At 72.2% G+C, this 52,295-nt stretch carries 54 protein-coding genes and 1 tRNA gene; 36 read left to right on the plus strand and 19 right to left on the minus strand.

Annotated features, from left to right (window positions below; translation table 11 throughout):
• The first annotated feature begins 119 nt into the window (after positions 1-119).
• The 7 genes from ABD241_RS12840 (at position 120) to ABD241_RS12870 (ending at position 6,594) form a co-directional block, all read left to right on the plus strand.
• Positions 120-644: a TasA family protein gene (locus tag ABD241_RS12840; protein WP_344062997.1), complete on the plus strand. Its 525-nt coding sequence runs from the start codon at positions 120-122 to the stop codon at positions 642-644.
• A gap of 143 nt (positions 645-787) precedes the next feature.
• Positions 788-1,387, plus strand: a complete 600-nt coding sequence (locus ABD241_RS12845) for a signal peptidase I (RefSeq protein ID WP_344063000.1) — start codon at positions 788-790, stop codon at positions 1,385-1,387.
• A gap of 211 nt (positions 1,388-1,598) precedes the next feature.
• Entirely contained in the window at positions 1,599-3,437 is a 1,839-nt protein-coding gene (locus ABD241_RS12850; RefSeq protein ID WP_344063003.1) for an Ig-like domain-containing protein, read from the plus strand.
• Positions 3,437-3,853 carry a hypothetical protein gene (locus tag ABD241_RS12855; protein WP_344063006.1) on the plus strand — a complete coding sequence of 139 codons (417 nt, stop codon included), beginning with the start codon at positions 3,437-3,439 and terminating at the stop codon, positions 3,851-3,853. Before ABD241_RS12850 ends, ABD241_RS12855 begins: the two co-directional genes overlap by 1 nt.
• Before the next feature lies 1 nt (position 3,854).
• Positions 3,855-4,553, plus strand: coding sequence for a response regulator transcription factor (locus ABD241_RS12860; protein WP_344063009.1), 699 nt, complete (start codon positions 3,855-3,857; stop codon positions 4,551-4,553).
• A gap of 4 nt (positions 4,554-4,557) precedes the next feature.
• Positions 4,558-5,796, plus strand: coding sequence for a histidine kinase dimerization/phospho-acceptor domain-containing protein (locus ABD241_RS12865; protein ID WP_344063012.1), 1,239 nt, complete (start codon positions 4,558-4,560; stop codon positions 5,794-5,796).
• Between the two features lie 51 nt (positions 5,797-5,847).
• Positions 5,848-6,594, plus strand: coding sequence for a hypothetical protein (locus ABD241_RS12870; RefSeq protein ID WP_344063014.1), 747 nt, complete (start codon positions 5,848-5,850; stop codon positions 6,592-6,594).
• A 49-nt stretch (positions 6,595-6,643) separates the two neighbouring features.
• Here ABD241_RS12870 and ABD241_RS12875 read toward each other — a convergent pair.
• Positions 6,644-6,719: transfer RNA gene (locus ABD241_RS12875), tRNA-Lys, on the minus strand.
• A 213-nt stretch (positions 6,720-6,932) separates the two neighbouring features.
• Positions 6,933-8,570 carry an alpha/beta hydrolase gene (locus tag ABD241_RS12880; RefSeq protein ID WP_344063017.1) on the minus strand — a complete coding sequence of 546 codons (1,638 nt, stop codon included), beginning with the start codon at positions 8,568-8,570 and terminating at the stop codon, positions 6,933-6,935.
• Between the two features lie 275 nt (positions 8,571-8,845).
• On the opposite strand from ABD241_RS12880, the gene ABD241_RS12885 reads away from it, so the two are divergent.
• Together ABD241_RS12885 and ABD241_RS12890 are read left to right on the plus strand one after the other, a co-directional pair.
• Entirely contained in the window at positions 8,846-9,154 is a 309-nt protein-coding gene (locus ABD241_RS12885) for a hypothetical protein (protein ID WP_344063020.1), read from the plus strand.
• Between the two features lie 2 nt (positions 9,155-9,156).
• Positions 9,157-11,226, plus strand: a complete 2,070-nt coding sequence (locus tag ABD241_RS12890; protein ID WP_344063023.1) for an alpha/beta hydrolase — start codon at positions 9,157-9,159, stop codon at positions 11,224-11,226.
• Positions 11,227-11,321: 95 nt separating this feature from the next.
• On the opposite strand, the gene ABD241_RS12895 is transcribed toward ABD241_RS12890, so the two are convergent.
• Positions 11,322-11,942, minus strand: coding sequence for a helix-turn-helix domain-containing protein (locus ABD241_RS12895; protein ID WP_344063026.1), 621 nt, complete (start codon positions 11,940-11,942; stop codon positions 11,322-11,324).
• A 63-nt stretch (positions 11,943-12,005) separates the two neighbouring features.
• On the opposite strand from ABD241_RS12895, the gene ABD241_RS12900 reads away from it, so the two are divergent.
• Together ABD241_RS12900 and ABD241_RS12905 are read left to right on the plus strand one after the other, a co-directional pair.
• On the plus strand, positions 12,006-13,301 hold the full coding sequence (locus ABD241_RS12900; RefSeq protein ID WP_344063029.1) for an MFS transporter: 1,296 nt from the start codon (positions 12,006-12,008) through the stop codon (positions 13,299-13,301).
• The gene (locus ABD241_RS12905; protein WP_344063032.1) at positions 13,298-13,837 is read left to right on the plus strand and encodes a GNAT family N-acetyltransferase; all 540 of its coding nucleotides are present in this window, start codon (positions 13,298-13,300) and stop codon (positions 13,835-13,837) included. Before ABD241_RS12900 ends, ABD241_RS12905 begins: the two co-directional genes overlap by 4 nt.
• On the opposite strand, the gene ABD241_RS12910 is transcribed toward ABD241_RS12905, so the two are convergent.
• A complete protein-coding gene (locus tag ABD241_RS12910) occupies positions 13,834-14,628 on the minus strand; it encodes an SDR family NAD(P)-dependent oxidoreductase (RefSeq protein WP_344063036.1) in 795 nt (264 codons plus the stop codon). The genes ABD241_RS12905 and ABD241_RS12910 overlap by 4 nt on opposite strands.
• 63 nt (positions 14,629-14,691) lie before the next feature.
• On the opposite strand from ABD241_RS12910, the gene ABD241_RS12915 reads away from it, so the two are divergent.
• Positions 14,692-15,561 (plus strand): PhzF family phenazine biosynthesis protein, encoded by an 870-nt coding sequence (locus tag ABD241_RS12915; protein ID WP_344063039.1) that lies wholly within the window; start codon positions 14,692-14,694, stop codon positions 15,559-15,561.
• A 16-nt stretch (positions 15,562-15,577) separates the two neighbouring features.
• Here ABD241_RS12915 and ABD241_RS12920 read toward each other — a convergent pair whose 3' ends face one another.
• Positions 15,578-16,336, minus strand: coding sequence for a hypothetical protein (locus ABD241_RS12920; protein WP_344063042.1), 759 nt, complete (start codon positions 16,334-16,336; stop codon positions 15,578-15,580).
• Between the two features lie 195 nt (positions 16,337-16,531).
• Here ABD241_RS12920 and ABD241_RS12925 point away from each other — a divergent pair, with 195 nt between their 5' ends.
• Positions 16,532-17,392 (plus strand): 2-oxo acid dehydrogenase subunit E2, encoded by an 861-nt coding sequence (locus ABD241_RS12925; protein ID WP_344063045.1) that lies wholly within the window; start codon positions 16,532-16,534, stop codon positions 17,390-17,392.
• 52 nt (positions 17,393-17,444) lie between these two features.
• Here the strand turns inward: ABD241_RS12925 and ABD241_RS12930 are convergent, their stop codons facing one another.
• Together ABD241_RS12930 and ABD241_RS12935 are read right to left on the minus strand one after the other, a co-directional pair.
• Positions 17,445-19,817, minus strand: coding sequence for a molybdopterin-containing oxidoreductase family protein (locus ABD241_RS12930; RefSeq protein WP_344063048.1), 2,373 nt, complete (start codon positions 19,815-19,817; stop codon positions 17,445-17,447).
• Positions 19,818-19,899: 82 nt separating this feature from the next.
• Positions 19,900-20,490 (minus strand): hypothetical protein, encoded by a 591-nt coding sequence (locus tag ABD241_RS12935; protein ID WP_344063051.1) that lies wholly within the window; start codon positions 20,488-20,490, stop codon positions 19,900-19,902.
• Between the two features lie 161 nt (positions 20,491-20,651).
• Between ABD241_RS12935 and ABD241_RS12940 the strand changes: the two genes are divergently transcribed.
• Positions 20,652-21,173 carry a YbhB/YbcL family Raf kinase inhibitor-like protein gene (locus ABD241_RS12940; protein WP_344063054.1) on the plus strand — a complete coding sequence of 174 codons (522 nt, stop codon included), beginning with the start codon at positions 20,652-20,654 and terminating at the stop codon, positions 21,171-21,173.
• A gap of 104 nt (positions 21,174-21,277) precedes the next feature.
• Here the strand turns inward: ABD241_RS12940 and ABD241_RS12945 are convergent, their stop codons facing one another.
• Complete coding sequence (locus ABD241_RS12945; protein ID WP_344063058.1) at positions 21,278-22,066, minus strand: sigma-70 family RNA polymerase sigma factor; 789 nt, start codon at positions 22,064-22,066, stop codon at positions 21,278-21,280.
• 239 nt (positions 22,067-22,305) lie between these two features.
• Here ABD241_RS12945 and ABD241_RS12950 point away from each other — a divergent pair, with 239 nt between their 5' ends.
• Genes ABD241_RS12950 through ABD241_RS12965 form a run of 4 tightly spaced genes read left to right on the plus strand, consistent with a single transcriptional unit; the run spans position 22,306 to position 25,787 of the window.
• The gene (locus ABD241_RS12950) at positions 22,306-23,058 is read left to right on the plus strand and encodes a (Fe-S)-binding protein (protein ID WP_344063060.1); all 753 of its coding nucleotides are present in this window, start codon (positions 22,306-22,308) and stop codon (positions 23,056-23,058) included.
• Positions 23,058-24,548, plus strand: a complete 1,491-nt coding sequence (locus tag ABD241_RS12955) for a lactate utilization protein B (RefSeq protein WP_344063063.1) — start codon at positions 23,058-23,060, stop codon at positions 24,546-24,548. The genes ABD241_RS12950 and ABD241_RS12955 overlap by 1 nt, the downstream gene beginning before the upstream one ends.
• Positions 24,545-25,129 (plus strand): LutC/YkgG family protein, encoded by a 585-nt coding sequence (locus ABD241_RS12960; protein WP_344063066.1) that lies wholly within the window; start codon positions 24,545-24,547, stop codon positions 25,127-25,129. The genes ABD241_RS12955 and ABD241_RS12960 overlap by 4 nt, the downstream gene beginning before the upstream one ends.
• Positions 25,130-25,175: 46 nt before the next feature.
• Positions 25,176-25,787, plus strand: a complete 612-nt coding sequence (locus ABD241_RS12965; RefSeq protein ID WP_344063069.1) for a hypothetical protein — start codon at positions 25,176-25,178, stop codon at positions 25,785-25,787.
• Positions 25,788-25,955: 168 nt separating this feature from the next.
• Here the strand turns inward: ABD241_RS12965 and ABD241_RS12970 are convergent, their stop codons facing one another.
• The gene (locus tag ABD241_RS12970; protein ID WP_344063072.1) at positions 25,956-26,165 is read right to left on the minus strand and encodes a hypothetical protein; all 210 of its coding nucleotides are present in this window, start codon (positions 26,163-26,165) and stop codon (positions 25,956-25,958) included.
• A gap of 97 nt (positions 26,166-26,262) precedes the next feature.
• On the opposite strand from ABD241_RS12970, the gene ABD241_RS12975 reads away from it, so the two are divergent.
• The 3 genes from ABD241_RS12975 (at position 26,263) to ABD241_RS12985 (ending at position 28,273) form a co-directional block, all read left to right on the plus strand.
• A complete protein-coding gene (locus ABD241_RS12975) occupies positions 26,263-26,472 on the plus strand; it encodes a hypothetical protein (RefSeq protein WP_344063075.1) in 210 nt (69 codons plus the stop codon).
• A 168-nt stretch (positions 26,473-26,640) separates the two neighbouring features.
• On the plus strand, positions 26,641-27,261 hold the full coding sequence (locus ABD241_RS12980) for a DUF47 domain-containing protein (RefSeq protein WP_344063078.1): 621 nt from the start codon (positions 26,641-26,643) through the stop codon (positions 27,259-27,261).
• Between the two features lie 7 nt (positions 27,262-27,268).
• On the plus strand, positions 27,269-28,273 hold the full coding sequence (locus ABD241_RS12985) for an inorganic phosphate transporter (protein WP_344063081.1): 1,005 nt from the start codon (positions 27,269-27,271) through the stop codon (positions 28,271-28,273).
• 107 nt (positions 28,274-28,380) lie between these two features.
• Here ABD241_RS12985 and pstB read toward each other — a convergent pair whose 3' ends face one another.
• The 7 genes from pstB to mshD all read right to left on the minus strand — a co-directional run bounded on the left by pstB (position 28,381) and on the right by mshD (position 37,042).
• On the minus strand, positions 28,381-29,157 hold the full coding sequence (pstB, locus tag ABD241_RS12990; protein WP_344063084.1) for a phosphate ABC transporter ATP-binding protein PstB: 777 nt from the start codon (positions 29,155-29,157) through the stop codon (positions 28,381-28,383).
• Positions 29,158-29,173: 16 nt separating this feature from the next.
• Positions 29,174-30,037, minus strand: a complete 864-nt coding sequence (pstA, locus tag ABD241_RS12995; protein ID WP_425580775.1) for a phosphate ABC transporter permease PstA — start codon at positions 30,035-30,037, stop codon at positions 29,174-29,176.
• A 149-nt stretch (positions 30,038-30,186) separates the two neighbouring features.
• Positions 30,187-31,176 (minus strand): phosphate ABC transporter permease subunit PstC, encoded by a 990-nt coding sequence (pstC, locus tag ABD241_RS13000; RefSeq protein ID WP_425580763.1) that lies wholly within the window; start codon positions 31,174-31,176, stop codon positions 30,187-30,189.
• Positions 31,177-31,306: 130 nt separating this feature from the next.
• Entirely contained in the window at positions 31,307-32,434 is a 1,128-nt protein-coding gene (gene pstS / locus ABD241_RS13005) for a phosphate ABC transporter substrate-binding protein PstS (RefSeq protein ID WP_344063093.1), read from the minus strand.
• Positions 32,435-32,662: 228 nt separating this feature from the next.
• Positions 32,663-33,613 carry an NUDIX hydrolase gene (locus ABD241_RS13010; protein WP_344063096.1) on the minus strand — a complete coding sequence of 317 codons (951 nt, stop codon included), beginning with the start codon at positions 33,611-33,613 and terminating at the stop codon, positions 32,663-32,665.
• A gap of 109 nt (positions 33,614-33,722) precedes the next feature.
• The gene (locus ABD241_RS13015) at positions 33,723-36,035 is read right to left on the minus strand and encodes an RNA degradosome polyphosphate kinase (RefSeq protein WP_344063099.1); all 2,313 of its coding nucleotides are present in this window, start codon (positions 36,033-36,035) and stop codon (positions 33,723-33,725) included.
• A 44-nt stretch (positions 36,036-36,079) separates the two neighbouring features.
• Complete coding sequence (mshD, locus tag ABD241_RS13020) at positions 36,080-37,042, minus strand: mycothiol synthase (RefSeq protein ID WP_344063102.1); 963 nt, start codon at positions 37,040-37,042, stop codon at positions 36,080-36,082.
• Between the two features lie 242 nt (positions 37,043-37,284).
• On the opposite strand from mshD, the gene ABD241_RS13025 reads away from it, so the two are divergent.
• Complete coding sequence (locus ABD241_RS13025) at positions 37,285-39,084, plus strand: bifunctional metallophosphatase/5'-nucleotidase (protein WP_344063105.1); 1,800 nt, start codon at positions 37,285-37,287, stop codon at positions 39,082-39,084.
• A gap of 146 nt (positions 39,085-39,230) precedes the next feature.
• Here ABD241_RS13025 and ABD241_RS13030 read toward each other — a convergent pair whose 3' ends face one another.
• Positions 39,231-39,935: a response regulator transcription factor gene (locus tag ABD241_RS13030; RefSeq protein WP_344063108.1), complete on the minus strand. Its 705-nt coding sequence runs from the start codon at positions 39,933-39,935 to the stop codon at positions 39,231-39,233.
• A 67-nt stretch (positions 39,936-40,002) separates the two neighbouring features.
• Between ABD241_RS13030 and ABD241_RS13035 the strand changes: the two genes are divergently transcribed.
• The gene (locus tag ABD241_RS13035) at positions 40,003-40,305 is read left to right on the plus strand and encodes a MoaD/ThiS family protein (RefSeq protein ID WP_344063111.1); all 303 of its coding nucleotides are present in this window, start codon (positions 40,003-40,005) and stop codon (positions 40,303-40,305) included.
• Between the two features lie 6 nt (positions 40,306-40,311).
• The gene (locus ABD241_RS13040; RefSeq protein WP_344063114.1) at positions 40,312-41,187 is read left to right on the plus strand and encodes a hypothetical protein; all 876 of its coding nucleotides are present in this window, start codon (positions 40,312-40,314) and stop codon (positions 41,185-41,187) included.
• 171 nt (positions 41,188-41,358) lie between these two features.
• On the opposite strand, the gene ABD241_RS13045 is transcribed toward ABD241_RS13040, so the two are convergent.
• The gene (locus ABD241_RS13045; protein ID WP_344063116.1) at positions 41,359-41,730 is read right to left on the minus strand and encodes a DsrE family protein; all 372 of its coding nucleotides are present in this window, start codon (positions 41,728-41,730) and stop codon (positions 41,359-41,361) included.
• 23 nt (positions 41,731-41,753) lie between these two features.
• Between ABD241_RS13045 and ABD241_RS13050 the strand changes: the two genes are divergently transcribed.
• From ABD241_RS13050 to ABD241_RS13090, 9 genes are all read left to right on the plus strand, one after another.
• Complete coding sequence (locus ABD241_RS13050; protein WP_142222500.1) at positions 41,754-42,251, plus strand: heme-binding beta-barrel domain-containing protein; 498 nt, start codon at positions 41,754-41,756, stop codon at positions 42,249-42,251.
• A gap of 39 nt (positions 42,252-42,290) precedes the next feature.
• On the plus strand, positions 42,291-43,337 hold the full coding sequence (gene ygfZ, locus ABD241_RS13055; RefSeq protein WP_344063123.1) for a CAF17-like 4Fe-4S cluster assembly/insertion protein YgfZ: 1,047 nt from the start codon (positions 42,291-42,293) through the stop codon (positions 43,335-43,337).
• Between the two features lie 74 nt (positions 43,338-43,411).
• Complete coding sequence (locus ABD241_RS13060; protein ID WP_344063126.1) at positions 43,412-44,266, plus strand: beta-keto acid cleavage family enzyme; 855 nt, start codon at positions 43,412-43,414, stop codon at positions 44,264-44,266.
• A gap of 124 nt (positions 44,267-44,390) precedes the next feature.
• Complete coding sequence (locus ABD241_RS13065; RefSeq protein WP_344063129.1) at positions 44,391-44,924, plus strand: helix-turn-helix domain-containing protein; 534 nt, start codon at positions 44,391-44,393, stop codon at positions 44,922-44,924.
• A gap of 1 nt (position 44,925) precedes the next feature.
• Positions 44,926-45,972, plus strand: coding sequence for a prolipoprotein diacylglyceryl transferase (locus tag ABD241_RS13070; protein ID WP_344063132.1), 1,047 nt, complete (start codon positions 44,926-44,928; stop codon positions 45,970-45,972).
• Positions 45,973-46,139: 167 nt separating this feature from the next.
• Positions 46,140-47,123: an asparaginase gene (locus tag ABD241_RS13075; RefSeq protein ID WP_344063511.1), complete on the plus strand. Its 984-nt coding sequence runs from the start codon at positions 46,140-46,142 to the stop codon at positions 47,121-47,123.
• Between the two features lie 24 nt (positions 47,124-47,147).
• Entirely contained in the window at positions 47,148-47,573 is a 426-nt protein-coding gene (gene dtd, locus ABD241_RS13080) for a D-aminoacyl-tRNA deacylase (protein WP_344063135.1), read from the plus strand.
• A 74-nt stretch (positions 47,574-47,647) separates the two neighbouring features.
• Complete coding sequence (locus ABD241_RS13085; RefSeq protein ID WP_344063138.1) at positions 47,648-47,962, plus strand: DUF2516 family protein; 315 nt, start codon at positions 47,648-47,650, stop codon at positions 47,960-47,962.
• 73 nt (positions 47,963-48,035) lie between these two features.
• Entirely contained in the window at positions 48,036-48,503 is a 468-nt protein-coding gene (locus tag ABD241_RS13090; protein WP_344063141.1) for a phosphomannose isomerase type II C-terminal cupin domain, read from the plus strand.
• A gap of 89 nt (positions 48,504-48,592) precedes the next feature.
• Here the strand turns inward: ABD241_RS13090 and ABD241_RS13095 are convergent, their stop codons facing one another.
• On the minus strand, positions 48,593-49,390 hold the full coding sequence (locus ABD241_RS13095) for a class I SAM-dependent methyltransferase (RefSeq protein ID WP_344063145.1): 798 nt from the start codon (positions 49,388-49,390) through the stop codon (positions 48,593-48,595).
• A 154-nt stretch (positions 49,391-49,544) separates the two neighbouring features.
• Here ABD241_RS13095 and mshA point away from each other — a divergent pair, with 154 nt between their 5' ends.
• From mshA to ABD241_RS13110, 3 genes are all read left to right on the plus strand, one after another.
• Complete coding sequence (mshA, locus tag ABD241_RS13100) at positions 49,545-50,858, plus strand: D-inositol-3-phosphate glycosyltransferase (RefSeq protein WP_344063148.1); 1,314 nt, start codon at positions 49,545-49,547, stop codon at positions 50,856-50,858.
• Positions 50,859-50,950: 92 nt separating this feature from the next.
• Positions 50,951-51,427 (plus strand): YbjN domain-containing protein, encoded by a 477-nt coding sequence (locus tag ABD241_RS13105; protein WP_344063514.1) that lies wholly within the window; start codon positions 50,951-50,953, stop codon positions 51,425-51,427.
• A gap of 24 nt (positions 51,428-51,451) precedes the next feature.
• Positions 51,452-52,195, plus strand: a complete 744-nt coding sequence (locus ABD241_RS13110; protein WP_142181130.1) for a phosphoglyceromutase — start codon at positions 51,452-51,454, stop codon at positions 52,193-52,195.
• The last annotated feature ends 100 nt before the right edge of the window (positions 52,196-52,295 follow it).

Consider the following 52,295-nt stretch of genomic DNA (forward strand, 5'->3'; position numbering starts at 1 on the left):
CGGGAGTGAGGAGCTGACGTTGCCGGGCCGTGGTGCGGGCCTCCATAACGTTCTTTCTGTAGCAGGAACCCACAAACCACCCAGGCAGCCGACCGGCTGCCCACACCGTTGGAGCAGCCATGAACCGCAAGATCCTCGTTCCCCTCGCCACCCTCCTCGCCGCCGGCAGCATCGCCGTCGGGTCGGGTGCGACCTTCAGCTCGACCACGGGCAACACGATCTCGGCCGTCACCGCCGGCACCCTGACGCACAGCAACTCCAAGGACGGCCAGGCCATCTTCAACCTGACCAACATGAAGCCGGGCGACGTCCTCACCGGCTCGCTCACGCTGACCAACACGGGCACGCTGCCGGCCCTCTTCTCGCTGACCGAGGTCTCCTCGACCAACGGTTTCTCGGCCTCGAACCTCACGCTCGACATCAAGGACGCGGCCGGCGGCACGCCGGTCTTCAGCGGCACCTTCGGCGGCCTCGCGGACGGCGCGAAGAACGACCTCGGCACGTGGGCGCCTGGCCAGGCCCACACCTACGTCTTCACCGTCAAGCTCAGCGCCGACGCGACCAACGCCGAGCAGGGCAAGACCGCGAGCGCCGTCTACTCCTGGAGCTCGGTCCAGGACGCGGCCGTCACGGTCAACCAGTGACCTGACCCCGCAAGGGGTTCGGCGGGCCTGGGAGGGGCCCGACGCAGACCGGGAGGGGCTTTTGGGGAGCCCCTCCCGGCACCACATCGGCACGAGACCATCGGCACACCGTCCAGAGCACAGCGTCAGACCAGGAGCGCACCATGGCACGTCAGCAGACCGAGGGCCCCGGCACCGTACGCCGCCTGTCCCGGTGGGCGGTCAACCTCGTCGTCGTCGTGGTGATCGCCGCCTGCGCGGCCTGGCTGGTCCCGAGCCTGATGGGCTACAGCCGCTACGTCATCACCGGGGGGTCGATGACGGGCACGTACGACAAGGGCTCCATCGTCCTCGAGAAGCCGGTCGCCGTGGGCGACCTCAAGGTCGGCGACGTGATCACCTACCTGCCGCCCGCCGACTCGGGTGTGGCGAACCTCGTCACCCACCGCATCCTCGAGATGAAGCCGGCCGCCGGGGGCGGCACGCTCTTCACGACCAAGGGCGACGCCAACCCGAAGCCGGACCCGTGGCACTTCACCCTGGTGTCGCAGGAGCAGCCCGTCGTGCAGTACGGCGTGCCGCACGCCGGCTGGCTCCTCATCGCCCTGGCCGACCGCAACACCCGGATGGTGCTCATCGGCGGTCCCGCTGCGCTCATCGCGCTCGTCGCGCTCGGGCAGCTCGTCGGCGCGGCTCGGCCCCGGGGCGGCCGGAAGGACGGCTCCACCGACGCCACTGCCCGGGTTGCACCGATCAGCGGCTGAGCCCGCGTCGGCGGCGCAGCAAGCGGCTCCCGGTCCCCGTGGACCGGGAGCCGCTGCCGTCCCTGGCGCGATCCCAACCCATCTGTCCCCCCGGGCCGGTCGCGTGCGATCTGTTACCGAGAAGTGGAGCGAAGGGCCCTGGCTGTTGCCTTCCCGTGGGGTGCCGCTCCCTAGCGTTGAACCTGTCCACACCAGTCCGGAGGAGATGAGCTTGTCCCGCCGCCCCGTCGCACAGCTGGCCCTCGCGGCCGCCGTCGCGCTCGGTGTGCTGGGCGTGGTCACCGGCCTCCTCTCGCCGGCAGTCGCCTTCAGTGGCGCGACCTTCAGCAGCACGACCTCCAACGCCGTGAGCACCGTCAAGGCCGCGTCCGACTGGACGCCCCCGACCGTCTCGGTGGTCGACCCCGGCTCGCCCGTCAAGGGCACGGTCACCGTCTCCGCGAACGCCACCGACGCCGACAGCGGCATCGCGTCGGTCACGATCCAGTACCTCGCCCCCAACGGCTCGGCGTGGGTGACGCTGTGCACCACGACCGCCGCGCCCTACGCGTGCAGCTGGAACACGACGGGGGGCGGCGACGGCACCTTCGTCCTGCGCGCGACGGCCACCGACAAGGCCGGCTACTCCACGACCTCCTCCACGGTGCAGACGACGGTCGCCAACAACCTCCTCGTCGTCCTTGGCGACCCGGGCGATCTCGTCCGGGGCACGGTCCCGCTCACCGCCACGCTCTACAACGCCGGCACCGTCAGCTACTCGGTGGCCATCCAGTACGCCGTGAGCGGCACGACGACGTGGAAGCCGCTCTGCACCACGACGACCGCGCCGTACGCATGCAGCTGGAACACCACGGGCACCGCCTTCACGCAGGGCGAGTCCTACGACCTTCGGGCCGTGGCCTCCGCCGGCAGCACGAGCTCCACGTCCGCCACCGTGGTCGGCGTCCTGGTCGACAACATCGCCCCGACGGTCACCGTGCAGGACCCCGGCAGCCCGCTGCGCGGGACCGTCACCCTCGCGGCCACCGCGAGCGACGCCGAGTCCGGTGTGGCGCAGGTCGTCATCCAGTACCAGCTGTCCGGCACCTCCACCTGGACGAGCGCCTGCACCCTGACCATCGACCCGTTCAGCTGCCGCTACGACACGACGAAGCTGCCCGACGGCACCTACGCCCTGCGGGCGGTGGCGACGGACGCGGCGGGCAACAGCACCACGTCGGCGCTCGTGGCCGGCCGCGTCGTCGACAACACGGTCTCGTCGGTCTCCATGGAGGACCCGGGCGCCTACCTCAACGGCTCGGCGACGCTCACGGCCACGGCGAGCTCGACCGCCGGCGTCACGTCCGTGCGCATCGACTACGCGCCCAGCGGCACCACGACCTGGGCGCCCGTCTGCACCGACACGACCTCGCCGTACGCGTGCAGCTGGGACACCACGAAGGTGGCCGACGGCCTCTACGACTTCCGGGCGGTCCTCGTCGACGGCAAGGGCAGCACGACGACGTCGACCACGGTGAGCGCACGTCGCGTCGACAACAGCCCGGTGCGTGGCTACGACGTGCAGACCGTATCGGGCGGCGCCACCGCCGGCAAGCTGGACGCGGGTGACGTCCTGCGCCTCACGTACACCCAGCAGGTGGACCTCACGACCATCACCCCCGGCTGGACCGGTGCGAGCCTGCCGGTCACGCTCCGCCTGCGCGACGGCGGTCTGCTCGGGCTCAGCAGCTCCTCCGACACCGTCGACGTCCTGCGCAGCGGCGCCGCCGTCAACCTCGGCTCGGTGAACCTGAAGCAGGACTACGTCAAGACGAGCAAGACGGCTTCGTTCAACGCGACGATGGTGGCCTCGACGACGACCGTCGCAGGAGTGCCCGCCACCGTGGTCACGATCACGCTGGGCACCACGTCGAACGCCAGCCTCCTGCGCACTGCCACGACCGCCTCGACGATGGTCTGGACCCCGTCCGCCTCGGTCACGGACCTCAACAGGTTCCCGAGCTCCACGGCCCCGACCTCGGAGCTCGGCGCGCTGGACCGGGAGTTCTGATGCGCGAACGCAACGTGTCATGGGACGGCGCGACACGGCATACCCCGTGCTCGCGTGTGGCGGCGGCGCTCTCGGTCGCGCTGGCGCTGGCGGTGGGTGGGCTGCGCTCGAGCGCGACGCCGCCGTGGGTCGCCGTGCTCGTCGGCGCGGTCGTGCTCGTCGGCACGGCCGCGGGCGTGAAGCTGTGGCGCGACAACTGCTTCGAGTCGCGCCTGGTCGCCGTCGTGCTGGCCATCCTCACCGCGACCGGGCAGACGCTGGCCTCGACGGTCGGCGCCCCCGGCGGTCAGGACGCGCACTGGCGGGCGACCGGGGTCCTCGTCGTCGTCCTCGGGGTGGCGATCCCGCTCCTCGTGGCCGGCGACACCCGGTCGCGTGCCCGCGCTCCCAAGGATCGGCCACCCTATGCTCTCTGAGGTGACGCACCAGATCCTCGTGGTGGAGGACGACGACGGTATCGCCCTGCCGCTGCAACGCACCCTCGACCGCGAGGGGTATGCCGTCGAGCGCGTCGCGACGGGCGCCGCCGGTCTGGAGCGGGCTGCCCGGGGAGACGTCGACCTCGTCGTGCTCGACCTGGGCCTGCCCGACATCGACGGCCTGGACGTGTGCCGGCAGCTGCGCACCGACGGCTACGACAACGGCATCCTGATCCTGACGGCTCGGGGCGGCGAGCTCGACCGTGTCGTCGGTCTCGACGTCGGCGCCGACGACTACCTCGGCAAGCCCTTCGGCCTGGCCGAGTTCCTCGCGCGTGCACGGGCGCTGCTGCGGCGGACGACCCGCGGGAGCAGCGTCGCGAGCGCGCCGGCCGAGGCGGCGGCTCCGGCGCCCGGTCTGCGGGTGGACCCGCGGGCGCGGCGCGTCTGGGTGGGCCCCGAGGAGGTCGCCCTGACCTCGAAGGAGTTCGACCTGCTCGCCCTGCTGGACTCCGAGCGGGGCCAGGTGCTCTCCCGGGAGCGCCTGATGGACGAGGTGTGGGACGAGAACTGGTTCGGCTCGACGAAGACCCTCGACGTGACGGTGGGACGACTGCGACAGAAGCTCGACGACAGCCAGGCCCCGGCCCGCATCGTGACGGTGCGCGGCGTGGGGTTCCGGCTGGAAGCCGGGTGAGCTCGTGCGGGAACGCCTGGTGGCGGCGTTCGTCGGGCTCACGGTCGTCGTGGTCGGCCTCTTCGGGGTCCCCCGCGCGTACATGCTCGCGGACATGGTCCGCGCCCAGGAGCAGTCACGGGTCGACCGGGTGGCGGACCTGGCCGCAGTGGTGCTGGACCAGCGCCTGGCCGCCGGCCAGCTCGTCGGCCCGGACCTCCTGGACCGCCTGACTGCTGCCGGCGAGCAGGTGTCGGTCCAGGTCGGCGGGCGCACCGTGGTGTCCACGGGCTACGGCCAGGCACCCCGTCCGGACGACTTGCTCGCCACGCGACGGCTGGCCGGCGGCGGGGTGCTCTCCGCGCGTCGCAGCGCCACGGTCGTCGGTGACGAGGTCTCGCAGGCGCTGCTTCCGGTGGTCCTGCTGGGGCTGGGGCTGGTGCTGGTCTCGGGCGTCGTCGGCGTCGTCCTGGCCAGGCGACTGGCTCGGCCTTTCCAGGAGCTCGCGACCGCTGCCCAGGGGCTGGGGGAGGGAGAGCTGCATCCGCGGCTGCCCGCCTACCCCGTCCCCGAGGCCCAGGCCATTCGCGACGCGCTCGTCACCAGCGGTGGCCGGATCGCCCGGGCGCGGGACCGCGACCGGGAGCTGGCGGTGCACGCCTCCCACGAGCTGCGCACCCCGCTGACCGCCCTGCGCCTCGACCTCGAGGACCTGGCCCTGTGGCCCGAGACCCCGCCGACCGTGGCCGCCGAGCTGCGCCGCTCGGTGGGCGACCTCGACCGGCTGGGGGCCGCCATCGGCGACGTGCTCGACGTCTCGGCGCAGGGGCGGCGCGACGACGAGACGGAGGTCGACCTGTCGAGGCTCGTCGCCGACGTGGTGCGGCGCGTGGCAGCCGTCGGCGGGCCGCCGGTCACCTGCGCGACGTCCGAGCCCGTCCCGGCCAGGGTCGAGCAGGCTGCCGTCGCGGAGCTGGTCGAGCTCATGGTGACCGATGCACGGCGGGATGCCGTCTCCGTCCGGGTGCAGGTCGACGACCGCGGTGGGCACCTCGAGGTGCGGGTGGTGGCAGAGCCGGGCACGAGCGGGCCTGCGACTCAAGCGGACTCGGCGTGGTCGGGGGCCACTGCGCTGGCGATCACGCTCGGGGCGCGACTGACTCGCGGTCACGCTCCGGGCGAGGCGGTCCTCCGGCTGCCGGTGAGACGCGAGCCCCTGTCGGATCGGCCGGTTCACGCCGAGAGGCCGCGGACGCCGCTGTAGCGTGAAGGCGTCGTCGACTCGGAAGGTCGACGGACGACGAGAGACGTGCAGATGGGCTGGATCGAGGAGTACATCGTCGCGACGGGTCGCTCCCCGGCGCTGAGCCTGCTGCTCGGTTTCCTCGGGACGTATGCCGTCACGCGCTGGGTCACCGTGCGAATCCGGCGTCGCACGACGACCGGAGAGGGCGCGTCCGGTCCGATCAAGGACGTCCACATCGGGGGAGTGCACGTCCATCACCAGGTGTGGGGCATCCTGCTCGTGCTCCTCACCGGTCTGCTCGAGTTCCGGTTTCGCCCGGCCTCGCCCTGGGTCGAGGTGCTGGCCCTGCTCTTCGGTGCGGGAGCTGCGCTGGCCCTGGACGAGTTCGCCCTGTGGCTGCACCTGGAGGACGTCTACTGGTCGGACGAGGGGCGCAAGAGCATCGACGCGGTGCTCGTGGCGTCGGTGTTCGGCGTGGTGCTGCTGTCGAACGCGAACCTCGTCGGGCTGGGGGAGGACACGTTGCAACGCGGGTACCCCTTCGTCCTCGCCGTCATCGCCGTGCACATCGGCTACTGCATCGTCTGCCTGCTCAAGGGCAAGCTCGTCACCGGCCTTCTCGGGCTGGTCGTCCCGGTCCTCGGGCTGGTCGGGGCCGTCCGCCTCGGCCACCCGGCCTCGTTCTGGGCGCGTCGCTTCTACGCCGAGCGCAAGATGACGCGGGCGTCGTCCCGCTACGACCGCATGGTGGCGCGGCGGGAGCGGTTGCGTGACACCTTCTCGGGCGGACGTGGCCTCTTCACGTCCGGAGGCTGACCCGTTCCGCTGGGACGCCCGTCGGAAGCGTGACTCGAACGACACCGATTGGTGGGCCCCGTCGGGCTCGAACCGACGACCAGCGGATTAAAAGTCCGACGCTCTACCAACTGAGCTAGAGGCCCGTGACGTCGGACGTTCAGCAGGATCAACGGCAGGAAGAACATCCACGTCGTTCGCTGGCCCGGCGCCTGGGCCAAGTATGCCGGACGGCGACGCCGACGCAGCGTGCAGGCTCCCGCCGGTGCCGTGGGAGGACGCCTCGTCGGTCACGATGCGGCAGGACGGCTGCCGGCGCCCGGACCCGAAGGCCCGGACGCCGGCAGACGGTCAGGCGGTCAGCGGATGCGCAGGGCGCTCCCCGCCGCGGACGCGCCGGACCCTCCGGCGGCTGCGGACGCCGCCGAGGGGTTGGGCTGGGGCACCGGGTCGCACTGCTTGTCCGAGCGGCGACCGGGTCGTCGCTCGGGCAGCGCACCGGTGGCCAGGTAGGCCGCGATCGTGTTGTCCGTGCAAGCCACACCGGAGAGCGAGCCGGCGTGCGTCGTCCCCCCGACGCCCTCGACGAGGACCGAGCGCGGGAAGAGCGATCGCACCTCGAGGCTGCCTGAGTAGGGGGTGGCCGCGTCGTAGGTCTCGTCGATCAGCAGGATCGGGGGCGCGTGCCGCCCGGAGACCTGCACCGGCTCCTGGGCCGCCTTGCCGCTCCAGGTGCGGCACGGCGCGTTGAACCAGGCGTTGCTCCACGTCAGGAAGGGAGCCTTGTCGTAGGCGCGCCAGTTGTCCCGTTGCCACACGGACCAGCTGTGGGGCCAGGGGGCATCGGTGCACTCGGTCGCGAGGTACATCGCGTACCCGTTGTCCGTCCCGGGGCCCTGCGGGTTGGCGCGGTCCCACAGGGACTTGATGCCGCGGTAGTCGCCGTGATTCACCGCTGCGGAGAAGGCCTTGGCGATGTCGGTCCACCCGTAGACGTAGTAGGCGGCGCTCACGAAGACGTCATTCCACTCGTCCGGCCCGATCGTCCCGCCCGCCTGCGGGTGTGCACGCAGCTGGTTGAGGATGCGGTAGTAGGTCCGTTCGACCGTCCTCCCGTCGTTGCCCAGGCCGTACACGTCGTCGTGCTTGGCGACCCAGTCGAAGTAGATGCCGATGTTCCGGTCGAAGGCGTAGTCCTGGTCGAGGTTGGCCTGGTACCACACCCGTCGCGGGTCGACGTTGCTGTCGAGGACGAAGCGCCGCACCCGGTCGGGGTGCATGGTCGCGTAGACCTGGCCGAGGTAGGTGCCGTACGAGAAGCCGTAGAAGTTGATCTTCTTCTGCCCCAAGGCTATTCGGATGCTCTCCATGTCCCGCACGGTGTCCGTGGTCTTCACGTGGTCGAGCAGCGGCCCGCCGGCGGTCGCGCACGCCTTGGCGTAGCCCCTCGTCCGCGTCAGCCACGCGTTCTCGATCTGCGCGGTCACCGGCACGTAGTACGGGCGGTCGTAGGTCGTGTACCTGCCGTCGCAGGACAGCGCCGGCACGCTGGACCCGACCCCACGGGGGTCGAAGCCGATCCAGTCGTATGCCTTGCCCGCGTTCTGCGGGACGAACCCCTGGAGTACCGCCAGGCTCAGGCCGGAGCCCCCCGGACCTCCCGGGTTGACGAGCATGACACCTTGGTATGCCGACTGCGGGGTCGTGTGCCTCAGCCGGGAGACCGCGAGGTGGATGAGCGTGCCGCGAGGGTGCGCATAGTCGAGGGGCACCGTCAGCATCCCGCACTGGGCGCCGTAGCGGATCAGCGTCTGGTCCGCGCACGCGCCCCAGCTGATGGGTGGCGGCACGTAGGGTGCCGGTGCGCTGTCAGCGGCGCTCGCGGCGGGCTCGGCGGTCCTGGGGGTGCTGCCGGAGGCGGACTGCGCGGGCCCTGACACGAAGGCGGTGCCGACGCTCAAGGCTGCGGCGGCAACGACGGTGATGAGTCGTTTCATGATGATTCCCCTATGAGCTACCTGTGGCGGCAGAGAGCGCCACTCACCAATGTGGCACCGTGAGGAGTGCCGCGGACAGGGGTTTGCCCTTGCGGGACAAGCCGATTCAGTGTCCGAGTCCGACATGTCGCGACAAGGGAACCGTCCTGGGATCCGCCTCGATGAGGGTGGCGACCCCACGCCTGTGGACGAAGGACGCCGGGGCGTCCGCCGCTTCTCTAGCGTCGGCCCATGATCAGGGGACGAGATGCGACGGTGTCCAGGGCGTGGTGGCGGTGAGCCGCGAGGAGGTGGATGCGGTTGCGGTGGCCGCTGCAGGCGCGCGCCTGCGTGACTGCAGCGCGCGCGTGCCCCGACCGGCGACGGGAACCACTCGCCCGACGGCGAGGACCGAGCTGTCCGTCTGGGCGACCGTGGAACGCTTCGATGCGGTGTGGGGCGACGGCCTGGCGGCGGTGCGCACCGAGCTGGGTCTGTTGGCGTCGGCGCTGCAGCAGTCCTCGTGGGCGCGGCAGGACCTCGAGCGGGTGAATGCTCGGCTGATGTCCCACGCGGCAGGCGTGGCCCTCGGCGGCCGGCAGTGACCGTGCGCTTCGAGCCGATCGGCGACGACCCCGGAGTCGTCGACGCCGAGGCGCAGCGGTGGCGACAGCTGGCTCGAGGCATGGCCGGCGTGGCACGGGAGGTGGGTGCGCAGGTCGATGCGGTGGCGGCGGCGTGGCCGGAGGGAGGCGCCGCCGTGCTCGCCGTCGCGGAGGCACGTGCGTGCGGCGACGACGCCGGGGAGGCGGCGCACGCGTACGACCGGGCGGCCTCCCTCCTCGAAGGGCTGGTCGACCCGTCGAGGCGGTGGCGACGACAGGTTGCCGAGCTCGAGGAGGCGTGGCAGGTGCTGTCGCAGGCCGAGGAGCAGGCTCGGTCGGCGAGCCGTTCAGACCTCGGCGACCCGCACTCGGCAGCACGGATCGTGCGGGCTCAGCACCTGCTCGCCCTTGCCGTGGCGCGCACCGGGCACCCGAGTGCCGCCTCGGTGGACGTCGCCTACGACCGGCTGCGCCGGCAGGCGAAGGGGCACGTGGACGACGTGGCGTGCCGTCTGGGCCGCCTCGCGGCGCAGGGTGCGGCTGCCCTGCCCGGGACGGGCGTGGGCATGGGCGGGGTGTCGCGGTTTCGCACGGAGCTGCGCCTGCTGGCCGACGGCACCCGCGCCCAGGGACGGTTGGCGCACGAGGTCTCCCGTCTCGTGGACGACGGCGTGCTGCCGGCCGAGGCCGCCGGATGGGATGCCGCCTCCTTCGGCGCCTACGTGCAGGTCCACCCGGAGGTGGCCGCGCTGCTGGTCGACCGGCGCCCGGTCACGGAGGCCGGCGCCGGCGGGGCGCTCGGCTCCCTTCCCGTGCTGGGTGTCGGCCCCTCGGTGCCAGGGGTGCCCTCGCCGATGGAGTCCTTGGCGCCGTTCCTCGCCACGCTCGGTCCGGCGACGGCGCCCACCCTGACCTCGGTCGGGGACCCCGGCTGGCCGCGTCGCCTCGCCGTCCGTGAGGCGTTCGAGGCACTCACCCCCTCGGAGCAGCAGCTGGCGGCACTGATCTGGCCCGGCGTCGTCGGCAACCTGTCCGGCGCCCCCTTCGGGGTGCGGGCGACCGCCAACCACGTGCGGGTCGTGGCGGCGGCGAGGGAGCAGGAGCGACGCAACGCCGCGCGGGGGCGCGACGCGTGGCGCGAGGGCCAGGTCGGCGGGGCCGGGCCGACCGGGTCGGCCTACGGCTGGAGCCGGCTCGAACGGGACCGGGCACATCTGGCGCAGCTGCGCATCCTGGCGGCCGACCCGTCCCGACGAGTGGTGTGGTTCGACAACACCGGCGACGGCTCCGTCGTCGAGCTGCACGGGGCGCTGACCGCCGCGACCGTCGGGGTCGGGGTCTTCGTGCCCGGCACCGGTGCGGAGCTCGGCGGCCATGCCACGAACGTCGCGCGGTCGCAGTCGTGGGTCCACGCCTCCGCCGGCAGGGTCGCGATGGTGACGTGGATGGGCGGTGACCTGCCGGACGACGTCCCCACCGACGCCCCGTTCCGCGACTACGCCGACCGGCTCGCGCCGCGACTCGCCTCGTTCAGCCAGGACCTGCGCCAGGAGATCGACCACTCACCGGCTGCCCGCCACGAGGTGGACGGCCCGAACGGGCCCCGCTCGGGCCCGGCCGTGACGGTCATCGGGCATTCCTACGGGGGTGCCGTCGTCGGCACGAGCGAGCAGTACGGCCTCGACGCCGACAAGATCATCCACGTCGAGTCCGCGGGTGCCGGCCACGACGTCGGCGAGCTCGGCGACCTCCGCCCGGGCCGGTGCGACGCCCGGCGCTACGCCATCACCGCGGCCGCCGACCCCATCAGGTTGTCGCAGGGCGTGCAGGTCCCGACGGAGGGCCCGTGGGGCCTGCTCCTTCCGGACGGCGTGAAGGACGCCACCAAGGACCTCGGGCACGGAGCCGAACCGGGCACCCTGTACCGCGTCGAGCGCCTCACCGGTGACCACGGCGCCGATGGGCGCCTGCTCGCGCCGTGGACCGCGCACAGCGGCGTCCTCGACGTGGGCGCCGAGGGGTGGCGCAACATCCACCGGGTGCTCAACGGGGAATCCCCGCTCGGGCAGTAGCACCCCGGCGTCGACACGCGGCCCATCTCGCACCGCCTGTGATGACCCAAGTGCTCGGCCCTGCATGTGAGGGCGGCACGGGTCCGTGACGGCGCCTACGCCGAGCCGGGGGCGGAGTCCGGACCAGGCGTGGGGATCAACCGGACTGCGGCGTGCACCAGTCGGGTCCCCGCGGGCAGGTCCTGCGGTCGGCGGTCATCGAGGCGGTAGGGCCGGAGCAGCTCCTGGATCTGGTCCTGGAGCGCCTTGAGCTCCTCGGCGCTCGCCGCGATGGTTCCGTTGGAGATCAGCGACGCCCTGTGCCACTGAGGGTCCTCCTGAGCCGACTGGTCCACCCAGGCCAGCACTCGCTCGTCGGAGCCGGCGAGCAGCACCCGCGCCAGGGCCATGTCGATGCTCTGCATCGTCTGCGGGTCGGTGTCGTCGGACGCCTCGGACCGCCACGACGTGACGACGGCCTTCCACAACCGCTCCCTGCCGTCGGTGCGCTCCTCGTCGTGGGCCTCGGTGACGAAGCCGTAGCGCTGGAGCAGCCGCAGGTGGTAGCTGCAGGCGCTCGGCGACATGCCGACCTCCTCGGCGCACTCGGTGGCCGTCGCCGGCCCGTAGACGGTCAGCCGCTCGAGGATCTTCGCGCGACCGGCGTGCGCCAGCGCGCGCAGCGCCCGGGGGTCGGAGATGACGGCGGCACGGTTCTCGCTGGGGCGCTCGGGCATGTCACCGAGCATATTCGAAAGAAACGCTTTACAACTCGGATGTGAAGCAATACCTTCACATCTATGACGACGATGTCCACGGAGCAGACCGAGAGGGAGGCCGCACCCACCCGCGTAGGCGACTTCCGCCGGCTCTGGCTCGGCTACTCGGTCTCGGCCCTCGGGAGCGAGATCACGGTGCTGGCCCTGCCCATCACGGCCGCGGTGCTCCTCGGCGCCTCCGCGCTGCAGATGGGAGTCCTCACCGCCGCGGCGACTGTCCCCAACCTCGCCATCGGTCTGCTGGCCGGCGTCTGGGTCGACCGCCTGCCGCGCCGACGTCCGCTCCTCGTCGCGACGGACCTCGCCTCCGCGGCCGCCCTGCTGAGCATCCCGCTCGCCTGGTGGCTCGGCAGGCTCACCGTCACCCAGCTGGTGGTCGTCGAGCTCGCGGTCGGCTGCGCGCGCGTGCTCTTCCGACCGGCATACCAGTCGCACCTGCCCCAGGTCGTCGACCGCGACCACCTGACCCGGGCCAGCGGGCAGCTGCGCTCCTCCGACTCGGCAGCGATGCTCGTCGGGCCGGGCCTCGGTGGACTGCTCGTCCAGGCTGTGTCGGCACCCGTCGCCATCGTGCTCGACGCCGCGTCCTTCCTCGTGTCGGCGACGTGCATCCGCTCCCTCCGAAGGCCGGAGCGCACGACGCCCGCCCGGTCGGAGTCGCGGTCCCTCCGGGGCGAGCTGGGGGAGGGGCTCGCCGCCGTGCTCCGCAACCCGGCGTTGCGCGCCATCGCGGGCTCGGCCGCGAACCTCAACCTCTTCGGGATGCTGACGATGGCACTCTTCGTCGCGTACGCCACCCGCACCCTGGGCATGTCCGCCGGGATGGTCGGGGCGATCGTCATGACCGGCGGCGCCGGCGCCCTCACGGGCGCTCTCGCAGCCCCGAGGATCGCCGCCCGGATCGGCGAGGGGCGTGCCATCGCCGCCGCCACCGTGGTGTTCTCCTTCGCGCTCTTCGCACTGCCGCTGGCCTCCGGGCCGCGGTGGCTGGAGCTCGTAGTCATCGGCGCCGGCGAGGTCGTCGGCGGCTTCGCGGTCATGGTGTTCGACGTGACGGCGGCCGGTCTGACGCTGAAGGCCGTTGCGCCGGAGCTGCTCGGCCGCGTCAGCTCGTGCAGCGCCTTCATCACCCAGGGTGTGAAGCCCCTCGGTGCCCTGGCCGGGGGCGTGCTCGGCACGGCCCTTGGCCTGCACGCGGCCCTGTGGATCGCCGCAGCCGGCGCCACCACCACGATGCTGTGGACCTTCCTGTCCCCGCTGCGCCACCGTGACCAGGCCGTGCAGACGCCCACCGCGACGAACGAGCAGGCAGCATGACCCGGGTCGGCCCCGTCTTCACCACCGCACGTCTCACCATGCGCCCGTGGACCCCCGACGACGCGCCCACCCTCTTCGACATCTACGGCCGGTGGGAGGTCGCGCGCTGGCTCGGGGCGACTCCCCGCGCGCTCGAGAGCCTCGGGGAGGCCGAAGAGCTCGGCCGCCGATGGGCCGAGCGCGGCACGGCCGACGCGGTGTACGGGATCTGGTGCATCAGCGTCACCGAGTCGTCGACGCCCGTGGGCACCGTCCTGCTCGTCCCGATCCCGGGCGCCGGCCACGGCGAGGTGGAGGTGGGCTGGCACCTGCACCCCGACCACTGGGGCAACGGCTACGCCACCGAGGCGGCTCGCGCCGCGATCGCCCGCGGCCTGGCGGCGGGGCTGGACGAGGTCCTCGCCGTCGTCAGCCCCGACAACGAGCCGTCGCTCGCCGTGTGCCGTCGCCTCGGCCTGCGCCCGCTCGGGCGGTCGGACGCCTACTACGGCCGGCCGCTCGAGGTCTTCTCCACCCGCGAGCCCACCGGCCGCTAGAGCGAGATCGCGCCGTCGACGTTGAGCACCTGGCCCGTGACGTAGGACGCCTCGTCCGAGCACAGCCAGGTGATGACCGACGCCACCTCGGCGGGCGCTCCGAGCCGGCGCATCGAGATGAGCGCCTCGTAGGCGGCCACCCTTCCGGCCCGCTCCTCAGGGCTCTCGCCACGGAGGTTGCGCTCGAGCATCGGCGTGAGGATGGCGCCGGGACGAATCGCGTTGATCCGCACGCCTCGGGCCGCGAACTCCTTGGCCGTGCTCACGGTCAGCGCCTCCAGGCCCAGCTTCGCCGCCGAGTAGCTGCCGGTCCCGGCGGCGAGGAGGGCGGCATCCATCGACGAGACGTTGACGATGGCCGCCCCTCCGGCCCCGCCCGCGAGCATCGCCGGGATCTCGTGCCGCATGCACAGCCACGCGCTCGTCATCAGGGTGTGGATGGTGGCATCGAAGTACGCCGGCGACACGTCCACGCTGCTGGTGGCCGACGGGTCGAGCGTCTCGACGTTGCCGGCGTTGTTCACTGCGATGTCGAGACGTCCGTGCTCCTGCACGACGGCGCCGACCAGGGCCGCCACCTGCTCGTCGTCCGACACGTCGGCCCGCGCGTAGCTGACCAGGTCGTCACGACCGATCTCGGCCAGCGCGGCGCGACCGCGCTCGGGGTTGCGCCCGCAGATGACGACTCGCGCGCCCGCGCTCGCGAGCTTGGCCGCCGTCGCGAGCCCGATGCCGCTCGTCCCGCCCGTGACGAGGGCGACCCGGCCGCCGAGGTCGATCGTGTAGGCCATCAGGCTCTCCCGTCCCGGCGCCTCGTCGATGAGGCCCGCACTCGCGTGCGCACATCCTGTCGTATGCCGTGCGGCGCGGCCCGCGTAACGCGCCGCACGGCATACGACAAGGGGGCGGCGGGCGGCCTCGACGCCGGCCGGCTCACCGCTGCGCAGATGCAGGACATCGCTGCGGAGGTGGGCTACAGCGAGACCGCCTTCGTCAGCGGGCCGGTCCACCCCGGAGGCCTCGGCAGTGCGGTCGGCGGACACCTCGTTCCCATCCGCTACTTCGCGCCCGAGGGTGAGGTGGACTTCTGCGGGCACGCCACCATCGCGACCGCGGTGGCGCTGTGCGAGTCGTTGGGTGAGGGCAGCTGGACGCTGGGCACCAAGGTCGGTCCAGTGGCGATCACCGGCCGGCACGACGGCGCCCGCACGGTCGGCACCCTGCGCAGCCCTGCGGTCGGCTGCCTGCCCCTCGAGCCTCATCTGCTCGGCCGGCTGCTCGACGCGCTGCAGTGGAGCGAGCGCGACCTGCGCCCCGATCTCCCTCCGGCCATCGGGTTCGGCGGCAACCGGCACCCGGTCCTCGTGGCCCGTGACCTCGCCCGGCTCGAGAGCCTCTCCTACGACTTCCCGAGGCTCCAGCGCCTCAGCCGGGAGCAGGGGTGGGTGACGGTGCACCTCGTCGTGCCGACCGGCCCGGGCCGGTGGCGGGCGAGGGATCCCTTCCCCTGGGGAGGGGTGGTCGAGGACCCGGCGACCGGCGCTGCGGCCGCGGCATTCGCCGGCTACCTCCGACAGCACGCGAGAGCGCGCACGGGCGACACGTTCGTCATCACCCAGGGCGTCGAGATGGGCCGTCCCAGCACGATCGAGGTCGAGCTGCTCGAGGACGTGGCGCTGGTCAGCGGCCCCGCCACCCGCATACGGCCGGACGGCGAGGACTGAACGGCGACAAGGAGACTCAGCCGGACGGCGTCCCCGCTGCGGTGAAGCGGAGGGGCAGCCGAGCGACCGCGGGGTCGACAGCCTCCCACACGCGGAGAGCCCCCTCGACCGACCTCACCGCGAGCACCAGGTCGCCGACGCGCTCCTCCTCGCCCTGAGCCACGGTGACGGCCGGCCCGAGCGGGAGGCGCCAGGTGCCACGCGGGTTCGGCTGCACGGGGTCGAGGAGCGGCTGCCACCTGCGGCGGGCGGCGTCCGGGTCGCGGGTGACGACGACCAGCTCGGCGGTGTCCAGGACGCCGAGCCGGCCACCGTGGCAGTCCTGCAGCAGGCGTCGGCGCCGGTCGACGTCCCTGGACTCCGGCACGTGGTAGTCGCAGACGAACGCACCGGCACGGCCGCTCACGAGACCCTCGACGTAGACGTTGGTCCACGCGGGACGACCGTCCCGCTCGAAGTGCTCGGGCTCGCTGTGCCCGATGGCCCGTCTGTCGAGCTCGGCGAGGTAGGCGTCGTCGACCGGGCGCGACGGGCGGAAGGCGAGACCCTGGATCCGGGGAGGCTCGGCCGGCAGCGACCACGGCGAGACCTCGTTGGCCTCGAGCAGCTCCAGCTTGATGCTGCCGACGCTGACCCCGCCGCTCGCGAAGGAGCCGAAGGCCGTGAACGGCCACAGGACCGGCAGCTCGAGCTGCTCGACGAGCGCAGTGAACACCGCCGCACCGTCGACCACCGGGATGTAGACGTGGTCCACTCCCTCCACCAGCGACGTCATCAGCGCCTCCCCTTATCGGAGCCTCGGCTCCAGTCTGTCCCGGAGGACCGTCCGCCGTGCCGGGTACCGCTCGACTCTCGCGTGGGCAGCGTGTGAGCCGCCTCTCTGGCACTGGCGGGGGCGAACGGCGCGGGTCAGCATGGAAGGAGACGCCCCCGCGCCTCGTCGACGCACCTCGAGCTAGGGAGGCGGGCGATGAGCCGCCGCACCGACAACGTCCCTGACTCCACCGCGCCGTCCTTCCGGCTGGTCGAGCTGCCGCCGGCCCGCCGGAGCACGGCCCGCGACCTCGACCTCTACTGGTGGAAGCACAGCATCTACGCGCTGCTCGAGGTGGACGTCACGAAGGCCCGCGCTGCGGTTGCCGACCACCGGGCGCGCACGGGCGAGGTGCTCTCGTTCACCGGCTACCTCACGTACTGCCTGTCCCGGGCCGTCGCCGCGGACCGCTCGGTGCAGGCGTGCCGGCGGGGTCGGCGCCAGCTCGCCGTCTTCGACGACGTCGACGTCTTCCTGCCCGTCGAGCGACACGGACCGGACGGTGACGTGGCCGTCCCGCACGTCATCCGGCGCGCCGACCGCAAGGACCTGCTCGAGATCCACCGCGAGATCCGCAGCGCCCAGTCCGGCCCCGTGCCGGCCGGCGGTGGCCTGCCCCGCGTCTTCCGGACGCTGATGGCAGCCCCACCACCGCTGCCCCGCCTCGGCGTGCGGCTGATGCGCGCGGCCAGCAGACGCGACCCCACCCGCCGGGTGAGGGCCGCAGGCACCGTGGGCGTCACCGCGCTGGGGATGGCAGGCGGACGCGGCGGCTGGGGGCTCGCTCCGGCCGGCCAGTCCCTCCTGCTCATCGTCGGCGGGATCAGCCGGAAGCCCGGCGTCGTCGACGACCACGTCGAGCCGCGAGACATCCTCGACCTGACGGTCGCCTTCGACCACGACGTCGTCGACGGTGCCCCGGCCGCCCGGTTCGTGCGCCGCCTCGTCGACCTCGTCGAGAGCGCCTACGGCCTGGACGAGCTGACCTCGCGCGTCAACGAGCGCGAGACCGCCTGACCGCATCCAGCAGCGTGCCGTCGTATGCCGTCAGCCGAGCTGCCGTATGCCGTCAGGCGCGCGCGAGCTCGCACAGCGACGCCCGCAGCGGCGAGGTCCCGCTGGTCGGGTCGCCGGGGGTCTGGCGCAGGACGAGGTTGAGGTTGACGCCGCCGTCGGCATACGGGTCCGACGGCTCGAGGCCGAGCTCGTCGCACCCCTGCCACCAGCCGTGCTGGGCGCACACGACGTCGGGGGCGAGCCCGGCATTGAGCCTCGCCCGCGCCGTCACGGTGCCGTTCGGCGTGAGGACGCGCACCCAGTCGCCGGCCTCGATGCCTCTGGCAGCCGCGGTGTCGGGGTGCACCTCGACCAGGGGGTCGGGCGCCGCACGCCGCAGCTCGGCGACCTGTCGATGCTGGGTCTCGCAGTAGCGCAGGGACTTCGCGCACGTGAGCACGAGGGGGTAGTCCTCGCCGAGGTCCGGTCGCGAGCGCGGGCTCAGCGGCGGCTCGACGAAGGTCGGCAGGGCCGCATACCCGTGGTCGGCGAGGGTCTCCGAGTAGAGCTCGACCAGGCCCGTGGCCGTCCGGAAGCCCTGGCTCTCGTACTTGCGGTACGCCGTCGCCAGCGGGGCCGTGAGGCCGCGCGGCTCGGCGCGCAACGCGTCGAGCGTGATGCCGCTGGGAGCGAGCTGGTGACTCCACGCGGCGTGCAGGTCGCCCTCCCAGAAGTGGTGGCCCAGGCCGAGTCGCTCGGCCAGCGCGAAGACGATCTGCAGGTCCGAACGTGCCTCACCCGCCGGCTGCACGACCGGTCGGCGCAGCTGGACGTGGGACTGGGCTCGCTGGCTGACCTCGAAGCCGACCCGCAGGGCCTCGGTCTCGAACGGGCTCGCGACCGGCAGCACGAGGTCGGCGAGGTCGGAGGTCGGGCTGGGGAAGATGTCGGCGTGCACGAAGAAGTCGAGCGACGCCAGGGCGTTGCGGCCACGGGCGCTGTTCCCGTGGGCCATGACGAGGTTGGCCCCGAAGTTGACCAGTGCCCGGGCACGGTAGGGGCGGTGCTCGAGGGCCGCGGTGTAGAAGCTCTCGCCGGTGACGAACTCGAAGCGCGCCGGGCCCAGCGGCCGGTCCTCGACCCCGATGGTGCGAGCGCGTTGCTGGGGGCTGATCAGCTCCAGGCCGTCGACGGGGTTGGTCGGGACCGGCGTGAACAGCACGTTGCCGCCCGGTGCGTCGAGGCACCCCGTCAGGGCGTAGAGGACGTTGACGCCGCGGATCATCTGCGTGGTGTTCGCGTGCTGCTCGAGGCCGCTCCAGGTGTAGAAGGCGAGCGGTCGTGACTCCCAGAGGGTGCGGGCGGTGGCCACGACGGCGTCTGCGGAGACGCCCGTGGCCGCCTCGGTGGCCGCCGGGGTCATCGCCCGGCAGTGCTGACGCAGGACCTCCAGCACCGGGCGGCACTCGACCGGCCCGTGCGCGCTGTCCACGGTGACGAGGCCGGACAGCGCGAGCCGCGGGCTCCCTGCGCCGACCGTCCGCGAACCGGGGCGATGGACGACAGGGGTGCCGTCCATCTCGTCCCAGGCCACGTAGTCGTCCGCCGACCCGGGCTGACCGGCGAGCTCGTCAGCCCTGAGCAGGCGGCCCGTGTCCGCGCGCACCAACAGCGGGGCGTTCGTCCAGCTCCGCACGAACTGCTCGTCGTACCAGTCGTTCTCGAGCATCACGTGCGTCAGTCCCAGTGCGAGCGCCGTGTCCGTGCCGGGGCGCACCTGCAGCCAGTGGGTCGCCTTGCTGGCGAGGCCGGTGCGGCGTGGGTCGACCACCACGAGGCGCGCTCCCCGGTTGACGGCGTCCACCGTGGCAGTGGCGTGCACGAGCCGGGACACCGAGGGGTTGTAGCCCCAGTAGAGGATGCAACCGGCGTTCTCGAGGTCCGGCATGAAAGCGCCCGGCACGGCCGCGCCGAAGGTGTAGGTCGAGGCCAGGAAGCGGCCCCAGCCGCACAGCTCCATGGAGTTGACGTAGTTGGGGCTGCCGAACGCGCGGCGCAGCCGCGTGATCCAGTCCACCGAGTCGCTGAGGGCGGAGGTCGACGGCGAGGCGGAGCCGAACACGACGGCCTCCGGGCCGCTCTCGGCGGCGATCTCCCGCAGCCTGGCGGCGACCGTGTCAAGGGCCTCGTCCCAGCTGATCTGCACCCACCCCGGGTCCGGGGCACCTTTCGGAGCGGTACGCCGCAGCGGCCGGAGCAACCGGTCGTGGTGCTCGGCCACGCGCGGGGCAGCCTTGCCCTTGACGCAGACTGCGCGACCGGTCGGGTGCGCGGGATCGGGGCCCAGGCCGATGAACCGGCCGTCCTCGACGGTGGCCGTCGCGCCGCAGCGCGACACGCACATGGGACAGAAGGTTGCGACCTCGACTGCTCCTACGGCGGACATGGCGCCTCCCACCGGACCGGCTCGTCCCCGTCTCGCAGTGTAGGTCGCAATGGCAACCACGTCAGGGGTCTGCAGGGGCGTCTCAGAGGTGGCGGCCGCGGACCCAGTCCTCCAGCGTCCCCTCCCCCGAGTCCTGCATCACCAGGGCCCACACGAGCACGGCCGCGGCGAACTGGCCCACGGGGGCAGCCGCCGCCACCTCGTCACGCAGCGCGGCGAAGCTCGCGCCGTCCTCGGGCCGGCGAAAGCGCAGCCTGGGCGAGTCGAGCACCGCCGCCCGGGCCGAGCGCGGCAGCTCCTCGACCGTCGCCGGGTGTGCGCGGGCCGCGGCCCGCCGGACCTGCAGCGCGCGGAGGCGGAGCAACCCCCCGATCGTCATGCCGATGGCCGCCGCCGACAGCAGGAGGGCGCTGCCGAACGCAGCGTCGGGGCCGTGCGGCCGCCAGCGCAGGGCCACCGCAGCAGCGCCGACGGCGAGGACGAGCGCGACGGCGAAGGGCCACACGAGCTGCCACCACACCGTCTCGCGTCGCAGCCGGTCCTGCTCGTAGAAGCGTGCGGCCCACTCGCGCACCACGAAGATCGGGAAATGGGCAGCTCCGTGCCTCGGCTCGGCGACCGTCGCGTCCGACCCTGCCGACCCGATGCGGCGCGCCCCTGACTGCTCGCGCAACGCGAAACCCCTGTCTGTTCTTCTCTTGTGTCTCCTTGCCACCCTAACGAGGTGGCGTGCGGGGCGCGCACGGCCTCCGTCCGGGCGCCCCCGCATCCCGTCCGCCCACCCGTGCCCGGTGGGTATGGTGCGAAGCATCCCCGACTTCGCAGGAGGACCGCATGAGTCTCGACCGCCCGGTCGCCCCCAACCCCTACGACCTGCTTCCGTCCGTGCCGTCCTTCACCGTGACGAGCGATGACGTCACCGACGGCGCCCCGCTCAAGGACGACCAGGTGGCGGACGGCGGCAACACCTCACCGCAGCTGTCCTGGAGCGGTGCCCCCGAGGGGACGCAGAGCTACGTCGTCACGTGCTTCGACCCCGATGCGCCCACTCCCTCGGGCTTCTGGCACTGGGTGCTCGTGGACCTGCCTTCCGACGTGACGTCGCTCGACACGGGCGCGGCTTCGGCTGCCTTGCCCGGCAACGCCTTCCACGTCCGCAACGACGGGGGAGAGCACGGCTTCATGGGTGCAGCACCGCCGAAGGGTGACATGCCACACCGCTACTTCTTCGTCGTGCACGCCGTGTCCGAGCCGACTCTCGGTGTGGACGAGTCCGCCTCGCCGGCGGTCGTGTCGTTCAACCTGGCGTTCAAGACCCTCGCGCGAGCCGTCATCCACGGCACCTACCGACACTGACCCTCCCAGCCCTGCTCACAGGCCGGCGCGAGCAGCGACGCGCCTGAGCCCGCACCGGCGGTTGCCGGTGCGGGCTCAATGTCAAGGCGTGAGGGCAGAGGTCCTCAGGCGCTGAGCAGCTCGGCGGACTCGAGGTGCTCACGCAGCTCGGCGAGCACCCGACGCAGCAACCGGCTGACCTGCATGGCGCTGAGGCCCATGGTCTCGGCGATCTCGGCCTGGGTCATGTCGTGCCCGAATCGCAGCTCGACGAGCTTCTGGTCGCGAGGGGGGAGCCGCTTGATCGCCGTGCGGACGACGATGTCGTTGTCGAGGCCGGGGTCGGACTGGTGCTCCGCGCGGGCGTCGACGAGGTCGAGGACCGGTCGGCCGCCTTCCGTGGTGGTGGCGTCGAGGGATGCGGGCCGAAGGTTTGTCGAGGCCACCTGGGCCTCCTTGACCTCCTCGAGCGTCAGCCCGAGCGCCTCCGCGAGGTCGTTCTGGTCGGGCTCGTGCCCCAGCGTCTGCTCGAGACGGGTGCGGGCGTCCGTCACGAGCTGGCGGCGCTCCTGCAGCCCGCGCGGCGGGCGGACGAGCCAGCCGTGGTCGCGGAAGTGGCGGCGCAGCTCGCCGGTGATGGTGGGCGTCGCGTAGGCCCCGAACTCGGTCGCCTGCGCGAGGTCGAAGCGCTGGATTGCCTTGAGCAGAGCGAGAAAAGCCACCTGCTCCAGGTCTTCGCGGTCGAGTCCCTTGCCGGCGTACCGGTGGGCGAGGGACCGCGCCAGTGGCATGTGCAGCCGGGTCACCGTCTCCAGTGCCTGCGACCGCTCGCTCTCGGAGTCCGAGGTGCGGAAGGTCGAGATGAGCTCACGGGTGCGGGCGTCCTTGCGGGGACCGCGCGAGAAGTCGGTCATGTCTGCTCCATCCGAAAATTCTTCGTGGCGGCGCCTTCTTGACCGACAGCGATAACCCTAGACAAAGCATCAACATTGCACAAGCCCTCGACATTCTGGGCTCGACGCCGACTGCCGGCAGGCCTCCCGGTCGGCCTCCCGGACGCGGTCGGGCGGGGTGGGCGCTCTCGCGGCCCACGGCATACGACAGGCGCCGGCGCATCGGCCTCTCGGGCGGTCGGTTGTGCGAGGGTGAGCGCATGCGTGTGGCGTTGATGGTGACCTGCATCAACGACGCGATGTTCCCCGACGCGGGCAAGGCCGTCGTGCGGCTGCTGCGCCGCCTGGGCGTCGACGTCGACTTCCCTGTGGCACAGACCTGTTGCGGTCAGCCGATGGTCAACACCGGCTACCTCGACGAGGCCGTCCCCGTGGTTCGCACCTTCGTGCGCGCCTTCGAGGGCTACGACGCGATCGTCACGCCCTCCGGCTCGTGCGCCGGCTCCGCGCGGCACCAGCACTCGATCGTCGCCCGCCGGTCGGGCGACCAAGGCCTGGTCGACGCCGTCGCCGAGGTGTCGCCGCGGGTCCACGAGCTGTCGGAGTTCCTGGTCGACGTGCTCGGCGTCGAGGACGTCGGGGCGTCCTTCCCGCACTCGGTGACCTACCACCCGACCTGCCACTCGCTGCGCATGCTCGGCGTCGGCGACCGTCCCGAGCGCCTGCTCCGAGCCGTCCGCGGGCTGCGGCTGCTCGAGCTGCCCCGAGCCGAGGAGTGTTGCGGCTTCGGGGGCACCTTCGCCGTCAAGAACGCCGACACGTCGGTCGCGATGGGATCCGACAAGGCCCGCCACGTGAAGGAATCCGGTGCCGAGGTCCTCGTGGCCGGCGACAGCTCCTGCCTCATGCACATCGGCGGCCTGCTCACGCGCCAGCGGGCCGGGGTGCGCGTCATGCACCTGGCCGAGGTGCTCGCCTCGACGGAGGGCCCGGCCCGGACGGAGGTCTCCTGATGAGTCGCACGTTCGTCGGCATGCCGCCGTTCCCCACTGCCGCTCGCGCCGCGCTCGCCGACACGCAGCTGCGCAGCAACCTCGCGCACGCGACGACCACCATCCGCGCCAAGCGGGCCGCCGTCGTGGCGGAGGTCGACGACTGGGAGAGCCTGCGGCTGCGGGCCGCCGCGATCAAGGACGACGTGCTGCTGCACCTCGACGAGCACCTCGTGCGCCTCGAGGAGTCGCTGACGGCACGCGGGGCGATCGTGCACTGGGCGCGTACGGCCGAGGAGGCCTCCGCCGTCGTGGCGGAGGTCGCCCGGGCACACGGCGTCGACGAGGTCGTCAAGGTCAAGTCGATGGCCACCCAGGAGGTCGAGCTCAACGAACACCTTGCGGCGCAGGGCATCTCGGCGTGGGAGACCGACCTCGCGGAGCTCATCGTCCAGCTCGGCGACGACCTGCCGAGCCACATCCTCGTGCCGGCCATCCACCGCAACCGCGCCGAGATCCGGGCCATCTTCGAGCAGCAGATGGCACGGGTCGGACGCCCCGCGCCGGCCGACCTCACCGACGAGCCCGCCCGCCTGGCCGAGGCGGCTCGGCTCCACCTGCGCGAGAAGTTCCTCCGCGCCAAGGTCGGCGTCAGCGGCGCCAACTTCGCGGTCGCCGACTCCGGCACCCTCGTGGTCGTGGAGTCCGAGGGCAACGGCCGGATGTGCCTGACCCTGCCCGAGGTCCTCGTCTCGGTGGTCGGCATCGAGAAGGTCGTGCGCACGTGGGACGACCTCGGCGTCTTCCTCACGCTGCTGCCGCGCTCGTCGACGGGGGAGCGGATGAACCCCTACACGTCGACGTGGTCCGGGGTCACGCCCGGCGACGGACCGCAGGAGGTGCACGTCGTGCTCCTCGACAACGGCCGCACCCGCGCGCTCGCCGACGAGGTGGGCCGTCAGGCGCTGCGGTGCATCCGCTGCTCTGCCTGCCTCAACGTGTGCCCGGTCTACGAGCGCACGGGCGGCCACGCCTACGGCTCCGTCTACCCGGGTCCCATCGGCGCGATCCTCAACCCGCTGCTGCGCGGCGTCGGACACGACGAGCAGACCGACTCGCTGCCCTACGCCTCGTCCCTGTGCGGCGCGTGCTTCGAAGCCTGCCCGGTGCGCATCGACATCCCGAGTGTGCTGGTCGACCTGCGCGCCCAGGTCGTCGACGCCCACCGCTCCGGGGTGCCCAAGCCCGAGGCGATCGCGATGCGCGCAGCCGCGGCGGCGTTCGGCTCCGGTGGCCGGCTGGGCGCCGTGGAGCGGGCGTCGGGTCTCGCCGGCCGCGCCCTCGAAGCGCTCTCGGGGCTGACCGGGCGCGGGCGCCGGGCCGGAGGCCGACGGCTGCTCGGGCGTCTGCCCGGGCCCGGCGCCGCGTGGACCGACGCGCGTGACCTGCCGGCCCCGCCTGCGGAGTCCTTCCGGGCGTGGTGGAAGCGGACGTCGGGAGGCACCCGGTGAGCGCGCGCGACGAGATCCTCGCGGCCGTCCGCGACGCCGTCGCCACGGCGCGACGGCCCGTCGACATCGCCCCGCTGCAACGCCCCGAGCGGTCGGGCGACGTCGACCTCTTCGCCGAGCGGGTCGCCGACTACCGTGCCACCGTCGTGCGCTGCGGCCCCGACGGCGTCGAGGAGGCTGTCGCCGCGGCGCTGCCCGCGGCCGGCTCCGTCGTGGTCCCCGACGGGCTGCCGTATGCCGTCCCGCGCGCCCTGCGCGACGACGACCTCTCAGCCGGCCGGCTCGACGAGGTGGCGGCGGTCGTCACGACCGCCACGGTCGGGATCGCCACGACCGGCACCATCGTCCTGTCGCACGGGCCGGGGGAGGGCCGCAGGGCGCTGACCCTCGTCCCTGACCTGCACGTCTGCATCATCAGGGCCGACCAGGTCGTCGACGACGTCCCGGCCGCCGTGCGCTCGCTCGATCCGGGCCGACCCACGACGTGGATCAGCGGCCCATCCGCGACGAGCGACATCGAGCTGAGCCGCGTCGAGGGCGTGCACGGTCCGCGCCGCCTGCACGTGATCGTCGTCGCGTGAGTGCGCAGGGCCCGGCCGCGTCGCCGGCGGGGGCTAGCCTGCTGGGATGACCGAGAGCGACCACCGCGGCCACAGACGGCCCGCCTTCTTCACCGAGTCGGAGCTCGAGGCGCACGGTCCGGCCTACGACCCGACCGAGCAGATCTACGTCGCCCACGAGACCGCGCTCGCGCTGGTGCACGCCGGCCGTGCCGCCGCCGACCCGGCCGTCACCGGCAAGCTCGTCGCGCTCGTGGACGACATCGGTCTCTCCACGCTGGCCGAGCTGTGGTCGCAGCGGCCCGCCCGGTCGCTCCCCGGTGCGCTCTGGCGCCTCTACGTCCTGCGCGAGTGGGTGCAGCGCGCTCCCGAGGAGGCCAGCAGGCAGTACGCCGCCGGCATCCGGTTCACGGGCCCCAACCACGCGGTGGCCGGCGCCGCGGAGCCGCCGGGACCCCAGGAGATGGGCCGGGTCATCGACGAGGTGCTCCGCGGCGTCTTCGAGGGCGACCTCGCGGTGGCGCTCGAGCGCGCGGGGGCGTTCTGCCGGGTGGTCTCCGCGGGGAGGGCCGACATCTCCTCCGGTGACGAGTCCGCGGAGGCGGCCGCCAACGTCCTCGGCATGGCCGAGGACCTCATGGTGTGCGCCCGGCTGTGGCGCAGCGACTCGCTGGACTGAGCCCGGGCTGGAGGCGGCGCCGCCGTCGCACCCGGACCGGCGTCTTTGGTGATCCCCGGTGACGGCTTTATCCTTGACGGGCGTCGGGTCGCGGTAGCCCCGGGTCCCAAATTCAGCCGCTACGAGCGGCCCTGTGCCGAGAGGCGCTCCCGGCCCGACGCTCCTACCTCAGGCGCTCCTACCGCCACACCCGGCAACGTGCGCCTCCATGTCGGACTCCACCGAGAACCGTGCCCGGCGGGCGGCTGTGGTGAACCCGCACCCGTCGCAGCGACCGAGCACGAAGCTGCCGCGCTGCTCGAGGAGCCAGCCGCGCGGTGCGGCGTCGCCGGCGGGCTCGGCGCCGGGCTCCCACCAGGGCGCGGTGTCGGTCGACATGCCATCCATGATGCCGAACCCCGGATCCGGGCACGGTCGGAGTCCTGAATGTGCACAACGCCTACCGTGGGACCCGGATGGGCCTTAGGTTGAACCCATGACGCCCGAGGAGGAGCGGTCCGGCGACCTGCTCGATGTCCAGCTCGCGGACGAGATCGAGCTCGTGAGCGATCTCGTCGTCGCGGCCTCCTCGAGCCCGCGCCACCTCACCGCCGAGGAGATCGACGAGCTCCTGGGCATCAAGCGCGGCCGCCAGGCGCCGACCCGCGCCCGTGCTGGATCCCGGGGCGGCGACCCTCCTGCCTGAGCGCGGCCTGGGGGGCAGCAGCGGCGCCCCGAGGGCCGTACCGCTGCGTGTCGGGGCTGTCCACAGGGGTATTCGGTGAACGGGGGGCAGATGGTCGGTTGCGCCCGTATGTCCGCGACGCCGTAGCATCTTCCCCGGACCTGCCCTCGAACCGACCGGAGCATCCCCGTGGGTTTTCGCCTGACACCCCAGGACACCAGCTTTTTCGCCCTCTTCACCTCCTCCGCACAGCTCCTCGTCGAGGCGACCCGGGAGCTGACCCGCTTCCTCGAGGTCGAGCCCTCCCAGCGTCAGGTGGTGGCCGACCGGCTCAAGGACCTCGAGCACACCGCCGACGACGCGACGCACGAGCTCATCAACAAGGTCAACAGCTCGTTCATCACCCCCTTCGACCGCGAGGACATCCACAACCTCGCCGTGCACCTCGACGACTGCATGGACTTCATCGAGGAGACGGCCGACCTCATCGTGCTCTACCGCATGGGAGCGATCCCCGAGGGCCTGGCCGAGCAGTTCGAGATCCTCGCCCGGATGGCCGAGGTCACGGCCGAGGCCATGCCCCGACTGCAGTCGATGAAGGACCTCAAGAGCTACTGGATCGAGATCAACCGTCTCGAGAACCAGGCCGACTCGCTCCACCGCAAGATGGTGGCCGCCCTCTTCAACAACTCGCCCGACCCGGTCAACGTGATCAAGGTCAAGGCCATCGTCGACGGGTTCGAGAACGCCGCTGACGCGTTCGAGAAGGTGGCGCACGTGGTCGAGGGCATCGCGGTCAAGGAGTCCTGACCCGCCGATGGACACCACCATCCCCTTCGCCGCGGTCGTCGCGGTCATCGCGCTCGCGATGGTCTTCAACTACACCAACGGCTTCCACGACGCCGCCAACGCGATCGCTACCTCCGTCTCCACCCGCGCGCTCACACCGCGAGTCGCGCTCGCGATGGCCGCCGTGGCCAACCTCTTCGGCGCCTTCTTCGGCAGCAAGGTGGCCGCGACCATCGGGTCGGGCATCATCGCCCAGCCCGAGGGCATCGACGGCATGTGGCTCGTCGTCGCCGCCCTGGTGGGCGCCATCGCCTGGAACCTGATCACCTGGTGGTTCGGGCTGCCGTCCTCCTCCTCCCACGCCCTCATCGGCGGCCTCTGCGGCGCTGCCCTCGTCGCCGGCGTGACCGTGCACTGGGGCGTGGTCTGGTCCAAGGTCATCATCCCGATGGTGGTCTCGCCGGTCGCCGGCCTGGCCATCGGCTACCTCGTGATGGCGGCGCTCTTCTGGGTCTTCCGCAGGTCCAACCCCAGCCGTGTGACGCGTGGCTTCCGCCTGTCGCAGACCGCTTCGGCGGCCGCGATGGCCTTCGGGCACGGCCTGCAGGACGCGGCCAAGACCGCGGGCGTCGTCGTGCTGGTGCTCAACATCGCGGGCCTGCACAACAGCAACGTGGTCCCGATCTGGGTGCTCGTGCTCTCGGCCGTCGTCATCTCCCTCGGCACGTATGCCGGTGGCTGGCGCGTCATGCGCACCCTCGGTCGCCGCATCATCGACCTCACGCCCCCGCAGGGCTTCGCCTCCGAGACGACCGCCGCGTCGATCCTCTACGTCGCGGGCCTGGCCTTCGGTGCGCCGATCTCGACCACCCACACCATCACCGCAGCCATCATGGGCGTCGGCGCGACCAAGCGGATCTCGGCCGTCCGGTGGAGCGTGGCCAACAACATCGTGGGGGCCTGGTTCCTCACCTTCCCGGGTGCGGGGCTCGTCGCGGTCCTCACCTGGTACCTCACGGCCGTCTTCCGCTGACCGAACCCACGGCACACGGACAGCCTCACGGCACACGGAACCCCACGGCATACGCGAAGTGCCCACTCGACCCCGCGGTCGAGTGGGCACTTCGCCACGTGGGGGAGTCAGCCGAAGCGGCCGGAGATGTAGTCCTCGGTGGCCTGCTGGCTCGGGTTGTTGAAGATCCGGGTCGTGTCGTCGATCTCGACGAGCCGGCCGGGCTCACCGGTCGCCTTGAGGTTGAAGAAGGCCGTGCGGTCCGAGACCCGGGCGGCCTGCTGCATGTTGTGGGTGACGATGACGATCGTGTACTGGCTCTTGAGCTCGTTGATGAGGTCCTCGACGGCCAGCGTCGAGATGGGGTCGAGCGCCGAGCACGGCTCGTCCATGAGCAGCACCTGCGGCTGCACGGCGATGGCCCGCGCGATGCAGAGGCGCTGCTGCTGGCCACCGGAGAGGCCGGCCCCCGGCTTGGCGAGGCGGTCCTTCACCTCGTTCCAGAGGTTGGCGCCCTTGAGCGAGCTCTCGACGATCCCGTCGAGGGTCTTCTTGTTCTTGACGCCGTTCAGGCGCAGGCCGGCCGCGACGTTGTCGTAGATCGACATCGTCGGGAACGGGTTGGGGCGCTGAAAGACCATGCCGACCGTGCGGCGCACGGTCACGGGGTCCATCGAGCTGGCGTAGAGGTCCTGGTCGTCGAGCATGACCTTGCCCTCGACCCGGCCGCCGGGGATCACCTCGTGCATCCGGTTGAGGGTGCGCAGGAAGGTCGACTTGCCGCAGCCGGACGGACCGATGAAGGCCGTGACGGAGCGCGGCTCGACCGTCATCGAGACGCCTTCGACGGCCTTGAAGGAGCCGTAGTAGACGTTGAGGTCGGTGACGTCGATTCGCTTTGCCATGTCAGGGTTCGCTTTCTTACTTCTTGACCGAGCCGAAGTGGGCGATGACCCGGCCGAGGACGTTGAGCAGCAGGACGAGGATGATCAGGGTGAGGGCGGCGCCCCACATGCGCTCGGCGGCGGTCGCGAGCGCGAAGTCGCCGCGGTCCTGGTTGATCATCATCGGCAGCGTCGGGAAGTTGCCGTTGAACAGGTCGCGCTGGAAGTTCTTCGTGTAGGGCGCCAGGATCAGCAGCGGCGCCGTCTCGCCCATGACGCGGGCGATGCCGAGCAGGACGCCGGTGACGATGCCCGAGAACGCCGTCCGCAGCACGACCTTGACGACGGTGACCCACTTGGGGACACCGAGGGCGTATGCCGCCTCGCGCAGCTCGTTGGGGACGAGCTTGAGCATCTCCTCGGTGGAGCGGACGACGACCGGGATCATGAGCAGCACGAGGGCGAGGGACGCGGCGACGCCGGAGCGGGCCAGTCCGAAGGTCGTCACCCAGACGGCGTAGATGAACAGGGCCGCGACGATCGACGGCACGCCGGAGAGGATGTCGACCGTGAAGCTGATCGCGCGCGCGAGGGGGCCGCGGCCGTACTCGACGAGGTAGACGGCCGTCAGGATGCCGATCGGCACGGCGATGAGGGCCGTGAAGCCCACCATCGTCAGGGTGCCCTCGATGGCGTGGCGGGCGCCGCCGCCGAAGTCGTCGGAGTTGATGTTGCGCTGGTTGCCGGTCCACCAGGTCATCGTCGTCAGCATGCTGAAGCCCTTGACGAGCACGGTGCCGAGGATCCAGACGAGCGGCATCATCGCCAGGGCGAAGGCGGCCCACATGACGACGCGGGCCACGGCGTTCTTGAGGGCCCGGGCCCGGTGCGGGTGGTTCATCTCGGACAGCGCGTCACGCCCGGTGCCGCCCCCGGGAGGCGTGGGCGCGTCCGCCGTGGAGCCGTGCTGGTTCCCGCCGGCGACGGGGCCGCGGGTGGACCGGCCCTCGGGCGCGCGGTCGTCGGGCATGCGGCGGTCGATGGCGGCGGTCATTCGGTGAAGGCCTTCCTGCGCTCGATGACGACGCGGGCGATGCTGTTGACGACGAAGGTCAGCACGAACAGGACGAGACCGGCCGCGATGTAGGCGCCGGTCTTGTTGGGGTTGCTGAACTCGGCGGCGTTGTTCGCGATCTTGGAGGCGAAGGTCTCGCCGCCGTTGAAGAGCGACCACGTCCAGGGGCTGCCGTCCGAGAGCGCCGAGACGAGGAAGGTGACGGCGATGGTCTCGCCGAGCGCGCGGCCGAGGGCGAGCATCGACGCGGAGATCACGCCGGGGCGGCCGAAGGGCAGGACGGCGGTGCGGATCATCTCCCACTGCGTGGCCCCGAGCGCCAGCGCGCCCTCCTTGTGCGCTGCGGGCGTCTGGGCGAAGACCTCCCGGGACAGGGCCGTGACGATCGGCAGCACCATGATGGCGAGCACGATGCCGATGAAGAAGATGGTGCCGCCGCTGATGCCGGTCTTGGCGAAGAGGGGGAACCAGCCGAGGGTGTCCTCGATCCAGCCCTGGACCGGCTTGAACACCGGCGCGAAGGCGATCAGGCCCCAGAGGCCGTAGACGATCGAGGGCACGGCGGCGAGCAGGTCGACGAGCGCGGCCGCCGGCCCGCGCATCCACGTCGGCGCGTACTGCGTCAGGAAGAGTGCAACGGCCACCCCGACGGGGACGGAGATGACCATCGCGAAGGTCGAGGAGGTGACCGTCGTCCAGAGGAACTCGAGGATGCCGAAGGCGGGCTTGTCGCCCCCCGGCGCCCACACCCGGCTGGTGAAGAAGCTCGCCGAGTTGTCGAGCAGCGCCGGCACGGCCTGCACCACGAGGAACACTGCGATGAGCGACACCAGCGCGATCACGAGGATGCCGGAGAGGGTGGAGGCGCCGCCGAAGATGCGGTCGCCGAAGCGTCCCGTGGATGCCTTGTCCGCCTGCAGGGGCGCTTGCCCGTCGGGTCCGGGGGTCTGGTCCGCCGTGGACACGCCCGTCACTGTTGACACGTGGAGGCCTCTTCCTTCGGTTGCGTGCTACTGGCGCGGGGGCGGACACCGGTCTCGGCGCCCGCCCCTGGGCGGTCGACCTCGTCGGTGTTCGCCGGCGAGGTCGGTTGGATCAGGAGATCGCGCTCACCGCGGTCTGGACCTTGGTGGCGACCTCGGCGGGAAGCGGGGCGTAGCCCTTGGACTGGAGCTGCTTCTGCACCGCGTCGGAGGCGAAGGTCTTGAGGAAGCTCTTGGCCTTCTTGCCCGTGGCGGCGTCGGCGTACTTCGAGCAGACGATCTCGTAGGTCACCAGGACGATCGGGTAGGCCCCGGCCTCCTTCGTGGCGTAGTCGATCTTGAGTGCGAGGTTGTTGCCCGTGCCGGTCTGCTTGGCCGTGGCGACCGTCTTGCCGACCGAGTCGGCGGTGAGCTCCACCGGGCCCGAGCCGTTGTCGATCTGGGCCATCGGCAGCTGGTTCTGCTGCGCGTAGGACAGCTCGACGTAGGTGATGCCGCCGTCCTGGCCCTTCACCGCGGTCGCGACACCGGCGGACTTCTCCTTGCCCTCGCCCTTGCCGGTCCACTTCTTGCCGGTCTCGTAGGACCAGGCGTCGGGAGCGGCGGCCTTGAGGTACTTCGTGAAGTTCTCGGTCGTGCCGGACTCGTCGGAGCGGAAGAAGACCTTGATCGGGGTGGACGGGAGCGTGACGCCCTTGTTGAGGGCGGCGATCGCCGGGTCGTTCCAGGTGGTGATCTTGCCGTCGAAGATCTTGGCCGCGACCTCGGCGTTGAGCACGAGCTTGTCGACGCCCTTGACGTTGTAGGCGATGGCGATGGGGCCGGTCACCATCGGGATGTTCCAGGCCTCGGAACCGCAGGCGGCCTTGGCGTCGTCGGCCTCGACCTTGCCGTCCTTGGGCGTGGTCTTCAGGGCCGAGTCGGAGCCGGCGAAGTCCACCTGCTTGGCGATGAACTGCTTGATGCCCGCGCCCGAGCCGGTGGGCTGGTAGTCGATGTTGGCGTCGCTGCAGGCGTTCTGGTAGGCCTTGATGGCCTCGTCGATGGCGTTCTTCTGGGCCGAGGATCCCTCCGCCTTGAGGTCGCCGGAGAAGCAGTCGCCGGCCGCGGTGGAACCCGCCGCGGCTCCCGTGGAGCCGGCTGCGGGAGCGGAGCCGTTGTTCTCCGACGCGCAGGCCGAGAGCGCAAGAGCGCCGGACAGGGCGATGGCGCCGAGAGCGCTGATACGCGAAACAGACACGAGTGTGATCCCTCTCGATGGGGTGTTCCTGGTGGTCTCCCGGTCACTCCGGGCGACGGTGCTGGACGTTCATCCACCGCGAAGATAGGTGGGCCGGATGACCAGCCGCCCACGTTGGGTGAACACCGGGTGAACGGGGGACGACGTCTTGGTTCCGCGCCCCGGCTCAGGATGCGAGTCGCGGCCGGCGGGCACACGATGAAGGGTTAGGAGCGGGCTGCGACGAGGTCAGGTGTCGACGCGTTCGACCTCGACCACGCGGGCGCTCTCGCCGCGTCCGACGACGTGGCACACGAGCACCTCGCCCTTGCGCATCGACTCGCTGGCCGCAGTGCGCAGCCGCTCGCCGACCTGCTCTCCTCGTTCGGGGGAGGAGTCCACTCGCGGGTGCAGCAGAGCCAGGAGCGTCGGCAGGACCGGGCCGTGACTGCACAGCGCCGCGGGCTCGGCGCGATCGAGGAGCCGCCGGACCTGGCGCGCGGCACCGTCCCCGCTCTCGGCGAAGCCCTCCTCGGACAGGGAGTCCCGGGTGCGCAGGCGCAGACCCCGCGCGGCGGCATACGGCTGGACGGTGGAGACGCAGCGAGCCGACGACGACGAGACGACTCGCGTCACGCCGTAGGCGTCGAGGACGTGGGCGACCGCGGCCGCCTGGGCGCGGCCCACGGCGTCGAGGGGGCGCTTGCGGTCGTCGCGGTCCCACGCGCTGCGCGGTACGGCCTTGGCGTGGCGGACCAGGAGGAGGGGCCAGGAGGTGAGCTCGCACGCGCGGTCGGCGCGGATGAGCGCGAGCAGCTGCTCGCGGTCGCGGGCGTAGTCGAGGCGGTCGTGCGCCGTGCGCACGTCGACCCAGGCGACCTCGTCGATCTCGTGCTCCAGCCGGCCCTCGCCCCCGGTGACCTGGGCGGCCCAGTAGTGGACCTGCTTGGTGGCCGGCCCGCCCGTCGAGTCGAGCACGGGGTACTCGGCCGAGGGTAGGGGCACGCCGAGCCGCACGACGAGCCCGGTCTCCTCCAGGGTCTCGCGGGCTGCGGCCACGCAGGCCTGCTCGCCCGGGTCGAGCTTGCCCTTGGCCCAGGACCAGTCGTCGTACTTGGGCCGGTGCACGAGGGCGACCTCGAGGACCCCTTCACGGCGGCGCCAGGGCAGCGTGCCGGCGGCGGGGATCACGGAGGCCACGCGCGCCAGTCTGCCCGATCCCGGCTCGGGTGGCGCGCTCGTGGTCACAGCGTGGCCCCTTCGGTCGTATGCCGTCGCGTGCGTGTGCCGTCGCCGTGCGGTGTGCCGTTCAGCGCCGGCGCGCCTTGCGGCGGCGCTTGTCGTGGCGCTCGATCAGCACCTCCTGCAGGTCATCGAGCGGCTCGCCGGTCTCGGACAGGTGGTGGCGCACCCACCGGCCGTCCGAGCCGAGGTCCCAGCGCGACGTCGTCTCGGCGAAGGCGAGCGCGAGGAGGTCGGACAGCTCCGTGATGTGGTCGGGTGCGGCGATGCGCACGAGGGCCTCGACGCGGCGGTCGAGGTTGCGGTGCATCATGTCGGCGCTGCCGATGTAGACCTGGGGGTCGCCGCCGTGGTCGAACCAGAAGAGACGGGAGTGCTCGAGGAACCGGCCGAGGACGGAGCGGACCCGGATGTTCTCGGAGAGCCCCTCGACACCGGGCCGCAGCGCACAGATGCCGCGGACCCAGATGTCGACGCGCACGCCTGCGATGCTCGCCCGGTAGAGGGCGTCGATGAGCGCCTCGTCGACCATGGCGTTGGCCTTGATGACGATGCGCCCCGGTGCGGCGCCCTCGTGCCGCGACTCGTGCAGCTCGACCTCGTCGTCGATCAGGTCGATGAGCCCGGAACGCACCGTGCGGGGCGCGACGAGCAGGCGCTTGAACTTGCTCCGCGGCGCGAACCCCGACAGGAGGTTGAACAGCCGCGAGAGGTCCTCGCCCACCTGCGGGTCGGTGGTGAAGAGCCCGAAGTCCTCGTAGACACGGGCCGTCTTGGGGTTGTAGTTGCCGGTGCCGATGTGGCAGTAGCGCACCAGGCCCTCGGGCTCCTGGCGCACGACGAGGCAGAGCTTGGCGTGGGTCTTGAGGCCCACCACGCCGTAGACGACGTGGACGCCGGCCTCCTCGAGCTTGCGTGCCCACGAGATGTTGTTGACCTCGTCGAAGCGCGCCTTGATCTCCACGACGGCGAGGACCTGCTTGCCGGCCTCGGCCGCGTCGATGAGCGCGTCGATGATGGGCGAGTCGCCGGAGGTGCGGTAGAGCGTCTGCTTGATCGCGAGGACCTTCGGGTCGTTCGCGGCCTGCTCGATGAAGGCCTGTACCGACGTCGAGAAGGAGTTGTAGGGGTGCTGGACGAGCACGTCCTTCTGCCGCACCGCGGCGAGCAGGTCGATGGCCTTGGCGCTCTCGGTCGGCGCGAAGTCCGGGTGGGTGCGCGGGAAGAACTTCGGGAACTCGAGGTCGGAGCGGTCGACGTCGGCGATGGTGAAGAGCCCGCGCAGGTCGAGCGGCGTGGGCAGCATGTAGATCTCGCGGTCGCTGATCTGCAGCTCGCGCGCGAGCATGTCGAGGACCTTGGGATCGATGTCGTCCTCGACCTCGAGGCGGATCGGCGGGCCGAACCGACGCCGGGTCAGCTCCTTCTCCAGGGCCGTCAGCAGGTTCTCGGCGTCGTCCTCCTCGACCTCGAGGTCCTCGTTGCGGGTGACGCGGAAGCTGAAGTGCTCCTGCACCAGCATGCCGGGGAAGAGCTGGTCGAGGTGGCTGGCGATGACGTCCTCGAGCGGCACGAACCGCTTGCGCTCGACCTCGGCGTCGATGTCCTCCTCGACGAGGATGAAGCGCGGCAGGCTCGGCGGCACCTTGACCCGCGCGAAGTGCTCGCTGCCCGTCTTCGGGTTCTGCAGCAGCACGGCGAGGTTGAGCGAGAGCCCCGAGATGTAGGGGAACGGGTGGGCGGGGTCGACGGCCAGCGGCGTGAGGACCGGGAAGACCCGGTCGGCGAAGAAGTAGTGCAGTGGCTCGCGGTCGTCCTCGTCGAGGTCGTCCCAGCGCACGATGGTGATGCCCTCGTCGTCCAGGGCCGGGCGGACCTCGTGCTGGAAGACCGAGGCGTGCTGCTGCATGAGCTCGTGGGCGACCCGTGCGATGCGCTCGATCAGCTCGCGGGGCTCGAGCCCTGCTGCCGTTCGCACGGCCAGGCCGGTGGCGATGCGGCGCTTGAGGCCCGCCACGCGCACCATGAAGTACTCGTCGAGGTTGTTGGCGAAGATCGCGAGGAAGCGGGTGCGCTCGAGGAGCGGCACGGCCGGGTCCATCGCGAGCTGCAGGACGCGTTCGTTGAACTGCAGCCACGACATCTCGCGCTCGAGGTAGCGGTCGGCGGGCAGGTCCTGCTCCTCGGCCGCCCGGGCGCCGGTCCCGACGAAGCGACCGTTGGGAGCGCGCGGGGGGACGCGTCGGCTCGCGACGGTGCTCGTGAAGGAGCTGACCTCGGCGGCCTCGGTGGCCGCCTCCTCGCCGACGGCGTCACGCGTCCCCGCGGGCGAGGCCGCGCGCTCGTCGAGATCGGTGGGGGTGAGGCTGCCGGTGCTCATGCAGCCATCGTGGCACCGATGAGTGACGTCCGCGGGCTGTCGTCTCAGCCGGAGGGCGACGAGGCGGCGCCCGAGCCGGCGTCGGGCCCATCGGGTCGTGCGAACTGGCGGTGGACCTCCACGTCCTCGAAGCCCAGCGCCGTGTAGGTGCGCACGGCCGCGACGTTGTCCTCGTCGACGTAGAGCACGACGCGGTCCAGCCCGAGAGAGCGCAGGTGGTCCAGGCCCAGGACCGTCACCGCGCGGCCGAGGCCCTGACCCTGGCGGTCGGGGGAGACGGCGACGACGTAGACCTCGCCCACCTCGCCGCCCGGCGGGTCGACCTTGGTCCAGTGCGAGGCGGCCAGGACGTCGGGGTGGTCGGCCTCGACGACGAGGATCAGCCCCGCCGGGTCCCACCACGGCTCCGCCATGCGCAGGTCGAGGTCCGCCCGGGTCCAGGAGCCCTGCTCCGGGTGGTGCGCGAAGGCGGCTGCGTTGAGCCGCAGCCACGCCTCCTCGTCGCGTCCGGGCTCGAAGGAGCGGACGGCATACCGGTCGTCCAGGGAGGCAGGCGGCCAGAGCGGCCCCGAGCGCAGGGAACGCCCCATCACGTGGAGGGCGCGCACGGGGACGAGCCCGTTCGCGGCGGCGAACGCGGAGGCGGCGTGTGCGGCGTCGCCGCTGGCGTGGCTCCACAGGCGTATGCCGTCCGCCAGCCGTCCGAGCAGTGCCGTGCCCACCCCGGTGCGCCGGGCCCCCGGCGCCACGACGAGCTCCGCGGACGGTGCTCCGTCGGCGGAGTCGCGGCTCTGGGCATAGCCCACGAGGGCGCCGTCCTCGCTCGCGGCGAGCACGTGCTGCACGCCCGAGTGGTCACGCGCCTGCACCGACAGCCGGAACTGCTCCGACAGCGGCGGCGAGCCGTCGACGGCGGCTGCGTCAGCAGCCAGCGCCAGCACGGCGGCTGCCTCGTCGGCAGTGAGCGGGTTCGTCGCGTCGCGCAGGGCGACCGTCGGGCGCGGCATACGGCGATTCCACCACAGGGCTCCGTGGACCTGTCGGCTGTCCGGCCTGCCCGCTATCGTCCCTTTCGGGGCACGGGGGCCCCGCACAGGCAGCTCCACCGAGGGCGGTCCTGACCGTCGCTCGCCGTGTGCTCGCAGTTCACGACACCGTTAGGCAGCAAGGCCCAAAAGGAACACTCCGGGCATTACCCTCCCGGGGTGCCCTCGGGCACGCGACCCACACCGCTGACAAGGGGAAGACCATGTCCCGAACCACCCGCCGCATCACCGGCGTCGCCGTCGCAGGGATCTGCGCCGCGGCGCTCGCGGCACCAGCCCTGGCGGCTCCCGCCGCGGGCTCCGCCACGGGCCCTGACACGAGCACGGCCCCGGGCAAGACGCAGCTGAAGATCCAGATCCTGTCGTTCAACGACTTCCACGGCAACCTCGAGGCGCCGTCGGGCTCGAGCGGCCGGATCCTCACGAGCAAGGGCAACGTCGACGCAGGCGGCGTCGAGTACCTCGCGACCCACCTCAAGCAGGCGCGCGTCGGCCACCCCAACACCGTGACGGTGGCCGCCGGTGACATGGTCGGGGCCTCCCCGCTGCTGTCCGCGGCCTTCCACGACGAGCCGACCGTCGAGGCCCTCAACAGCCTCGGCCTCGAGGCGACGTCCGTCGGCAACCACGAGTTCGACGAGGGCTACAAGGAGCTGCAGCGCCTCCAGAGCGGCGGCTGCATCGACGACGGCGCCGGCGCCGCCAACCAGAACTCCTGCCCCGACGGCACCTTCACCGGTGCGAAGTTCCAGTACCTCGCGGCCAACGTGGTCGAGAAGGCCACGGGCAAGACGATCCTGCCGCCCTACTGGGTCAAGAACTTCAACGGCGCCAAGATCGGCTTCATCGGCATGACGCTGAAGGAGACGCCGTCCATCGTCACGGCATCCGGCGTCGCGGGCCTCGAGTTCAAGGACGAGGTCCAGACCGCCAACGCGCTCGTGCCCGTCCTCAAGGCCCAGGGCGTCAACGCCATCGTCGTCCTCGTGCACCAGGGCGGCACCCCGCCGGCCAACACGCCCTACGACTACACGTGCAAGGGCGGTGGCTCGCTGTCGGCGGACTCGCCGATCATCCCGATCGTCAAGAACCTCGACCCGGCGATCGACATGGTCATCTCGGGCCACACGCACCAGCCGTACGTGTGTGCCATCCCGGACGCCAACGGCGTCCCGCGCCTGGTCACGTCGGCGTCGTCCTTCGGGCGGCTCTACAACGACACCGAGATCACCTACGACCGTCGCACCTCGGACATCGTCCGTCCGACCGAGGCCGACTCGGTCAACAACATCGTGACGCGCTCCGTCACCGCGGACCCGGCCCAGACGGCGCTCATCGCCAAGTACAAGGACCTCGTCAAGGCCATCGCGAGCAAGATCATCGGCACCATCTCGACCGACATCGTGCGCGCGCAGAACTCCGCGGGTGAGTCCCCGCTCGGTGACCTCATCGCCGACGCCCAGCTCGCCGACACCTCGGTCGTCACGGGCGGCCAGACCCCGGTGGTCGCCTTCATGAACCCCGGAGGCATCCGGACCGACCTCAACTACGCCAACTCGAAGTACGGCGAGGCACCCGGTGCGGTCACCTACGAAGAGGCCTTCAACGTCCAGCCGTTCAACAACTACCTCGTGTCGATGAACCTCACGGGCCAGCAGATCTACGACGTCCTCAACCAGCAGCGGACGGGCTCCAACGCCGGTACGGCCGCCAAGATGCTGCAGGTCAACAAGGGCTTCACCTACACGTGGAGCACGGCCACGCAGAAGGTCGTCGAAGGCACCGTCGCGATCAACGGCACGCCGGTCGACAAGGCCGCGACGTACCGCATCGTGACGAACAACTTCCTGTCCGACGGCGGCGACAACTTCCCCGCCTTCAAGGACGGCACGGCCAAGTACTTCGGTGGGCTCGACATCGACGCCTTCGCCAACTACCTGTCCAAGCCGGAGAACGCCAACTACGCCCCGGCCCCGGCCACGCGCATCACCGCGGTTCCGTGACCCGTCCGGCCTGAACCGCGAACGTCCGACGCGGCCCGTCCCCGACCCGGGGGCGGGCCGCGTCCGTGTGTCCTGCGGTCCTCGCGCGTGACTCGCCCGTGTGCCGCCGGTGTCTCGGCCGGGCCCACCACAGGGCAGGTGCCCCGTTACACGTCGGCGGGCTGGCTGGCCGGCGCCTCGGCGCGGTCGGGCACGAGGCGGTAGCCGACGTTGCGGACCGTGCCGATGAGGGCCTCGTGGTCCGGTCCGAGCTTGGCGCGCAGCCGCCGCACGTGCACGTCGACGGTGCGGGTGCCCCCGTAGTAGTCGTAGCCCCAGACCTCCTGCAGCAGCTGCGCCCGCGTGAAGACGCGGCCGGGGTGCTGCGCGAGGTACTTGATGAGCTCGAACTCCTTGTAGGTCAGGTCGAGCGGCTGCCCCCGGAACTTCGCCGAGTAGCTGGCCTCGTCGATGACGAGCTCGCCCGAGGTGATCGGCATGTCGAGGTCGGGCTCGTCGCTCTGTCCCCTGGTCATCGCCAGGCGCAGGCGCGCGTCCACCTCGGCAGGGCCGGCCGAGTCGAGCAGGACGTCGTCCAGGCCCCACTCGGCGGTGAGCCCGGCGAGGCCGCCCTCCGTGAGCACCGCCAGCAGGGGCGTCCCGATGCCGGTGGTACGCAGCACCCGGCACAGGGAGCGGGCGCTGGCCAGCTCCCGGCGGGCGTCGACGACGACGACGTCGCAGTCGGGCGCCTCGACGAGGGCGGTCGCCTCGGCGGGGAGGATGCGGACCGTGTGGCTCAGCAGCCCGAGCGCAGGCAGTACCTCGGCGCTCGGGGCGAGCGCGTTGGTGAGCAGCAGCAGTCGGGCCATCTCGTGCAGGATAGGCGAGACTGGACACCGGCCGACCTGACGACACCAAACGATGAGACGGAGCGACATGGCCTCGAACGCACCGGAGCCCGGCACCGTGGCAGCGGCGCAGACGGCGGACGCGGCTCCGGTCGCGAGCGTCACCGTCCGCTACTGGGCGGCGGCAAGGGCTGCCGCGGGCACCGACAGCGACTCCCAGCAGGGTGCCACCGTGGGAGACGTGGTCGACGCCGCCGCCTCGGCGCACCCCGGTCTCGAGCGCGTCACGCGCGTCGCCAGCTTCCTGCTGGACGGGCGCAAGGTCGGTCGCGAGGAGCCGGTCGCCGCCGGGGCCACCGTCGAGGTGCTTCCGCCGTTCGCCGGCGGGTGATGCACAATGGCGCCCGTGCCTGACGATGATGCGGCCCGCCGCGAGCCGAGCACCGGCCAGGGCTCGGACCGCGACACCGGCGGCGCCGTCCTGGACGGGCAGGGGAGCCTCGCCCCGGCCGCTCAGCCCGGCTCGCTGTCGCCCACGGCGGCCGACGGCATCGGCTGGGTCACCCTCGTCACGACGGTCGCCGCCGCCGGAGCCCTGCTCGTCGCCATGTCCAGCGGGTATGCCGCCGCGCTCGGTGTCACGCTCGTGCTCGCTCTCGCCCTGGCCGCGGGGTGGCCCCTGCTGACCGGGTCGCGCACGCCGGCCGCGACGTCGGCGGTGCTGGCCGTGTCGGCGGTGGCCATCGTGCTGAGCGCGGTGCGTCGGGACCTTCAGTGGGTGCCGGCCGCGGTGGCGTTCGGCATCGTGCTGTCCTTCCTCACGCAGCTGGGGCGCCGTGCCGGCCGTGAGGGGCTCGTGCTCACCCTGCTCTCCTCCTTCGGCGGCCTGGTCGTCATGGCCTCGGGGGCGACGGCCGTCGTCGCGGTCGACGACGCACATGGCCGGGCCGTGGCGGTGGTCGCCATGGCGGCGGTGGCCGCCGGGGTGGCCGGCGACCTGTTCGCCGGGGCACGGGCGCTCGCCCGGTGGCTCGGCGTCATCGCCCTGGGTGCGGGGATGCTGGTGGCCGTCCTCGCTGCTTCCCGCACGGGTCAGGTGGGGACCCTCCAGGCGCTGGGCATCGGCGCCGCGGCCGGGGCCGGCTCGTGGGCGTTCCGGCGCATCTTCTCGCTCGAGCCGGCCATGCTGACCGCTCGCGGCCAGGTGGCGGCCGCCACGGGATCGGTCCTCGCGGTCGGCGCCGTCGTGTGCCTCTTCTCCCTCCTCACCTGACCCCCCCGCTCCACCGTCGAGAGGCCACGTGTGGCCGCCCCCGACCCGTCGAGTGGCCACGTGTGGCCGCCCCCGCAACGTCGAGTGGCCACGTGTGGCCGCCCCCGCAACGTCGAGTGGCCACGTGTGGCCGCCCCCGACCCGTCGAGAGGCCAACCCGGGTGGGTGGGCTCAGTAGACGAGTGCCTGCGCTCCCGGCGCCAGGACCTCCTCGACGAAGACGGCGGCGCCCTTGACGACGGCCCCGTCGACCAGCTGCTCCTGCGTCAGGTCGCGACGGGCAGCGCACTGCGTGCAGACCGTGAGCCGGCCACCGAGCAGGACCGCGTCCCGCAGCTCGACGAGCGGGGCGGCATACGGCAGCTCGAACTGCTCCGCCCGGCCGGGCACCGCCATCCACGTCGACTCTCCCGTGAGCCAGAGCGACACGTCGACGCCGCTCGCGACGGCGGTGGCGGCGACCGTGAAGGCCTGCGAGAGGCGCTCGGGCGCCTCCGTCCCGGCGGTGACCTTGACGACGAGGGAGCGAGCCGGGGTGTCCATGGCCTCAGGCTACGATCGGGCGCATGTTCAACCTCGACCAGGACATCCCGGAGCCGCTGCGTCCCCTCGCGTGGCTCATCGGACGCTGGGAGGGCGCCGGGGTCGTGGGCTACCCCACGATCGAGTCCGCGCACTTCGGCCAGGAGGTCGAGGTCACCCACGACGGACGCGGCTTCCTCAAGTGGGAGAGCCGCGCCTGGATCCTCGACTCGGAGAACGGCGCCAAGGTCCGCCCGGCCGCGGTCGAGTCCGGCTTCTGGCGCCCTCTCGAGAACGGCGAGGTCGAGCTGCTGCTCGCGCACCCGACCGGCATCCTCGAGCTCTACTACGGCCGGATCGAGCCGGCGAAGATCCAGCTCAAGACCGACGGTGTGCTGCGGGCCCCCGGGGCCAAGGAGTACAACGCGGCGACGCGGATGTACGGCCTCGTCGAGTCCCAGCTGATGTGGGTCATGGACATGGCCGCCGTCGGCCAGGAGCTGCAGAGCCACGTGTCCGCCACCCTGAAGCGCGTCGAGTGACGACGGAATGAGGCGTATGCCGTGGGCGTTCCACCGGACATGAGCGACGTCGATCTGCCCACCCGTCCCACGACGGCCCCGAGCCCCCTGCTGTCCCGGCCGGGTGCGGTGGCCGGTGAAGGGCTGGAGGGCTCTGTCGCCATCCACTACGGCGACCCGATGCGCGAGCAGCGCCTCCTCGAGGAGGGGCTGGCCGTCGTCGACCTCTCGAACCGCGACGTCGTCACGGTGACGGGCCCGGACCGGCTCAGCTGGCTCCACTCGCTCACCACCCAGCACCTGCTGGGGCTGGCGCCCCGCCAGTCCCGTGAGGCGCTGGTCCTCACCCCCAAGGGCCACGTCGAGCACTCCCTGCACCTCGTCGACGACGGCGAGACCACGTGGATCACGACCGAGCCGGGCGCCGGCGCGGCGCTCGCGGAGTGGCTCGACAGGATGCGCTTCATGCTGCGCGTCGAGGTCGCCCTGGTCACCGACCAGTGGGCGGTGCTCGGCGAGCCGCACGCGCAGGAGTCCGCCGAGGGTGAGCCCCTCGCGTGGCGCGACCCGTGGCCCGAGCTCGTCGGCGACACGACGGCATACGGCCCCGTCGACGACCACCCCGGGACCGAGCGCGCCTGGCGGGAGGTCATCGTGCCCCGGGCGGATCTCGTTGCGGCAGTGGGCGACCGGCCGCTGGCCGGCCTGTGGGCCGCTGAGGCCCTGCGCATCGCCGCCTGGCGTCCGCGCCTGGGGCAGGAGACCGACCACCGCACGATCGTGCACGAGGTCGACTGGCTGCGCACGGCCGTGCACCTGCACAAGGGCTGCTACCGCGGCCAGGAGACGGTTGCCCGGGTCCACAACCTCGGCCGTCCGCCGCGCCGGCTCGTCTTCCTGCACCTCGACGGCTCCGGCCACGTGCTTCCGGCAGAGGGCAGCGCGGTCCGGGCCGGCGACCGTGTCGTCGGGCACCTCACCTCCGTCGGGCGCCACCACGTCGACGGGCCCATCGCGCTCGCGCTGGTCAAGCGCAACACCGATCCCGAGCTCGAGCTGATGGTCGAGGACCTCTCGGCGGCCCAGACGGTCATCGTCGCGCCCTGACGCGCGCTGAGGCGCTCTCGCGACGCCGTCCCGGCGCGGGCCCGCGCGCGCACTGCCGCTGGCAGGATGACGCCATGAGCCCTGCACGCAGCGTCGCGAGCACCCTGATCACCGTCGCGCCCACCGGCGCCGAGAGCGCCAAGGCCGACGTGCCGGCCCTGCCGACGACGCCCGAGGAGCTCGTCGAGACGGCCGTGGCGTGCGAGCAGGCGGGGGCCGCGCTGATCCACATCCACGTGCGCGACCGGCAGCACGAGCCCACGCTCGACCCGGTGCTCCTCAAGGAGGCCGTCGACGGTGTGCGCGAGGCCACCGACCTCGTCGTCCAGCTCTCGACCGGTGGGGCCGTCACAGACCCCCTCGACAAGCGGCTGACGGTCCTCGAGGCCGACCCGGACTCATGCTCCCTGACCTGCGGCACGACGAACTTCGGTGACGGGGTCTTCCTCAACCCGTGGGGCTTCATGGTCGAGCTCTACCGCCAGGCGCAGGAGCGGGAGGTGGTACCCGAGTTCGAGATCTTCGAGCTGGGTCACGTCCACGCCCTGCGCCGCCTGCTCGACGAGTGCGGGCTGCCCTACGGCGGCAAGGTCCACGTCGACTTCGTGACGGGCGTTCCCGGAGCGATGCCCGGCACGCCACAAGCCCTCCTCGCGGGCGTCGCGATGCTCCCGCCCGAGGTGACGAGCTGGTCCGCGACCGGGATCGGCCGCGCGCACCTGCCCATCGCCGCCGCAGCCCTGTCCGCCGGCGGCCACCTGCGGGTCGGCATGGAGGACAACCTGATGTATGCCAAGGGCCGCCCGGTGGCGCACAACCGTGAGCTCGTGGCCCGTGCCGCCGAGCTCGCGACGCTCCTGCAGCGTTCGCCGATGACGACGACCGAGGCGCGCGAGGCGCTCGCGATCAAGGACCGCCGCACCCGCTGAGACCGCGTCGGCTGGGCGGTTTCGGACGTCGACTGCGCACGCCCCGTAGCGGGTGGCGACGTGTGGGACGGCTCACGCTTCCCAGAGTTTGCATTTTGCTTGCTGCAGTTAGCACAATGGAGGGGTGAGCAAGCTGCCGCTACCCGACCTCGGGGCGTACCTGCGCGAACAGCGCGAGAACGCCCAGCTGTCGCTGCGCCAGCTGGCCGAGATGGCGGGAGTCTCCAACCCCTACCTGTCGCAGATCGAGCGAGGGCTCAAGCGCCCGAGCGCCGAGATCCTGCAGCAGATCGCCAAGGGGCTGCAGGTCTCCGCCGAGTCGCTCTACGTCCGGGCCGGCATCCTCGACGAGCGGGTCGCCGACACCGACCCTGCCGCCGTGCCCAGCGTCCTCTCCGCCATCGCGGCCGACCCGGTCCTGACCGACCGGCAGCGCGCGGTGCTCGTCGACATCTACGTCTCGTTCGTCGGGGAGGGCGCCACAGCGCCCGCGCCGTCTCTCTCCACAGACCCGGCCGACGATGCGGACGCAGACCCGATCGAAGACCCGAACACGGACCACCCGACGCCCGCTGCGCCACCACCAGCGCAGCGCCGTCGCCCCCCGCGGAGCAGCACTGCGCCCGCGACCCCCGAGCTCAACGAGAAGGAGAACTGAGATGGCTCTCAACAAGAAGATCACCCAGGCGGTCAAGGACGCCCAGAAGCAGGCGGAGGCCGCCGTCGCCGACGTGCGCGGCCAGCTGGGCCAGATCGACGGCCGCATGCCGGAGGTCCAGGTCGACCCGACGCCGTTCTACGCCGTCGTCGGCGCCGCCAACATCGCGATCGACACCGTCCGCACCGCGGGTGAGCAGCTCGAGGTGGCGCGCAAGCAGGCCAAGGGCGTCGACCTGCGCAAGGGCGCCCAGAAGGAGGCCAAGGAGCTGCAGAAGGACCTGCAGAAGCGCATCGTCGACCTCCAGAGCCGCACCGCCGAGCTGCAGAAGCTCGCGACGACGTATGCCGAGCGCTTCGTCTCGCAGGCCCAGGAGCTCCCGGCCCGCGTCCTCAACGACGGCCTCGTGCTGGCGAGCAACGCCAAGGACCAGTACGACGCCGCGGCCGCCCGGGGCGAGAAGATCGTCACCGACCTGCGTGCCCAGGGCGAGCGCACTGCCTACGACCTCGCCGAGCGCGGCACCGCCACCGTGGCCCGTGGCCGCCGGATGGCATCGACGACCGTCGCCGAGGGCGGCAAGGTCGCCAAGACGGTCCGTGACGTCGTCGCCGACGACGCCGCGAAGCTGGGCTCGCAGGTCGGGTCCTCGGTCGGGGCCGTCGAGTCCGCTGCGGAGCCGGTCGAGCCCACGCGTACGGCTGCGCACGAGCAGGCGATCCGCCGTACCGCCGCGGAGAAGGCCGCTGCCACCCGCAAGGCCAACGCGGTCGAGGGCACGACGACCCGCAAGGTCGCCGCCCGCAGCTCCGCCACGACCGACGACCCGCAGGCCACGGCCGCCCGCAAGACGGCTCCGGCCAGGAAGGCCGCCAAGCGGGCGACGCGCAAGACGGCCGCCGCCACGAGCGGTGCGGCCAAGAGCGCGGCCAAGACCGCCACGAAGAGCACGGCCAAGCGCACGACGAAGAGCACGAAGAGCGCCGCCAAGAAGCCCACGCCGGCGACGAAGTCCGCCGACTCGGCCTCGGCCTCGAGCTCCAGCTGAGGCCGCCGGCCGGCCGGCAGACGGTCGGCCGGGTCACGACCGGCAACGACAGGGCCGCCACCCACGGGGTGGCGGCCCTGTCGCGTCCCTCCGGCATACTGCGGGACGTGTCGGATCACCTCGCCCCGTCCACGTCCGCCCTCGCTCCCGGCCTCGGCTCGAGCCCGATGACCAGCCGCGCCTCCACGCCCGTCAGCGCGGCGCTCGCCGACGCCCCGGTCGTCGCCCACGTGGTGCGCGGCGGGTTCGTCGAGTCGGTCCACCACGGCACCGCCGTCGTCACGGCTCCCGACGGCTCGGTCGAGCTCGAGATCGGCGACTCCAGCGGCCCGGTCTTCCCTCGCAGCTCGAGCAAGCCGCTGCAGGGGCTCGCCATGGTGCGCAGCGGCCTGGCCACGGACGGCCGGCTGCTCGCCCTGGCGTGCGCCAGCCACTCGGGCGAGGACTTCCACGTCGAGGCGGCCCGCGAGATCCTCGCCGGCGCTGGGCTGACCGAGACGGCGCTGCAGAACACGCCCGACTACCCCTATGACGACGCCGCACGCATCGCCTGGATCGCAGGCGGCCGGCCCAAGCAGTCGATCGTGCAGAACTGCTCGGGCAAGCACGCCTCGATGCTGGCCACGTGCGTCGTCAACGGGTGGGACCTCGCGACCTACCGTGACCCCGAGCACCCGCTGCAGCAGGCGGTGCTCGACACGGTTCGCGAGCTGACCGGCACGGAGCCGAGCGCCGTCGCCGTCGACGGCTGCGGCGCCCCCATCCACGCCGTGCCACTGCACGGGCTGGCGCACTCCTTCGGTCGGCTCGCCTCCGCGACGGACGGTCCCGAGGCCAAGGTCGCGAGGGCCATCCGAGACTTCCCCGAGTACCTCGGCGGCACCCACCGTGACGTCACGGCCCTGATCCGGGGCGTCGACGGGCTCATCGCCAAGGACGGTGCCGAGGCGGTCTACGCCGTGGGCCTGCGAGACGGCCGGGGGATCGCCCTGAAGGTGGCCGACGGCACGTCCCGCGCCCGCAGCGTCCTGCTCGCGGCCGTGATGCGGCGCATCGGCGTGGGCGGCGACGAGGTGCTCGAGACGCTGGAGCGCCAGCCGGTGCTCGGCCACGGCCAGCCCGTCGGCGCCGTCGTCGCCGTCGGTGTCTGACCGCTCGGCACCGGGGCGAGTCCCGTGAGGGCGGTGCTGCAGCGCGTCACCCGGGCGCAGGTCGAGGTCGACGGTGAGGTCGTCGGGGCCATCGACCGGCAGGGGCTCCTCGCGCTCGTCGGCGTCACGCACGGCGACGGACCCGAGCAGGTCGAGCGCATGGCGCGCAAGATCGCCGAGCTGCGGATCCTGCGCGACGAGCAGAGCCTGCTCGACGCCGGTGCGCCCGTCCTCGTGGTCAGCCAGTTCACGCTCTACGCCGACACCCGCAAGGGGCGCCGCCCCTCGTGGAGCGCCGCGGCGCCCGGTCCGGTGGCCGAGCCCGTGGTCCAACAGCTCGTCGCCGCCCTCCGGGCGCGCGGCCTGGAGGTGGAGCAGGGCCGGTTCGGCGCCATGATGGAGGTCTCCCTCGTGAACGACGGCCCGGTCACCCTCGTCGTTGATGCCTGAACGGCGTCGGGCCCAGCGCGAGCTGTGGTCCCGGACAACCCGGCGCCGTCGGTCGGGCGGGTTACGCTTCTGGCATGCAGCTGTACTCGGGGTTCCAGAGCATCGTCCTCGTCGGGCTCGGCGTCGTGGCGCTGGGGTGCGAGGTGTTCTCGTTCGTCGACGCCCTGCGCCACCCCGAGGCCGCCTACGTCGCGGCCAGCAAGCGCACGCGCACGTTCTGGCTCGTGCTGCTGGGTGTCGCTCTCGCGGTCGGCTTCGTGTCGGTCTTCAACCCGCTCACGATCTTCGGGCTGCTGGCCTTCGTCGGCTCGGCGGTCTACCTCGCGGACGTGCGGCCGGCGCTGCGCCAGGTGCGCGGGATCGGAAAGCGCTCCGACAACGGCTGGTGACGCGCGCTCGCGGGTCTGGCGCCCGGGGCGGCCCCGCTAGGGCACACTAGGGGCTCATCGACGAGGGGAAACCATGACCCAGCTGCACAGGAACGGCGCCGCCGTCTCGGCGCTCGAAGCGGAGCTGCACGAGCACGACCACGACCTGGCGCCGGCGCACACGCCCGAGGACTACGACCTCGGCGACCGCAACCCCGCCGAGGACATCTTCGTCGCCGAGCGGCCCTGGGGGCAGTTCCAGCAGTTCGTGTCCAACGAGCAGGTCACGGTCAAGATCATCACCGTCCAGCCGGGCCACCGCCTGTCCCTGCAGCGCCACGACCACCGCGGTGAGATGTGGCAGGTGCTCGACGTGCCGATCGACGTGACCGTCGACGACCGCACGTGGTCGGCGCAGCCGGGCGAGACGGTCTGGGTGCCGCGCAACGCCGTCCACCGCATGGGCAACTCGGGCGACCGGCCCGGCCGCCTGCTCGAGGTGGGCTTCGGCCACTTCGACGAGGCCGACATCGAGCGCCTCCAGGACGACTACGCCCGCTGAGGGCGACGTCGCCGACGCGCACGAGGACGTATGCCGCCGGGCCCGCCCGGCGGCATACGCGCGCCCAGGGTGTGGTCCCGGCCGGCGGGTCAGGCCGTCGGCGCCACCGCGGCCCAGTCGACGGTGAGCTCGCCGAGCCGCCAGCGGGAGGGGCCGTCGAGCAGCGGCCAGCGCTCGCGCACCTCGGCGACGGTGCTGAGGAAGCGCTGCCGTGCTCCCCAGGAGGATCGGGGTGCGCTGCGGGCCCAGGCTCGGTCGAGGTCGGTGAGGAAGGCGTGCACCGGCTCGCCCGGCACGTTGCGGTGGATGAGCGCCTTCGGCAGCCGCTCGGCCACGGCGGAGGGACGCTCGAGGCCTCCCATCCGCAGCGAGACGGTGAGGCTCACCGGGCCCGAGGCGTCGACGGCGACCCAGGCGGCGCGACGCCCGATCTCGTCGCAGGTGCCGTCGACGAGCAGCCCGTCCGGCGCGAGCCGCTCCTGCACGAGCGACCACGCCCCGGCGACCTCGTCCTCGGCGTACTGGCGCAGCACGTTGAAGGCGCGCACCACCGTGGGCCGTACCCCGCCGTCCAGCGGCACCTCGAAGCCGCCGAGGCGGAAGCTCAGCCCGTCGCGCTCGAGGGGCCGAGCAGCGGCCACCCGCGCCGGCTCGATCTCGATGCCGACGACCTGCACGTCCTCGCGGACCGCGCGCAGCCGGTCGTGCAGCTCGACCGCGGTGATGGGCGAGGCGCCGTAGCCCAGGTCGACGACCACGGGCGGCTGCACGCTGCGCCGCAGCCGCCAGGCCTGCGGACCGGCGATCCACCGGTCGCAGCGGCGCAGCCGGTTGGGGTTGGTCGTCCCCCGCGTCACGGTCCCCACGGGGCGCTGGCGGGAAGGCACCCGCGCAGGGTACGCGGATCGCCCCGGTTCGAGGTATTCCGCGACCACGGGCGAGCATGGAGGTTCCCGACGGAATACCTCGGCCGGGAGGTGGGTTGTCGTGAGGACGAGCAGGCGAAAGACCGAGCAGGTCTTGCAGGACGAAGGGATGCCGATGTCGGTCCAGCCGAAGCGCGTGGCCATGATCAGCGTGCACACCTCGCCGCTGGAGCAGCCGGGCACCGGGGACGCCGGCGGCATGAACGTCTACGTCGCGGAGACGGCCAAGCAGCTCGCCGCCCGCGGCGTGGAGGTCGACATCTTCACCCGGCGCACCACCGGCGAGACGCCCGTCGAGGCCGAGCTCGTGCCCGGGGTGCGGGTGCGGCACGTGACGGCCGGCCCCTACGAGGGCCTGGCCAAGGAGGACCTGCCCGGCCAGCTCTGCGCCTTCTCCGCCGGCATCATGCAGGCCGGGCTCTCGGTCCCCGAGGACCACTACGACCTCGTGCACTCGCACTACTGGCTCTCCGGGCAGGTCGGCTGGCTCGCCGCGGACCGGTGGCGCGTCGCCCTCGTGCACACCATGCACACGATGGCCCGGGTGAAGAACCTCCACCTCGCCGAGGGCGACCGGCCCGAGCCGCGCGGCCGCGAGATCGGCGAGGTGCAGGTCGTCGAGGCCGCCGACCGGCTCATCGCCAACACCGACGACGAGGCGCGCGAGCTGGTCGAGCTGTATGCCGCCGCGCCGCGGAAGGTGTCCGTCGTGCCCCCGGGCGTCGACCTCGACACCTTCACCCCCGGTGACCGCCTCGCCGCCCGCCGCGAGCTCGGCCTGCCGCTCGACGGGGAGCTGCTGCTCTTCGTCGGCCGGATCCAGCCGCTCAAGGCCCCCGACGTGCTGCTGCGGGTGGCGGACGAGCTGCTCCGCCGGGACCCCGCTCGCCGGGAGCGCCTCACGGTGGCGGTCCTCGGCGGCCCCAGCGGCAGTGGCCTGGACCGGCCGCACGAGCTCGAGGAGCTCGCCCGCGTGCTCGGCATCGAGGACGTCGTGCGCTTCGTGCGGCCGGTGCCGCGACCGGTGCTCGCGCAGTGGTACCGCGCCGCCGACCTCGTCCTCGTCCCCAGCCACTCCGAGTCGTTCGGGCTCGTCGCGATCGAGGCGCAGGCCTGCGGCACCCCGGTCGTCGCCGCCCGCGTCGGTGGCCTGCCCACGGCCGTGGGTGAGGCCGGCGTCCTCGTCGACGGCCACTCCACGCCCGACTGGGCCGACGCCGTCGAGTCGCTCCTGCGGGACACGCCGGGGCGTCTGGCCCTGGGCTCTGCCGCGGTCCGACACGCGGCGCAGTTCGGCTGGGGTGCCACCACGGACCGGTTGCTCGACGTCTACCGTCAGGCCATGCGAGAGCGCGCCAACGGCAGCACCGAGCCACCCGTCGACGAGGCCCGGACGCTGGTCGGGGTCCCGACGGCGGTGATCCCGTGAGCGACCTTCCCGGCGAGGGCGGCCGGCCCGGAACCGCGCACGGCGCCGAGGTCGAGCACGGCACCGGCCCGGCGGCGGACGCGGAGGCCCGCCTGACGGCATACCTTCGCTCGGTGGGTCTGGAGTGGGAGCTCGGTGGGCGGCCGGGGGAGTACGTCGTCACCCTGCCCGGCGAGAAGAAGCTCAAGACCGTCGTGTCGGTGCTGGTGCGCGACCGGACGACGAGCCTCAGCGCCTTCGTCATCCGCAACCCCGACGAGAACCACGAGGCCTTCTACCGCGCGCTGTTGCGCAAGAACCTGCGGCTGCAGGGGGTCGCCTACGCGATCGACGGTGACGGCGACGTCTACCTGCGCGGTGAGATGGCCACCGTGGCCGTCGACGCCGGGCACCTCGACCAGCTCTTCGGCGTCGTGCTGGCCGCGAGCGACGACGTCTTCAACGAGCTGCTCGCCCTGGGGTTCCTCGGCTCGATGAAGAAGGAGTGGGCCTGGCGGGTCTCGCGGGGCGAGTCCACGCGCAACCTCGACGCCTTCCGTCACCTGCTGGACGACGACGCGGGGGCCTGAGGGGCCCTCGATAGGGTGGCCGCCATGACCTACACGCTCGTGCTCCTCCGCCACGGCGAGAGTGACTGGAACGCCAAGAACCTCTTCACCGGCTGGGTCGACGTCGACCTCAGCGACAAGGGCCGCGCCGAGGGCGTGCACGCCGGTGAGCTGCTCAAGGAGGCCGGCGTGCTGCCCGACATCGTGCACACCTCGCTGCTGCGCCGGGCGATCACGACCGCGAACGTCGCCCTCGACACCGCCGACCGCCACTGGATCCCGGTCAAGCGCGACTGGCGCCTCAACGAGCGGCACTACGGCGCGCTGCAGGGCAAGAACAAGAAGCAGACCCTCGAGCAGTTCGGCGAGGAGAAGTTCATGGAGTGGCGCCGCTCCTACGACGTGCCGCCGCCGCCCATCGACGAGGACGACGAGTTCTCGCAGCACGGCGACCCGCGCTACCACGGGCTCGGCCCGGCGATGCCCGACACCGAGTGCCTCAAGGACGTCGTGGCGCGCCTGATGCCCTACTGGGAGAACGAGATCCAGCAGGACCTCGCCGACGGCCTCACCGTCCTCGTCGCCGCCCACGGCAACTCCCTGCGTGCGCTCGTCAAGACCCTCGACGGCATCTCCGACGAGGACATCGCCGGCCTCAACATCCCGACGGGCATGCCGCTCGTCTACGAGCTCGACGACTCGTTCCGTCCCGTGACCCCGGGCGGGCGCTACCTCGACCCCGAGGCCGCCCGTGCCGCCGCGGAGGCCGTCGCCAACCAGGGCCGCTGACCGCCCCCGCCGGGCCTACCCGGCCCTGCCCACCCCCCTGCGCTCAAACCGTCGAAAGGCCACGTGTGGCCGGATGACGGCAGTCGAAAGGCCACTTCTC

It is taken from the genome of Terrabacter lapilli (genome assembly GCF_039531305.1).
Lineage (GTDB): Bacteria > Actinomycetota > Actinomycetes > Actinomycetales > Dermatophilaceae > Terrabacter > Terrabacter lapilli.

Excerpts from the sequence above, each read along its gene's own strand:
- ABD241_RS13035 (WP_344063111.1), top strand. The coding sequence starts at position 40,003 with ATGGCCTCGAACGCACCGGAGCCCGGCACCGTGGCAGCGGCGCAGACG.
- ABD241_RS13025 (WP_344063105.1), top strand. The coding sequence starts at position 37,285 with ATGTCCCGAACCACCCGCCGCATCACCGGCGTCGCCGTCGCAGGGATC.
- ABD241_RS12910 (WP_344063036.1), bottom strand. The coding sequence starts at position 14,628 with ATGGCCTACACGATCGACCTCGGCGGCCGGGTCGCCCTCGTCACGGGC.
- mshA (WP_344063148.1), top strand. The coding sequence starts at position 49,545 with ATGTCGGTCCAGCCGAAGCGCGTGGCCATGATCAGCGTGCACACCTCG.
- ABD241_RS12870 (WP_344063014.1), top strand. The coding sequence starts at position 5,848 with ATGGGCTGGATCGAGGAGTACATCGTCGCGACGGGTCGCTCCCCGGCG.
- pstB (WP_344063084.1), bottom strand. The coding sequence starts at position 29,157 with ATGGCAAAGCGAATCGACGTCACCGACCTCAACGTCTACTACGGCTCC.
- ABD241_RS12840 (WP_344062997.1), top strand. The coding sequence starts at position 120 with ATGAACCGCAAGATCCTCGTTCCCCTCGCCACCCTCCTCGCCGCCGGC.
- ABD241_RS12880 (WP_344063017.1), bottom strand. The coding sequence starts at position 8,570 with ATGAAACGACTCATCACCGTCGTTGCCGCCGCAGCCTTGAGCGTCGGC.
- ABD241_RS13050 (WP_142222500.1), top strand. The coding sequence starts at position 41,754 with ATGTTCAACCTCGACCAGGACATCCCGGAGCCGCTGCGTCCCCTCGCG.
- ABD241_RS12845 (WP_344063000.1), top strand. The coding sequence starts at position 788 with ATGGCACGTCAGCAGACCGAGGGCCCCGGCACCGTACGCCGCCTGTCC.
- ABD241_RS12965 (WP_344063069.1), top strand. The coding sequence starts at position 25,176 with ATGACCGAGAGCGACCACCGCGGCCACAGACGGCCCGCCTTCTTCACC.
- ABD241_RS12950 (WP_344063060.1), top strand. The coding sequence starts at position 22,306 with ATGCGTGTGGCGTTGATGGTGACCTGCATCAACGACGCGATGTTCCCC.
- ABD241_RS13045 (WP_344063116.1), bottom strand. The coding sequence starts at position 41,730 with ATGGACACCCCGGCTCGCTCCCTCGTCGTCAAGGTCACCGCCGGGACG.
- ABD241_RS12985 (WP_344063081.1), top strand. The coding sequence starts at position 27,269 with ATGGACACCACCATCCCCTTCGCCGCGGTCGTCGCGGTCATCGCGCTC.
- ABD241_RS12905 (WP_344063032.1), top strand. The coding sequence starts at position 13,298 with ATGACCCGGGTCGGCCCCGTCTTCACCACCGCACGTCTCACCATGCGC.
- ABD241_RS12895 (WP_344063026.1), bottom strand. The coding sequence starts at position 11,942 with ATGCCCGAGCGCCCCAGCGAGAACCGTGCCGCCGTCATCTCCGACCCC.
- ABD241_RS12945 (WP_344063058.1), bottom strand. The coding sequence starts at position 22,066 with ATGACCGACTTCTCGCGCGGTCCCCGCAAGGACGCCCGCACCCGTGAG.
- ABD241_RS13110 (WP_142181130.1), top strand. The coding sequence starts at position 51,452 with ATGACCTACACGCTCGTGCTCCTCCGCCACGGCGAGAGTGACTGGAAC.
- ABD241_RS12955 (WP_344063063.1), top strand. The coding sequence starts at position 23,058 with ATGAGTCGCACGTTCGTCGGCATGCCGCCGTTCCCCACTGCCGCTCGC.
- pstA (WP_425580775.1), bottom strand. The coding sequence starts at position 30,037 with ATGAACCACCCGCACCGGGCCCGGGCCCTCAAGAACGCCGTGGCCCGC.
- ABD241_RS13075 (WP_344063511.1), top strand. The coding sequence starts at position 46,140 with ATGACCAGCCGCGCCTCCACGCCCGTCAGCGCGGCGCTCGCCGACGCC.
- ABD241_RS12930 (WP_344063048.1), bottom strand. The coding sequence starts at position 19,817 with ATGTCCGCCGTAGGAGCAGTCGAGGTCGCAACCTTCTGTCCCATGTGC.
- mshD (WP_344063102.1), bottom strand. The coding sequence starts at position 37,042 with ATGCCGCGCCCGACGGTCGCCCTGCGCGACGCGACGAACCCGCTCACT.
- ABD241_RS12970 (WP_344063072.1), bottom strand. The coding sequence starts at position 26,165 with ATGTCGACCGACACCGCGCCCTGGTGGGAGCCCGGCGCCGAGCCCGCC.
- ABD241_RS12925 (WP_344063045.1), top strand. The coding sequence starts at position 16,532 with ATGAGCCGCCGCACCGACAACGTCCCTGACTCCACCGCGCCGTCCTTC.
- ABD241_RS12975 (WP_344063075.1), top strand. The coding sequence starts at position 26,263 with ATGACGCCCGAGGAGGAGCGGTCCGGCGACCTGCTCGATGTCCAGCTC.
- ABD241_RS12855 (WP_344063006.1), top strand. The coding sequence starts at position 3,437 with ATGCGCGAACGCAACGTGTCATGGGACGGCGCGACACGGCATACCCCG.
- ABD241_RS13030 (WP_344063108.1), bottom strand. The coding sequence starts at position 39,935 with ATGGCCCGACTGCTGCTGCTCACCAACGCGCTCGCCCCGAGCGCCGAG.
- ABD241_RS13090 (WP_344063141.1), top strand. The coding sequence starts at position 48,036 with ATGACCCAGCTGCACAGGAACGGCGCCGCCGTCTCGGCGCTCGAAGCG.
- ABD241_RS12915 (WP_344063039.1), top strand. The coding sequence starts at position 14,692 with ATGCCGTGCGGCGCGGCCCGCGTAACGCGCCGCACGGCATACGACAAG.
- ABD241_RS13070 (WP_344063132.1), top strand. The coding sequence starts at position 44,926 with ATGGCTCTCAACAAGAAGATCACCCAGGCGGTCAAGGACGCCCAGAAG.
- ABD241_RS13060 (WP_344063126.1), top strand. The coding sequence starts at position 43,412 with ATGAGCCCTGCACGCAGCGTCGCGAGCACCCTGATCACCGTCGCGCCC.
- ABD241_RS12900 (WP_344063029.1), top strand. The coding sequence starts at position 12,006 with ATGACGACGATGTCCACGGAGCAGACCGAGAGGGAGGCCGCACCCACC.
- ABD241_RS13040 (WP_344063114.1), top strand. The coding sequence starts at position 40,312 with ATGGCGCCCGTGCCTGACGATGATGCGGCCCGCCGCGAGCCGAGCACC.
- ygfZ (WP_344063123.1), top strand. The coding sequence starts at position 42,291 with ATGAGCGACGTCGATCTGCCCACCCGTCCCACGACGGCCCCGAGCCCC.
- ABD241_RS12920 (WP_344063042.1), bottom strand. The coding sequence starts at position 16,336 with ATGACGTCGCTGGTGGAGGGAGTGGACCACGTCTACATCCCGGTGGTC.
- ABD241_RS12940 (WP_344063054.1), top strand. The coding sequence starts at position 20,652 with ATGAGTCTCGACCGCCCGGTCGCCCCCAACCCCTACGACCTGCTTCCG.
- ABD241_RS13085 (WP_344063138.1), top strand. The coding sequence starts at position 47,648 with ATGCAGCTGTACTCGGGGTTCCAGAGCATCGTCCTCGTCGGGCTCGGC.
- ABD241_RS13015 (WP_344063099.1), bottom strand. The coding sequence starts at position 36,035 with ATGAGCACCGGCAGCCTCACCCCCACCGATCTCGACGAGCGCGCGGCC.